This is a genomic window from Devosia sp. GW821-FHT12F11 (genome assembly GCF_058806655.1).
In genome coordinates, this window is sequence record NZ_JBXAPX010000012.1 from 1 (window position 1) to 47319 (window position 47319).

The 47319-nt window shown below is 65.7% G+C and carries 60 protein-coding genes; 43 read left to right on the forward strand and 17 right to left on the reverse strand.

Annotation, left to right across the window (positions count from 1 at the left end; genetic code table 11):
• The first annotated feature begins 290 nt into the window (after positions 1 to 290).
• The 11 genes from AC1ROK_RS26665 to AC1ROK_RS26715 all read left to right on the forward strand — a co-directional run bounded on the left by AC1ROK_RS26665 (position 291) and on the right by AC1ROK_RS26715 (position 6234).
• Positions 291 to 623, forward strand: a complete 333-nt coding sequence (locus AC1ROK_RS26665) for a cupredoxin domain-containing protein (protein ID WP_492852636.1) — start codon at positions 291 to 293, stop codon at positions 621 to 623.
• Positions 624 to 702: 79 nt separating this feature from the next.
• On the forward strand, positions 703 to 1146 hold the full coding sequence (locus AC1ROK_RS26670) for a Crp/Fnr family transcriptional regulator (protein ID WP_492852638.1): 444 nt from the start codon (positions 703 to 705) through the stop codon (positions 1144 to 1146).
• 75 nt (positions 1147 to 1221) lie between these two features.
• Positions 1222 to 1566: a hypothetical protein gene (locus AC1ROK_RS26675; RefSeq protein WP_492852640.1), complete on the forward strand. Its 345-nt coding sequence runs from the start codon at positions 1222 to 1224 to the stop codon at positions 1564 to 1566.
• Between the two features lie 71 nt (positions 1567 to 1637).
• Positions 1638 to 2177, forward strand: coding sequence for a pyridoxamine 5'-phosphate oxidase family protein (locus AC1ROK_RS26680; protein WP_492852642.1), 540 nt, complete (start codon positions 1638 to 1640; stop codon positions 2175 to 2177).
• A gap of 143 nt (positions 2178 to 2320) precedes the next feature.
• On the forward strand, positions 2321 to 2860 hold the full coding sequence (locus tag AC1ROK_RS26685) for a pyridoxamine 5'-phosphate oxidase family protein (protein ID WP_492852644.1): 540 nt from the start codon (positions 2321 to 2323) through the stop codon (positions 2858 to 2860).
• A 337-nt stretch (positions 2861 to 3197) separates the two neighbouring features.
• On the forward strand, positions 3198 to 3569 hold the full coding sequence (locus AC1ROK_RS26690; RefSeq protein WP_492852646.1) for an SH3 domain-containing protein: 372 nt from the start codon (positions 3198 to 3200) through the stop codon (positions 3567 to 3569).
• Between the two features lie 176 nt (positions 3570 to 3745).
• Complete coding sequence (locus AC1ROK_RS26695; RefSeq protein ID WP_492852648.1) at positions 3746 to 4105, forward strand: SH3 domain-containing protein; 360 nt, start codon at positions 3746 to 3748, stop codon at positions 4103 to 4105.
• Between the two features lie 218 nt (positions 4106 to 4323).
• Complete coding sequence (locus AC1ROK_RS26700) at positions 4324 to 4701, forward strand: SH3 domain-containing protein (protein WP_492852650.1); 378 nt, start codon at positions 4324 to 4326, stop codon at positions 4699 to 4701.
• A gap of 204 nt (positions 4702 to 4905) precedes the next feature.
• Positions 4906 to 5364, forward strand: a complete 459-nt coding sequence (locus AC1ROK_RS26705) for an SH3 domain-containing protein (protein WP_492852652.1) — start codon at positions 4906 to 4908, stop codon at positions 5362 to 5364.
• Positions 5365 to 5470: 106 nt separating this feature from the next.
• A complete protein-coding gene (locus tag AC1ROK_RS26710) occupies positions 5471 to 5890 on the forward strand; it encodes an SH3 domain-containing protein (RefSeq protein WP_492852654.1) in 420 nt (139 codons plus the stop codon).
• Between the two features lie 122 nt (positions 5891 to 6012).
• Entirely contained in the window at positions 6013 to 6234 is a 222-nt protein-coding gene (locus tag AC1ROK_RS26715) for a hypothetical protein (RefSeq protein WP_492852656.1), read from the forward strand.
• A 187-nt stretch (positions 6235 to 6421) separates the two neighbouring features.
• On the opposite strand, the gene AC1ROK_RS26720 is transcribed toward AC1ROK_RS26715, so the two are convergent.
• The 3 genes from AC1ROK_RS26720 to AC1ROK_RS26730 form a co-directional block, all read right to left on the reverse strand.
• The gene (locus AC1ROK_RS26720; protein WP_492852658.1) at positions 6422 to 6862 is read right to left on the reverse strand and encodes a hypothetical protein; all 441 of its coding nucleotides are present in this window, start codon (positions 6860 to 6862) and stop codon (positions 6422 to 6424) included.
• Between the two features lie 280 nt (positions 6863 to 7142).
• On the reverse strand, positions 7143 to 8090 hold the full coding sequence (locus AC1ROK_RS26725; protein WP_492852660.1) for a DMT family transporter: 948 nt from the start codon (positions 8088 to 8090) through the stop codon (positions 7143 to 7145).
• 70 nt (positions 8091 to 8160) lie between these two features.
• Positions 8161 to 8481, reverse strand: a complete 321-nt coding sequence (locus tag AC1ROK_RS26730; RefSeq protein WP_492852662.1) for a hypothetical protein — start codon at positions 8479 to 8481, stop codon at positions 8161 to 8163.
• A 271-nt stretch (positions 8482 to 8752) separates the two neighbouring features.
• On the opposite strand from AC1ROK_RS26730, the gene AC1ROK_RS26735 reads away from it, so the two are divergent.
• The 3 genes from AC1ROK_RS26735 (at position 8753) to AC1ROK_RS26745 (ending at position 12083) form a co-directional block, all read left to right on the forward strand.
• Complete coding sequence (locus tag AC1ROK_RS26735; protein WP_492852664.1) at positions 8753 to 9544, forward strand: SDR family oxidoreductase; 792 nt, start codon at positions 8753 to 8755, stop codon at positions 9542 to 9544.
• On the forward strand, positions 9505 to 11418 hold the full coding sequence (gene uvrC / locus AC1ROK_RS26740) for an excinuclease ABC subunit UvrC (RefSeq protein WP_492852666.1): 1914 nt from the start codon (positions 9505 to 9507) through the stop codon (positions 11416 to 11418). The genes AC1ROK_RS26735 and uvrC overlap by 40 nt, the downstream gene beginning before the upstream one ends.
• Before the next feature lie 62 nt (positions 11419 to 11480).
• Positions 11481 to 12083, forward strand: coding sequence for a short chain dehydrogenase (locus tag AC1ROK_RS26745; protein WP_492852668.1), 603 nt, complete (start codon positions 11481 to 11483; stop codon positions 12081 to 12083).
• A 282-nt stretch (positions 12084 to 12365) separates the two neighbouring features.
• Here the strand turns inward: AC1ROK_RS26745 and AC1ROK_RS26750 are convergent, their stop codons facing one another.
• From AC1ROK_RS26750 to AC1ROK_RS26765, 4 genes are all read right to left on the reverse strand, one after another.
• Positions 12366 to 12509, reverse strand: coding sequence for a DUF1127 domain-containing protein (locus AC1ROK_RS26750; protein WP_082434123.1), 144 nt, complete (start codon positions 12507 to 12509; stop codon positions 12366 to 12368).
• 232 nt (positions 12510 to 12741) lie between these two features.
• Positions 12742 to 13536 (reverse strand): carbohydrate ABC transporter permease, encoded by a 795-nt coding sequence (locus tag AC1ROK_RS26755; protein ID WP_492852748.1) that lies wholly within the window; start codon positions 13534 to 13536, stop codon positions 12742 to 12744.
• Complete coding sequence (locus AC1ROK_RS26760; protein WP_492852670.1) at positions 13536 to 14387, reverse strand: carbohydrate ABC transporter permease; 852 nt, start codon at positions 14385 to 14387, stop codon at positions 13536 to 13538. Before AC1ROK_RS26760 ends, AC1ROK_RS26755 begins: the two co-directional genes overlap by 1 nt.
• 269 nt (positions 14388 to 14656) lie before the next feature.
• On the reverse strand, positions 14657 to 16351 hold the full coding sequence (locus AC1ROK_RS26765) for an MFS transporter (protein ID WP_492852672.1): 1695 nt from the start codon (positions 16349 to 16351) through the stop codon (positions 14657 to 14659).
• An 87-nt stretch (positions 16352 to 16438) separates the two neighbouring features.
• Here AC1ROK_RS26765 and AC1ROK_RS26770 point away from each other — a divergent pair, with 87 nt between their 5' ends.
• The 8 genes from AC1ROK_RS26770 to AC1ROK_RS26805 all read left to right on the forward strand — a co-directional run bounded on the left by AC1ROK_RS26770 (position 16439) and on the right by AC1ROK_RS26805 (position 21669).
• Positions 16439 to 16894: a MarR family winged helix-turn-helix transcriptional regulator gene (locus AC1ROK_RS26770; protein WP_492852674.1), complete on the forward strand. Its 456-nt coding sequence runs from the start codon at positions 16439 to 16441 to the stop codon at positions 16892 to 16894.
• Positions 16895 to 17152: 258 nt separating this feature from the next.
• Positions 17153 to 18229 (forward strand): 3-deoxy-7-phosphoheptulonate synthase, encoded by a 1077-nt coding sequence (locus tag AC1ROK_RS26775; RefSeq protein WP_492852676.1) that lies wholly within the window; start codon positions 17153 to 17155, stop codon positions 18227 to 18229.
• Positions 18230 to 18548: 319 nt separating this feature from the next.
• A complete protein-coding gene (gene pgsA / locus AC1ROK_RS26780) occupies positions 18549 to 19097 on the forward strand; it encodes a CDP-diacylglycerol--glycerol-3-phosphate 3-phosphatidyltransferase (protein WP_492852678.1) in 549 nt (182 codons plus the stop codon).
• Positions 19094 to 19345: a MoaD/ThiS family protein gene (locus AC1ROK_RS26785; protein WP_492852680.1), complete on the forward strand. Its 252-nt coding sequence runs from the start codon at positions 19094 to 19096 to the stop codon at positions 19343 to 19345. Before pgsA ends, AC1ROK_RS26785 begins: the two co-directional genes overlap by 4 nt.
• 2 nt (positions 19346 to 19347) lie before the next feature.
• Positions 19348 to 19800, forward strand: coding sequence for a molybdenum cofactor biosynthesis protein MoaE (locus AC1ROK_RS26790; protein ID WP_492852682.1), 453 nt, complete (start codon positions 19348 to 19350; stop codon positions 19798 to 19800).
• A complete protein-coding gene (locus AC1ROK_RS26795; RefSeq protein ID WP_492852684.1) occupies positions 19797 to 20231 on the forward strand; it encodes a VOC family protein in 435 nt (144 codons plus the stop codon). The genes AC1ROK_RS26790 and AC1ROK_RS26795 overlap by 4 nt, the downstream gene beginning before the upstream one ends.
• Positions 20228 to 21178: an aminoglycoside phosphotransferase family protein gene (locus AC1ROK_RS26800; protein ID WP_492852686.1), complete on the forward strand. Its 951-nt coding sequence runs from the start codon at positions 20228 to 20230 to the stop codon at positions 21176 to 21178. The genes AC1ROK_RS26795 and AC1ROK_RS26800 overlap by 4 nt, the downstream gene beginning before the upstream one ends.
• 2 nt (positions 21179 to 21180) lie before the next feature.
• Positions 21181 to 21669 carry a nucleoside deaminase gene (locus AC1ROK_RS26805; protein WP_492852688.1) on the forward strand — a complete coding sequence of 163 codons (489 nt, stop codon included), beginning with the start codon at positions 21181 to 21183 and terminating at the stop codon, positions 21667 to 21669.
• A gap of 246 nt (positions 21670 to 21915) precedes the next feature.
• Here the strand turns inward: AC1ROK_RS26805 and AC1ROK_RS26810 are convergent, their stop codons facing one another.
• Entirely contained in the window at positions 21916 to 22821 is a 906-nt protein-coding gene (locus AC1ROK_RS26810; protein WP_492852690.1) for a LysR substrate-binding domain-containing protein, read from the reverse strand.
• A 97-nt stretch (positions 22822 to 22918) separates the two neighbouring features.
• Here AC1ROK_RS26810 and AC1ROK_RS26815 point away from each other — a divergent pair, with 97 nt between their 5' ends.
• Both AC1ROK_RS26815 and AC1ROK_RS26820 read left to right on the forward strand, forming a co-directional pair.
• Entirely contained in the window at positions 22919 to 24088 is a 1170-nt protein-coding gene (locus tag AC1ROK_RS26815; protein WP_492852692.1) for an MFS transporter, read from the forward strand.
• 11 nt (positions 24089 to 24099) lie between these two features.
• Positions 24100 to 25134 (forward strand): aldo/keto reductase, encoded by a 1035-nt coding sequence (locus AC1ROK_RS26820; RefSeq protein ID WP_492852694.1) that lies wholly within the window; start codon positions 24100 to 24102, stop codon positions 25132 to 25134.
• Between the two features lie 250 nt (positions 25135 to 25384).
• On the opposite strand, the gene AC1ROK_RS26825 is transcribed toward AC1ROK_RS26820, so the two are convergent.
• Positions 25385 to 26275 (reverse strand): branched-chain amino acid aminotransferase, encoded by an 891-nt coding sequence (locus AC1ROK_RS26825; RefSeq protein ID WP_492852696.1) that lies wholly within the window; start codon positions 26273 to 26275, stop codon positions 25385 to 25387.
• Between the two features lie 203 nt (positions 26276 to 26478).
• On the opposite strand from AC1ROK_RS26825, the gene AC1ROK_RS26830 reads away from it, so the two are divergent.
• On the forward strand, positions 26479 to 26931 hold the full coding sequence (locus tag AC1ROK_RS26830; protein WP_492852698.1) for a MarR family winged helix-turn-helix transcriptional regulator: 453 nt from the start codon (positions 26479 to 26481) through the stop codon (positions 26929 to 26931).
• A gap of 5 nt (positions 26932 to 26936) precedes the next feature.
• Here AC1ROK_RS26830 and AC1ROK_RS26835 read toward each other — a convergent pair whose 3' ends face one another.
• The 8 genes from AC1ROK_RS26835 to AC1ROK_RS26870 all read right to left on the reverse strand — a co-directional run bounded on the left by AC1ROK_RS26835 (position 26937) and on the right by AC1ROK_RS26870 (position 31709).
• Positions 26937 to 27263, reverse strand: a complete 327-nt coding sequence (locus AC1ROK_RS26835; protein ID WP_492852700.1) for a GYD domain-containing protein — start codon at positions 27261 to 27263, stop codon at positions 26937 to 26939.
• A 124-nt stretch (positions 27264 to 27387) separates the two neighbouring features.
• Positions 27388 to 27654 carry a YARHG domain-containing protein gene (locus tag AC1ROK_RS26840; RefSeq protein WP_492852702.1) on the reverse strand — a complete coding sequence of 89 codons (267 nt, stop codon included), beginning with the start codon at positions 27652 to 27654 and terminating at the stop codon, positions 27388 to 27390.
• A 12-nt stretch (positions 27655 to 27666) separates the two neighbouring features.
• A complete protein-coding gene (locus AC1ROK_RS26845; RefSeq protein WP_492852750.1) occupies positions 27667 to 28008 on the reverse strand; it encodes a tRNA-binding protein in 342 nt (113 codons plus the stop codon).
• A 13-nt stretch (positions 28009 to 28021) separates the two neighbouring features.
• A complete protein-coding gene (proC, locus tag AC1ROK_RS26850) occupies positions 28022 to 28837 on the reverse strand; it encodes a pyrroline-5-carboxylate reductase (RefSeq protein ID WP_492852704.1) in 816 nt (271 codons plus the stop codon).
• A complete protein-coding gene (locus tag AC1ROK_RS26855) occupies positions 28834 to 29337 on the reverse strand; it encodes a type III secretion system chaperone family protein (RefSeq protein WP_492852706.1) in 504 nt (167 codons plus the stop codon). Before AC1ROK_RS26855 ends, proC begins: the two co-directional genes overlap by 4 nt.
• A 547-nt stretch (positions 29338 to 29884) precedes the next feature.
• Entirely contained in the window at positions 29885 to 30607 is a 723-nt protein-coding gene (locus AC1ROK_RS26860) for a metallophosphoesterase family protein (protein ID WP_492852708.1), read from the reverse strand.
• Between the two features lie 152 nt (positions 30608 to 30759).
• Positions 30760 to 31473 (reverse strand): metallophosphoesterase family protein, encoded by a 714-nt coding sequence (locus AC1ROK_RS26865; protein ID WP_492852710.1) that lies wholly within the window; start codon positions 31471 to 31473, stop codon positions 30760 to 30762.
• A complete protein-coding gene (locus AC1ROK_RS26870) occupies positions 31470 to 31709 on the reverse strand; it encodes an accessory factor UbiK family protein (RefSeq protein WP_492852712.1) in 240 nt (79 codons plus the stop codon). Before AC1ROK_RS26870 ends, AC1ROK_RS26865 begins: the two co-directional genes overlap by 4 nt.
• Positions 31710 to 31874: 165 nt before the next feature.
• On the opposite strand from AC1ROK_RS26870, the gene lgt reads away from it, so the two are divergent.
• The 18 genes from lgt to AC1ROK_RS26960 all read left to right on the forward strand — a co-directional run bounded on the left by lgt (position 31875) and on the right by AC1ROK_RS26960 (position 47171).
• On the forward strand, positions 31875 to 32687 hold the full coding sequence (gene lgt / locus AC1ROK_RS26875; protein WP_492852714.1) for a prolipoprotein diacylglyceryl transferase: 813 nt from the start codon (positions 31875 to 31877) through the stop codon (positions 32685 to 32687).
• Complete coding sequence (locus AC1ROK_RS26880) at positions 32680 to 33759, forward strand: class I SAM-dependent methyltransferase (protein ID WP_492852716.1); 1080 nt, start codon at positions 32680 to 32682, stop codon at positions 33757 to 33759. The genes lgt and AC1ROK_RS26880 overlap by 8 nt, the downstream gene beginning before the upstream one ends.
• 2 nt (positions 33760 to 33761) lie before the next feature.
• The gene (pgeF, locus tag AC1ROK_RS26885) at positions 33762 to 34532 is read left to right on the forward strand and encodes a peptidoglycan editing factor PgeF (protein WP_492852718.1); all 771 of its coding nucleotides are present in this window, start codon (positions 33762 to 33764) and stop codon (positions 34530 to 34532) included.
• Positions 34533 to 34817: 285 nt separating this feature from the next.
• On the forward strand, positions 34818 to 35750 hold the full coding sequence (locus AC1ROK_RS26890) for a ribose-phosphate pyrophosphokinase (protein ID WP_492852720.1): 933 nt from the start codon (positions 34818 to 34820) through the stop codon (positions 35748 to 35750).
• Positions 35751 to 35961: 211 nt separating this feature from the next.
• The gene (locus AC1ROK_RS26895; protein ID WP_492852722.1) at positions 35962 to 36369 is read left to right on the forward strand and encodes a YciI family protein; all 408 of its coding nucleotides are present in this window, start codon (positions 35962 to 35964) and stop codon (positions 36367 to 36369) included.
• 137 nt (positions 36370 to 36506) lie between these two features.
• On the forward strand, positions 36507 to 36896 hold the full coding sequence (locus AC1ROK_RS26900; RefSeq protein WP_492852724.1) for a VOC family protein: 390 nt from the start codon (positions 36507 to 36509) through the stop codon (positions 36894 to 36896).
• A 23-nt stretch (positions 36897 to 36919) separates the two neighbouring features.
• On the forward strand, positions 36920 to 37357 hold the full coding sequence (locus AC1ROK_RS26905) for an iron chaperone (protein WP_492852726.1): 438 nt from the start codon (positions 36920 to 36922) through the stop codon (positions 37355 to 37357).
• A gap of 12 nt (positions 37358 to 37369) precedes the next feature.
• Positions 37370 to 37750 carry a YciI family protein gene (locus AC1ROK_RS26910; protein ID WP_492852728.1) on the forward strand — a complete coding sequence of 127 codons (381 nt, stop codon included), beginning with the start codon at positions 37370 to 37372 and terminating at the stop codon, positions 37748 to 37750.
• Between the two features lie 21 nt (positions 37751 to 37771).
• Positions 37772 to 39037, forward strand: coding sequence for an RNA polymerase sigma factor (locus AC1ROK_RS26915; RefSeq protein ID WP_492852730.1), 1266 nt, complete (start codon positions 37772 to 37774; stop codon positions 39035 to 39037).
• Between the two features lie 557 nt (positions 39038 to 39594).
• A complete protein-coding gene (locus AC1ROK_RS26920) occupies positions 39595 to 40233 on the forward strand; it encodes a 50S ribosomal protein L25/general stress protein Ctc (RefSeq protein ID WP_492852732.1) in 639 nt (212 codons plus the stop codon).
• Between the two features lie 112 nt (positions 40234 to 40345).
• Positions 40346 to 41080 carry an aminoacyl-tRNA hydrolase gene (gene pth / locus AC1ROK_RS26925; protein ID WP_492852734.1) on the forward strand — a complete coding sequence of 245 codons (735 nt, stop codon included), beginning with the start codon at positions 40346 to 40348 and terminating at the stop codon, positions 41078 to 41080.
• A 246-nt stretch (positions 41081 to 41326) separates the two neighbouring features.
• Positions 41327 to 42424: a redox-regulated ATPase YchF gene (ychF, locus tag AC1ROK_RS26930; protein ID WP_492852736.1), complete on the forward strand. Its 1098-nt coding sequence runs from the start codon at positions 41327 to 41329 to the stop codon at positions 42422 to 42424.
• 89 nt (positions 42425 to 42513) lie between these two features.
• Positions 42514 to 42936, forward strand: coding sequence for a hypothetical protein (locus AC1ROK_RS26935; RefSeq protein ID WP_492852738.1), 423 nt, complete (start codon positions 42514 to 42516; stop codon positions 42934 to 42936).
• Positions 42937 to 43007: 71 nt separating this feature from the next.
• Positions 43008 to 43532 carry a MaoC family dehydratase gene (locus AC1ROK_RS26940; RefSeq protein WP_492852740.1) on the forward strand — a complete coding sequence of 175 codons (525 nt, stop codon included), beginning with the start codon at positions 43008 to 43010 and terminating at the stop codon, positions 43530 to 43532.
• A complete protein-coding gene (locus tag AC1ROK_RS26945) occupies positions 43529 to 44086 on the forward strand; it encodes a MaoC family dehydratase (protein ID WP_492852741.1) in 558 nt (185 codons plus the stop codon). The genes AC1ROK_RS26940 and AC1ROK_RS26945 overlap by 4 nt, the downstream gene beginning before the upstream one ends.
• Positions 44087 to 44094: 8 nt before the next feature.
• Positions 44095 to 44457: a hypothetical protein gene (locus AC1ROK_RS26950; RefSeq protein WP_492852743.1), complete on the forward strand. Its 363-nt coding sequence runs from the start codon at positions 44095 to 44097 to the stop codon at positions 44455 to 44457.
• 460 nt (positions 44458 to 44917) lie between these two features.
• On the forward strand, positions 44918 to 45088 hold the full coding sequence (locus AC1ROK_RS26955) for a hypothetical protein (RefSeq protein WP_492852744.1): 171 nt from the start codon (positions 44918 to 44920) through the stop codon (positions 45086 to 45088).
• Positions 45089 to 45266: 178 nt separating this feature from the next.
• Positions 45267 to 47171 carry a diguanylate cyclase domain-containing protein gene (locus AC1ROK_RS26960; protein WP_492852746.1) on the forward strand — a complete coding sequence of 635 codons (1905 nt, stop codon included), beginning with the start codon at positions 45267 to 45269 and terminating at the stop codon, positions 47169 to 47171.
• Positions 47172 to 47319: the final 148 nt, after the last annotated feature.

Sequence of the window (47319 nt, forward strand, 5' to 3'; positions counted from 1 at the left end):
TCTCCCCCTTGGCGGGGGAGAAAGCGAAAACTTGGGCTTAGCGCAGCTAAGTCCTTAGTTTTCGCCAGAGAGGGGGTTTTGGGAGCCCCCTGGTTGCGGAGCAATCGTTCATCAGCGCTCCCCTCTCATTGCGTGCGATTGCCTTTCCCCGCAAGCGGGAGAGGGCGCCCGGCTGCGGGCCGCTGCGCCAAGCTCTACCCTGCCCTCACCCCTTCACCACTCCGTGACCCCGCATTGCGCCACCGCCTGCCGGCTCCTAGCCTTGCTGGGCCATCCCGGAGGAGGCTCGCATGCGCAATCCGTTCCTCGCCGTTGCCCTGGCGGCGCCGCTGGTCATCGGCGGCCTTGCCCTCGGCGTCCTGCCCGCCGAGGCGGCCGGGCACACCGTCACCATCCAGGGACACAAGTTCAAACCCGCCAAGCTCACCGTCGCGAAGGGCGACACCATCACCTTCATCAACAAGGACAGCGCCCCGCACACCGCCACCGCCAATGACGGCGCCTTCGACACCGGCCGGTTGTCGACCGGCGCGCGCGCCACCGTCACCGTCCGCGCCGCTGGTGCGCATGCCTATATCTGCAAGATCCACCCCTCGATGAAGGGGACCGTGACCGTGCATTAGCCGCCCAACGGCGCCGGGCTGCGCCGACTCGACGGCCACGCATTGTGCGGCTAGCCTGCCGCAAGACGGGGGATCGACCATGGCCAATCTGCTGGCGCTGACCAATGCCTATCCGACCTTGAGCCTCGCGCGCGGCGAGCGGCTGATCGAAACCGGCGAGTCGCGCGGCGAGCTGTTCGTGCTCGTCTCCGGCCGGCTGGTGGTCGAGCGCGACGGCGTCGAAGTGGCGCGCATTTCCGAACCGGGCACCTTGGTCGGCGAGATGAGCATCCTGCTCGGCGCCGATCACTCGGCCAATGTCACCGCCCTCACCCCGGTGGAAGTGCGCCACATCGAGGATGGGCTGCGCTGGTTCGAACAGAGCCCGATCGCCGCGCTGCACGTCGCCACCCTCGCCTGCCAGCGCCTCGACGCCACCAGCGCGCTGCTGGTGCAGCTGAAGAAAGAGAGCGAGGGCCACCGCGACCAGGGCTTGCTCGAGCGGCTGTTCGGCACCATCACCGGAGCCGAAACCCGCGCCTGAGCCATCGGCAGGATTGATGGCAGCCATAACGCCGACTGCATTGATCTTGCCGCCGCGCCGCTGGAACATGGCGTCATGTTGAAACGCCACACCCTCGACCAGCAGGACATCAACGATAGCAACGAGACGGTGGCACCTGTCGCCCCGCTCTCGAACGGCGGCCCGCCGCTGAACGATTCCCCGCGTCCCTGGGGCGATAACGGCATCGGCAACTATTTCGAGTGGAAGGCTGCCAGCGAAAAGGCCTTCAACGATGTGCCCTACGATATCGCCGTGATGCGCGCCCGCCGCGCCGAGGCGATGGGGCTCACCTACCGCGAATACACCCTCGAAATCCTCGAGCGCGGCCGCTACCTCAGCGCCGAGGCCGATGCCGAGCGCATCGCCGAGATCAAGCGCCGCCGCCCGATCCGCTACTGATCACTTCGCCGCCAGGCGGCAACCCCTGCCCCATTGGCTCGTTGCCTCATCACAAGCAACAGGAGCCGACCATGGCCAATGAAGAACACCGCCTCACTCCGGATGAGCTCACCGACAAGGCCTGGCACCTCGCCGAAAGGATCCGTATCGCCCTTCTGACCAGCTGGGATGGCGAGCAGCAGCGCATCCGCCCGCTTGCGGCGACGGTCGATCGCGACCGCGACGTGATCCAGTTCCTCATCGGTGCGAATGGCGGCACCACGCTGGCCGACGCCACTGGCGCCCCGGCCCTCACCTTGGTGCAGCAGGTGGAAAAGTTTCCGACCGTCACCCTCGCCTTCGCCGATCACGGCTCGCATGACTATGTCACCGTCACCGGCCAGGCCACGGTCAGCAACGATCGCGCGCGCATCAAGGAGCTTTGGACGCCCTTCGCCAAAGCCTGGTGGGACGGCGCCGACGACCCCGAAATCCGCCTGCTGACGGTGACGCCGGAGAATGCCGAGATCTGGGAAGGCCCCAACCAGTTGGTCGCCACCGCCCTCATGCTCACCGCAGCCGTCACCGGCGCCAAGCCGGCCGTCGGCGACCATGGCGCGGTGCAGATGTAGGGGCTCGACCAGGGCTCTGAGCACCACCGTCCCTTCTCCCCTGGGGGAGAGGGGTCCGCCATACCTCCAACGACGATCGGTCGCCAAGGCAACCGCCAAGCCTGCTCGTCCGTTGCTAGACGCAGCAACGACAGGAGCTGAGTATGGCCAACGAAGAACATCGCCTTTCCCCGACTGAGCTCACCGACAAGGCGTGGCAGCTCGCCGAGAATATCCGCATCGCCCTCGTCACCACCTGGGATGGGGCGCAGCAGCGCACCCGCCCGCTCGCGGCCCATGTCGATCGCGATGGCGACGTAATACAGTTCCTCATCGGCGTACATGGCGGCACCACCTTAGCCGAGGCCACCGGCGCCCCGGCCCTCACCCTGGTCGAGCAGCTCGAGAAGTTCCCGACTGTCACCCTCGCCTTCGCCGATCACGACGCGCAGGACTATGTCGCCATCACCGGACAGGCGGCAGTCAGTAACGATCGCGCCCAGATCAAGGAGCTGTGGACGCCCTTCGCGAGAGCCTGGTGGGACAGCGCCGACGATCCGGAGATCCGCCTGCTGACGGTCACCCCGGAGAATGCCGAGATCTGGGAAGGCCCCGACCAGCTCGTCGCCACCGCCCTGATGCTCACCGCCGCCATCACCGGAGCGAGGCCGCCGATCGGCGACCATGGCGCGGTGCGGATGTAGGCTGGCACTGGAAGCGGGTCAGGTGTCGGGCAAGAGTATGCCCCGGCTCTTGCCTCCCCACCGGCCGTCATCCCAGCGAAAGCTGGGACCCATCTCGAAGCCTGAGCCGGTGGATAGTTGGGTCCCAGCTTTCGCTGGGATGACATCGAATTTGTGGAAGCTTGGTGCCCTCCCTCCACACTCCTCAATGGAGCGGAGGATGTGCGACGCTGGTCTCACGTCCAAGGGGGTGCCACGACACGATCGGGGCCCGCCCCCCAACTCACCTGCCCCGATTTCGCCCGCTTTCCGGCGTTGCTGAGTCACAACAAGAGCAACAACACGACCGGAGCCCCCGATGCGCATCGCCCTTCTCGCCCTCAGCCTCGTGGCCGCCAGCCTGGCGGCGCTGCCTGCCGAGGCCGCGTCGCGCGGTACGGCGCGCGCCTCGGCCGATATTCCGGTGCGCAGCGGCCCGGGGGCCGGCTACCGCACCATCGGCACGCTTCCCAAGGGCAGCCAGGTGCACCTGCAGCGCTGCACCAGGGAGTCCAACTGGTGCCTGTTCCTCGGCAAGGATGGCGAGCCGGCCGGCTGGGTGCGCGGCTCCTACCTGGTGGGCTCCGGCGCCAAGCTCGAAGTCACTCCATACAAGTTCGAAGGCTTCGATCCGCTCGACCCGATCAAGACCTGCGACGACGATGACGACCCCAGCTTCTTCTGCTGGTAAGCGCCGCCACAATGATGAACAGATTTGGCGCGACGCGCTAAATCATTCTACCTAAACAAGGGTTTCAGCTTCGGTTCAGGCACATCCTTCTAACTTCACGGTCAAGGCAGCAACGCCAAGGGGACTTTGCCAACGGCAAATCCTCCTACCCAACCCTGAAACGAAGGAAACCGAAGATGTCTTTCCGCACTCTAAAAACCGCCGCTCTCGCCACCCTCGTCGTCATCGCCACTGCCGGCGTTTCCATGGCCTCCCAGTACGCCTGGGTTGAGAACAACACCAAGGTCAAGCAGTGGCACAAGCAGAACTCTGCCAATGTGAACTGGGTCCAGGCCGGCCAGAAGGTGAAGATCGTCGGCCAGTGGAACAACTGGTACAAGCTGCAGATCCCGGGCCAGGACGGCTGGGTGAAGGGCAACGTGCTCGATTTCGCCCCGCAGTTCCCGGGCCCGTTCCCCGGCTACGGCTATGGCTATGGCGGCTCGTTCTGCATCAACGGCCAGAGCGCCTCGTTCTGCCTGAGCGGCGGCTACTAACCGGTCGGCTTCGCCGAAGGCGAAACGATCCGATCTCGAAACGCCCAATCCGCTTCACCATCACGCCTCCGGGATCTGCCTCCCGGGGGCGCTTTCAATTTCTCGGTTTACCGCAGATTTACAGGGGTTTCAGGCTGCGTTCAGGTTGGCCCTGTTACACCTCATGACAAGGCAGAAATGCCGCTAACGACTTCAACGACTCCAAAAAGGATCCCGTCATGTTCATCACCAGCATCAAGACTGCGGCTCTGGCCACCGCTATCGTCCTCGCCACCGCCGGCGCCTCCATGGCCGCCACCTGGGCCTATGTCGATCAGGACGCCAACGTCCGCAAGAACCACCAGAACGGCTCGCAGCCGATCAACACCGTCTACGAAGGCGACAAGGTGAAGGTCATCGGCCAGTGGAAGAACTGGTACAAGGTGCAGATCCCCGGCCCGGATGGCTGGGTGAAGGCCAGCGTGCTCGATTTCGACTACTACGATGATGGCCCGGTCTACCCGGTCAAGCCCGGCTACGGCTACGGCTTCGGCAGCAGCTTCTGCGTCGATGGCAAGGGCGCCCAGTTCTGCATCGGCGGTGGCACTGGCTACTAACCGGTCGGCTTCGCCGGAACGGCGAAACGATCCGGTGTCAGAGGCGGCTTCGCCGTCCTCTCCAGCCGACCTTGAAGCGCTTCCGGGACCTCCCCCCGGGAGCGCTTTCGTTTACCGGCCGTTAACGTCCCGGCCCGCGGCAACGCAGCGTTCCAGCCCTGTCGTGCGTTACTTCCAGCGCTTCATGCAGCAAAGGAGCCCGGCATGTCCGCTGCCCGCGTCGTCCTCTCGGTCCTCATCACCCTCGCCGGCTTCGGCCTCGGCAGCGCGCCGGCCAGCGCAGGCGGCGCCGTGGCCTCCACGGTGGTCAATGTCCGCGCCGGCCCCGGCGGCAGCCATCCGATCGTCGCGGTGCTGGCGCCCGGCGAGCGGGTCCGCATCGATCACTGCCGCGGTCCCTGGTGCCTGATCCGCCAATCCGGCCCGGATGGCTGGGTCGACGCCAACTACCTGACCACACCGCGCCACTACAGCAAGCATGGCTTCGTCGCCGCGGTGGATCACGCCAGCGGCAGCTATGCCGGCGGCTTCTACGGCGGCGAGCGGCACTATGACGACTATCAGTTCCTCGAGCGGCCGCATCAGCGCTACCGCGAGTATGATTTCTACGGCGACATCATCTGCATTCGCGGCGACTACGCGCAGGTCTGCCCCCGCCGATGAGGCAGTAAACCGGGGCGCAACTGTTCATTTTCGGTTCAGGAAACGCGGAGCAGGTTGGCGCCGTTTGGGGATCTCGAGACTACGTTACCTCCCGAAAGGACCCGCCATGCCCCTCCGTCACATCGCCATCGGCCTCGCCAGCGCGCTGTTCGCGCTCGTCGCCGGCGCCACTGCGGCCAGCGCCGCCACCGCCTATGCCTCCTCGACCGTCAACGTCCGCTCCGGCCCCAGCACCGGCTATGCCGTCGTGGGCGTGCTGCGCCCCGGCCAGCGGGTCGAGATCGACTATTGCAAGGGCGCCTGGTGCCTCATCGAGCAGCGCGGGCCCGATGGCTGGGTGAACGCCAACTACCTCAATGCCGATCGCTACCGCGACCGCGACTATTACGACGACGACTATTACGACGACTACGATGACGGCTTCTACCTGGAGCGCCCGCGCTACCGCGCCCGCCCGATCTATCCGTTCTATCGTAGCCAGGCCTGCTTCGGCCGGCCCAACGTGTCGTTCTGCTTCAGCAACTGACCTGCTTGCCGGGCGCTGTGACGCGGCCTATCTAGGAAGCGTTTTCAGGAAAAGTTGCAGACTTTTCCGGTTCGAAAGCGCGACAATCTCGAGTCACGCAAAGACACAGCGCCCGGTGCCCCATGTCCACGCCGCAGATGAAGCCATATGTGAAGCTCGCCTCCACGCTCGCCAGCGTGGGGCTTGGCATTTTCTTCATCGAGCGCTTCGGACTGTCCGAGCTGCAGAAGAACGGCAGCATCCACATCGATGGGACAATTCTCTCGATCATGGTGCTGGCGCCGATCGTGCTGGTGATCGCCGGCGCCGTGGTCTTCATGGTCGGCAAGATGCGGCGGCTGTAGCGTAGCCGAATTGATCCGCCGGGCTCACCCCACCTGCGATGTCATCCCTGCGAAAGCAGGGACCCATTTCACCGCCGGCACGAACTGATAGTTGGGTCCCTGCTTTCGCAGGGATGACACTCGGCGGTTGGATTGGGCATTGCGCCCCCACCCCCCAACGGCGCAGTTCCCGAAGAACGCCGTCCCCTTACTCCACCCGCAGCCGCTCGACGTCGATGCCGCGCGCCACGAGCGGCTCGCGCATGCGCCGGCCCATGAATTCGTTGATGCCGTAGAGCGCCAGCGCCGCCACCAGCAGCACGATGCCGAAGCCGCGCGTCCCCTCTTCGGTGCCGATGGCGATCGCCGCCAGCACCGCGGCCGCGCCGCCGCCAAGCAGGATGTACCACTTGCGTTCAGCCTGCACCCGAAGGTTGCGGGCGCTCGACAGCAGCAGGTCCCTGAGCTCGAGATCGCCCATTGCCGCGAGCTCGGAATTGCCGCCTTCGCGTCGGATCGTCTGCATATAGGCCTCGACCCGCCGCTCGAGCACTTCCTGCCGCTCGGCATCGCGCTTGCCGCGGAAGAAATAGCTGCCGACGACGCCGATCAGCCCCAGCACCAGCACGACTTCCAACAGCACAACCATCGGCCAATCCCCTTCCCCGAGCACCAGTGCCCGTTGTCAGTCAGATGTCCCTGAGCGGGTGGGGATTCAAGGGCTCGTGCGTGTGGCCCCACCCCCTCCGAGCTGCGCTAGGTCGCTACGCTCCCAAGCTTCGCTTGCCTCCCCCATCAAGGGGGAGGTGGGTCTTGTGCTTTTGGCGCCCCCTTCCCCCAAGCACCGCAGACACCTCCCCCTTGATGGGGGAGGATGGGAGGGGGTGGGGCCACACGCTTAATTGCATCCGATGACCACCGGCGCCCCCTCAATGCGGCAGCGTCTCTTCCTCCGCCGCCGTCATCTCACCCCGCCGCCCGACCCGGCTCAGATACCGCTCGCGCGCCATCACCACCAACCCGGCGCCGACGATGATGCCGCCGCCGATCAGCGCCACCGGGTCGATCAGGTGCCCGAACACCTGGTAGCTGAGGAAAATGCCCCAGGGCAGCGCGAAATAGTTGAACGGCTGCAAGGTGCTGGCCGGGGCTCGCGACAGCGCCACCATCATCAGCCCATGCGCCGCCGTGGAGGTGATCATCACCAGCCCCATCTGCAACATGGCGGCAAGGTCCATCGGCTGCCAGAAGAACACCCCGACCGCCGTCGTCAGCAGCAGCCCGCCCACCCCGACATAGACCATGCTGGTCGCCGTGGTGTCGGCGCTCGACACTTTTCGGGTCAGCGCGATGTAGACGGCATAGCTCGCGGCCGAGAGGATGGCGAAAATCACCCCGCCATCGATCGGCAAGCCACCCGGCCTGACGATGACCAGCGCCCCGCAGAAGCCGATGAACACCGCGACCAGCCGGAACAGCCCGACCTTCTCGCCGAGGATCGGGATCGCCACCAGCGTCGCCATCAGCGGATAGACCAGCACCACCGCCTGCAGCTCCGCCAGCGGTACGGTCTTCAGCGCCATGGCGAAGAACCAGACATCGACCACCAGGAGGATGGCCCGGAGCCATTGCAGCCAGGGATATTTCGAGCGGAACGCCTCTCTCAGCGGTCCCTGCCGGCTCACCAGCACCAGCGAAAACGCCGCGAACGCCCAGAACCGCAGCATGGCGAGTTGGTACGGCGAGTGCGTCTGCACCAGCGATTTGGTGAGGGCGTCCTGGATGCCGAAGATGACGATGGCCAGGAGGGTCAGGCCAATGCCGAGCGCGACATTGTCGGCCCGGCGGCGGGGTTGCCCGGCGGGGGGCTCAGCCATGGATACTACTCTATGCAGTCGAAAGCCCCGGGCCTGGCGCCCGGGGCAAATAGCGGAAACTAGATCAGTATCAGCTGCTCTTCATCGTGGCGTTCTTGATCAGCCCGGCAATGGTGGTCAGGATGCCGCCGCCGACGAGGCCGGTCAGCCCCTGCCCGGCTAGCGCGCCGATATCCATGCCGCCGGTGCCGGCTGCTGTCGCCGCGGTACCGACCAGTCCGGAAAGTCCCGGGATCATGCCCGCCAGCCAGGTGCCGAGCCAGCCGCCGATCGCGCCGGCGATGGTGTTGCCGACCGGTCCGAGATTGACCTGCTTGAGCACGGCCGCAATGCCGTTACCCCCGACGCCGCCGCCAATCAGTTGAACGAGAATCGGAATAATTGCTTCCATTGGACGCTCCTCAGATCCAGCTTTGTGGAAGCCGAGTGGCCCCCAACTCGCAAGTGCGACGTTACGCCCGATTGCGGAGAGTCGGTAGTCACAAGCTTGCACGTACTTGAAGCAGCGGGGGAAATCCGGGTGGACCGGCAATTGTTGCCTGTCGCCCTCCCCCAGTCTGCTTGCCGATCGGCGTATCCGGCATCGCATGACTTGCGGTTCGCGGCGCTCACAGCCGTCAATTGAACCCCCGCGCGCGAAGCCCTATCTTCCGGCTCGACTCATGACATCCGCACCCGAACATATCCCGGCCGATTCCAGCCGTGTCGCCCTTGTCACCGGCGCCGCCGACCGTGTCGGCGCCGCCATTGCGCGCCGGCTGGCGGACGATGGCTGGGCAGTCGTCGTCCATTACCGCGCCTCAGCCGGGAAGGCCGAGGCGGTGGCGGCCGAAATCCGTGGCTCCGGCGGCAATGCCGCCACTATCGGCGCCGACCTCGCCGACCGCACGCAGCGCGCCCGGCTGGTGGCCGATGCGGCGAGCCGGTTCGGCCCTCTGACCCTGCTCGTCAACAACGCCTCGCTGTTCGAGCGCGACGCCGTCGCCGATCTCGACGAAGCGCTGTGGGACGCGCATTTCGCCGTGCACGCCGAAGCGCCGGCTTTCCTGTCGCGCGATTTCGCCGCCCAGCTGCCGGCCGATGCCAGGGGCAATATCATCAACATTATCGATGAGCGGGTGCTCGACCTGTCGCCGGCCTATTTCAGCTACACCCTGTCCAAGGCCGTGCTCTGGACCATGACGCGCACCCTGGCGCAGTCGCTGGCGCCGCGCATCCGGGTCAACGCCGTCGGCCCCGGCCCCACCGTGCCGCCGCCGCATGTCTCGCCCGAAGCGCATGCCCGCCGCCTGACCGAGCTGCCGCTCGGCCGCAGCGCCGATGCCGAGGGCATCGCCGATGGCGTCGTCGCCATCCTCGGCCTCGATGCGATGACCGGGCAGATGATCGTCCTCGATGGCGGCGAGCATATCGAATGGCCGGCCCGCCGCGGCCCGACCCCGAGGCGCAAATGACCGAGACGCCTCCTATTCACGGCGCCGAGGTCATCAAGGCGTTCGTCAAGACCCTGCCCCCCTCGCCCGGCGTCTACCGGATGTTCGACGAGGCCGGCGAGGTCGTCTATGTCGGCAAGGCGCGCAACCTCAAGGCGCGCGTCACCAACTACACGCGCCCCGAAGGCCTCGATATCCGCATCCGTCGGATGATCGAAGCAACGCGCAACATGGAGTTCGTGCGCACCGAGACGGAAGCCGAAGCGCTGCTGCTCGAAGCCAACCTGATCAAGCGCCTGAAGCCGCGCTTCAACGTGCTGCTGCGCGACGACAAGAGCTTCCCCTACATCCTCATCGCCACCGAGCACGAAGCCGCCGAGCTGAAGAAGCACCGCGGCTCGCGCCGCATCAAGGGCCACTATTTCGGTCCCTTCGCCTCGGCCCTGGCGGTCAAGCGCACCATCACCGCGCTGCAGCGCGCCTTCCTGCTCCGCACCTGTTCGGACAGCTTTTACAAGGCCCGCACCCGGCCCTGCATGCTGCACCAGATCAAGCGCTGCTCGGCCCCCTGCACCGGCGAAATCTCGATGGCCGACTATAACGAGCTGGTCGAGGAAGCCCGCCAGTTCCTCTCCGGCAAGTCCAAGTCGGTGCAGGATCACCTCGCCGCCGACATGAATGTCGCGGCGGAAAACCTCGATTTCGAACGCGCCGCGCTGCTGCGCGATCGCCTCTCGGCGCTTGCCCTGGTGCAGTCGCAGGGCGATGTCGCCTCGAAATCGGTCGAGGAAGCCGACGTCTTCGCCATCGGCCACGAGGCCGGGCAGTTCTGCGTCCAGGTGTTCTTCTTCCGCGCCTACCAGAACTGGGGCAACCACGCCTTCCGGCCGCGCGCCGACGCCTCGCTCTCCGATGCCGAAGTGCTCGAGGCCTTCATCAGCCAGTTCTACGAGGATCGCACGCCGCCCAAGCAGATCCTGCTGTCGCATGAGCTGAGCGAGAAGGAGCTGATGGAGGAGGCTCTGTCGGCCCGCGCCGGCTCGAAGGTCTCGATCCAGACGCCGCAGCGCGGCGAAAAGAAGGACCTGGTCCAGCACGCCCTCAACAATGCCCGCGAAGCGCTCGGCCGCCAGCTGGCCGAAGGCGCGACGCAGAAGACCTTGCTCGAAGGCGTCGCCACGCTGTTCGGCCTCGACGAGCCGCCGCGCCGTATCGAGGTCTACGACAACTCGCACATCTCCGGCACCAATGCCGTCGGCGCCATGATCGTCGCCGGCGAAGAGGGGCTGAACAAGAAGTACTATCGCACCTTCAACATCCGCTCGACCGATATCACCCCGGGTGACGATTTCGGCATGATGCGCGAAGTGCTGACCCGCCGCTTCACCCGCCTAGCCAACGAGAGCGAGCCGGAAGCCGAAGACGAGAATACCGGCATGCCGGATTGGCCCGACGTCGTCTTCATCGACGGCGGCGCCGGCCAGCTCAATGCGGTGCGCCAGGTCATCGCCGAACTGAACCTCCAGAAGGAAGTGACCTTCATCGGCATCGCCAAGGGCGAGGAGCGCGACGCCGGCCGCGAGAAGTTCTTCATGGAAGGCCGCGAGGCCTTCATGCTGCCGCACCGCGATCCCGTGCTCTACTACGTCCAGCGGCTGCGCGACGAAGCCCACCGCTTCGCCATCGGCACCCACCGCGCCAAGCGCAAGAAGGACGTGATCAAGAACCCGCTCGACGAGATCGAGGGCATCGGGCCAACACGAAAACGTGCGTTGCTGCAACGCTTTGGCTCAGCCAAAGCGGTTGGCCGAGCGGCGCTCGCGGACCTGGCCTCAGTGCCGGGTGTGTCGACCCAGCTCGCACAACAGATCTACGACCACTTCAACGGCAGCTAGACAGCGCAACACCCGCCGGATCCCAGCCCCGGACGCGCAGATACTCTCTCAAGGACATTGCTATGAAGATCATCGTCATTGGTGCCACCGGCACCATCGGCAAGGCCGTCGTCGCCGCCCTGTCGCCCCGCCACGAGGTGATTTCCGCCTCGCGCAACGGCCCACACAAGGCCGATATCCAGGATAGCGCCAGCCTCGAAGCGCTGCTCAAATCCGTCGGCCCGGTCGATGCCATCATCAGCGCCGCCGGCGGCGCCGCCTATAAGCCGCTCGCCGACCTGACGCCCGCCGATTTCCAGATGAGCTTCGATTACAAGCTGATGGGCCAGATCAACCTCGCCCGCATCGCCCCGGCCTATCTGCGCGACAACGGCTCGATCACCCTCACCGCCGGCTGGTGGGCCCGCGAGCCCATCCCCAATGTCGCCGCCATCGCCACCGTCAATGCCGGGCTCGAGGGCTTTACCCGCGCCGCCGCGCTCGAACTGCCGCGCGGCATCCGCATCAACCTGGTCAGCCCGCCGCTGGTCGGCGCGCCCGAGTGGAACGCCGGCAAGGTCGCCCGCATGACTCCCGAGGACACCGCGAAGGGCTACCTCGAAGCCGTCGAAGGCACCGCCACCGGCCAGATCATAGACACCCGCCCTTATGCCAAGGCGGCGTAAGCTATAGCGCACAGAGTGTACCCCCCACCCTGTCCCTCCCCCGCAAAGGCCCGCAAGGGGGAGGAGACGCTGACACTGACGCCGGTGTTTTGGTCTCCCTCCCCCCTGCGGGGAGGGGACAGGGGTGGGGGTACCCTTCCCGCACTGGCCCGGCCACTCCTAGCGCGCCGGAGGCAGAGGCCGCATGAAGATCATCTGGGCACGCGCCAGTAAAACGCACACCCCCAAAAACAAAAGGCGCCCGATGGGCGCCTTCGTTCATCTCATCGCTGAGAAAGCTGCTTAGTTGACCGCAGTACGGGCGACCGACTTGATGTCGTCGCGGGTGATGCCGAGGTCGCGAAGCTGGGTGTTGCTCAGCTGCGAGAGCTCACGGACGGTGCGGTTGTAGGCGGCGAACTGCGAGAGCTTCTGACGAATGTTCATTTGGTTTCCCCTTCTGTTTGGTGACGCTGATATAAGGCCGCCAACCCGACCCAACCAGTAGGGCATTACGCACCCGAGCTATGCGCTCTGCGCATGTCGCGTGAACTCAAGTTAAGTTTGCGTTCAGGATTGTGGGGGCTGGAGCCCAGCCCGCCGTCCGAGCCATGCGTTTTCGTTCATAACACATTCATCTGCGCGGCCAGTTCGGGGCAAACCCGCGACGGATGTATGGCTAGCCCTTGATACCGCTCGACAGCATGATCGCCTCGGTCACCTTCTTCTGGAACACCAGATAAACCAGCGCCACCGGCAACCCGGCAAGCAGCGCAGCCGCCAGCCCGCCGACGCCGAGATATTGCTCCACCTGGCCGATCGCCACCGTGACATTCATCAGCGGCTCTTTCGTCACCACGAGGAACGGCCACAGGAAGGCGTTCCAAGCGCCGATGAACACGATGATCGCCAGCGCCGCCGTCACCCCCCAGTTGACCGGCAGGTAGATGCTCCACAGCAGCCGCGCGTGGCTGGCCCCATCAACCTTGGCGGCTTCGCTCAGTTCCCTGGGAACGCTGTCGAAGAACTGCTTGTAGACGATCACCGCAATGGGCGCGATCAGCTGCGGCAGGATCACCCCGGCCCAGCTGTTGATCAGCTTCCAGCCGTTCATCAGCAGGAAGTGGTTCACGATCAGCGCCTGCACCGGGATCATGAAGCTCGCAAGGATCAGGTACCAGAGCGCCTTCCGCCCCCAGAATTCGAGCTGCGAAATGGCGTAGCCAGCCGCGGAGCTAATCGCGATCACCACCAGTGTCACAGTGCCCGAAGTCACCAGCGAGTTGAGATACCACAGCCCGATTGGCGTACCGAACAGCGCCTTGGCATAGACCGCCAGCCCGTCGAGCGGCGTTCCATCCGCCTGCGGCGCCACCGTCGTGAGGATCGCCCATACCAATGGAAACGCCCAGGCGACCGCCGCAACCACCGTCACCAGCGCCAGCACCAGCCCGGCGAAGTTCAACCTGCGGATCATTTACGCGCCCGCAGCAGTTGGAACTGCAGCACGGACACGGCGGCAACGATGACGAACAGCGCCACCGCCACGGTCGCGGCATAGCCGCCCTGGTTGCGCTGGAAGGCCAGCGTGTAGATGTACTGCACCAGCACCATCGAGGCATCGACCCGTCCGCCCTGCACCAGGAGGTACACCTGGTCGAACACCTTGATCTGCATGATCAACTGGATGGTCAGCACCAAAACCGTCACCGGCCAGATCAGCGGCCAGGTGATGGCGCGAAACTGCGTCCATCGCCCTGCCCCGTCGAGCTTCGCCGCCTCATAGAGTTCGGCCGGAATGTTCTTCAGCCCGGCCATGAACAGCAGCACGTTGAAGCCGACCGTCCACCACACGGTGATAACAGCCGCGATCGGCAACACGAAAGGCGGCCGCCCCAGCACCCGGTCGGGCAGCACAACCTGCCCTGGTCCAAAGACGAACCAGGTCCATATCGAGGTCACCGTGGTGACCGGCAGGATGTAGGGCAGGAAGAACACCGCCAGCACCACTGCCTGCCAGAACCCCTTGAGCCGCACCACCAGCATGGCGAAGCCCAGCCCCAGCAGCGTTCCCGGCACCACCGTCAGCGCGACGAAATACGCGGTATTGGCCACCGAGTTGCCGAAGCGCCAGTCGCGGAACAGTTTCAGGTAGTTGTTCAGCCCCACCCATTCGCCCGGCAGGATCAACTGCCCGTCGGTCAGGCTCATCGCCAGCATCTGCAGCGTCGGATAGAGGAACAAGGCCGCGTAGACGATTACGAACGGCGCCACCAAAGGCAGCGCCGCACGGTTGTCGCGTTTTCTCTTCAGCGCCTTGGCCATCGCCCGCGGCTTATGCGGCTTCAGTTGCGGGAGATCAACGGGGCGGTGCGCCGGCAGGGCACTCCAGCGTGGTCGAGCCGACCCACTGCAATCCCCCCGCCCCCGATGTCATCCCAGCGAAAGCTGGGACCCAGCCATCAGCCGGCGCGGGGGCACGTTGGGTCCCTGCTTTCGCAGGGATGACACCCGGTGGGTGTGGAAAATGCCGTGCAAGATGACGAGTGAGTAAGCTCTCCTCTCTTCCTCAGCGAGGGACAGCGGAAATCCCCTCAAGCCGCCTGCTCAACCCCATCCGGCATCCGCTCCGGAGCCTTGCCGCCGGCCGAGCCGCCCAGCCACGAGGTCAGCGCCGCCAGCAGATACAGCAGCAGCGAGATGGAGAAGGCGATCTTGATCCCCACCATGAACGGCGCCGCCAAGAGGTGCGGGAAGAACTCCTTGCCGGTGATCACCGCCTGCTGCGCCGCGCTCAGCGCTTGCAGCGCGCCCGCAGGGATCAGTTCGCCCATCGGGTTGTAGCCGAGGAAGGCCGCGAACAGGCTCGCCACCGGCGGCGCCGCGGCAACCTGCGCTGCCACATGCGCGCTCAGGCCTTCGGCGACGAGGTTGCTCTCCATGCTCTGCGGCAGGCTGATGGCGAGGCCGACGATCATCAGCGTGAAGAAGATGCCGATCGACAGCACCTGCCCGGCATTCATCGCCGTGGCGCGGATGCCCGCTGCCTGCCCGCGCTCGGAAGCCGGCACGGCGTTCATGGTCTGCGTCGCATTGGGCGCCGAGAACAGCCCCGAGGCCACCCCGTTCAGGAACAGCAGCGTCGCAAAGACCGGGTAGTCGAAATCGGCATTGAGCAGCATCAGCCCGAGGAAGGTCGAAGCGCCCAGCAGCATGCCAAGGCTGGCGAAGGCCCGCTGCCCGAAGCGGTCGGCGAGCATGCCGGCGACCGGCCCTGCTATCAGCACGCCCAGGGTCAGCGGGATCATGAAGATGCCGGCCCAGAGCGGCGTCGATTCGAAGCTGTAGCCATGCAGCGGCAGCCAGATCCCCTGCAACCAGATGATCAGCATGAACTGCAGCCCGCCACGCGCTACCGAGGTCATCAGGTTGGCCGAGATGCCGGCGAAGAACGGCCTGATGCGGAACAGCTTCAGGTCGATCATCGGCGGCTTTGCCTTGGTCTCGATGAAGAAGAAGAAGGCGAGGAACACCAGCCCGAGCCCGAGTTCGGCCAGCACCTGCGGGCTGCCCCAGGCCATCAGGTCGTTATGGTAGGGCTGGATGCCGTCATTGACCCCGATCAGCAGCAGCACCAGGCCAACCGCGAAGGTGATGTTGCCCCACCAGTCGATCTTGCTATGCCGCGTCGGCACATAGTCCTTCATGCTCACATAGGCCCAGATGGTCCCAACGAGGCCGATCGGCACGTTGATCCAGAAGATCCAGCGCCAGTCGATATCGGCCAGCAATCCCCCCAGGATCAGCCCGATGAACTGCCCCGCGATCGCCGCCATGGTGTTGATCCCCAGCGCCAGCCCGCGTTGCTGGGTCGGGAACACGTCGATCAGGATGGCCGTGGCGGTCGAGGTCAGCATCGCCCCGCCGATCCCCTGCACGATCCTGAGCCCGACCAGGTAATACGCCGCGCCGTCGCCGGTCGGCATGAAGCTCAGCGCAATCGAGGCCAGCGTGAAGATCAGGAAGCCGAGATTGTAGACCTTGGCGCGCCCGAACATGTCGCCGAGCTTGCCGAAGGTCACCACCAGCACCGAGGTGACGACCATATAGCCCATGATGGTCCAGAGCAGGACGTTGGTGTTGCCGGGGTCGAGCGGTTTCAATCCGATGCCGCGGAAGATCGCTGGCAGGCTGATCAACACGATCGACGCGTTGATCGTTGCCGCCAGCATCCCCAGCGTGGTGTTGCTCAGCACCATCCATTTGTGGTTGTTCGGTTGCGAACTCATTCGTTGCGTCCTCGGGGCCCTGCCCCGGTGGCGTATTCCGACATCGGAGCTATACAATTTGGCTTCGTATAATTAGGATACTAATTAATGGCAACAAGCGATCCTGCACACCTGATGCGCGATCTCACCCGGGACCTGCTGCTCACCGGGCGGCTGTGGCGCAAGATGGCGCGGGCCGTCGCCGCCAAGCACGGCGTGTCGGAAGCCGCCTCGGCGCCGCTGATCTGGATCGACCGGTTGGGCGAGAATGTGCGCCAGAACGCCCTCGCCGACGCCATCGGCATCGAAGGCGCCTCGCTGGTCCGGCTGATCGATGAGCTGCAGGCCTCCGGCCTCGTTACCCGCGAGCCCGACCCCACCGACCGCCGCGCCAACGCCGTCTCCCTCACCGAGCGTGGCCGCGAGGTCGTCGCCGAGGTGAACGAGGACGTCATGGCGCTCCGCCGCCAAGTGCTCGGAGCGCTCGACCCCGCCGATTTCGAAGCGGCGCTCCGCGTCTTCGCCGCCATCAAGACGGCGGCCGCCAAGGATAGTGGCGATTAGGAGAGTGCTTCATTATTCGACGAACGGATGAATTGAGCCCCGTGACAAGTCGATCCGCCTCGGCTACAAACCCGGCCATGAACCTTCGCGCCGCCTATTCGTATTGGTATTTTACCACCGGAAGCCGCTGGCAGCCGAAGGGGCGCGTTTGACGTAAAACACCAAACCGAAAATACCCAAAAAGCCGCCAGACCACCTGGCGGCTTTTTTGTCGCCGGTGCCCAAATCCCCCAAAAGGACGCCCCAGGAACCGACGAAATGCTGAAATCCACCGACGACCTGCGCATCAAACAGATCCGCGAACTCCGAACCCCCGAAGAGGTGATCCGCGAGTTCCCGCGCACCGACGCGGCAACCCGCACCGTGATCAGCTCACGCCATGCGCTGCACAACATCCTGCACGGCGTCGACGACCGCCTCGCCGTCGTTGTCGGCCCCTGCTCCATCCACGATCCCAAGGCGGCGCTCGACTATGCCCGTCGCCTCGCCTCGGTCCGTGAGCGCCTTGCCGGCAGCCTCGAGATCGTCATGCGGGTCTATTTCGAGAAACCCCGCACCACCGTCGGCTGGAAGGGCCTGATCAACGACCCCAATCTCGATGGCAGCTTCGATATCGATAACGGGCTGCGGCTCGCCCGCTCGCTGCTGCTCGAGATCAACAATCTCGGCCTGCCCGCCGGCTCCGAGTTCCTCGACATGACCACCCCGCAGTATTTTGCAGATCTGGTGTCCTGGGGCGCTATCGGGGCGCGCACCACGGAAAGCCAGGTGCACCGCGAGCTCGCCTCGGGGCTGAGCTGCCCGGTCGGCTTCAAGAACGGCACCGACGGCAATGTCCGCATCGCGCTCGACGCGGTGAAATCCGCCAGCCAGCCGCACCATTTCCTGGCAGTGACCAAGTCCGGCCACTCCGCCATCGCGGCAACCACCGGCAATGACGACTGCCACATTATCCTCCGCGGCGGCAGCAAGGCGACCAACTACGATGCGCTCAGCGTCGATGCCGCCTGCAAGGAAGCCGAAAAGTCCGGCATCCGCCCGGCAGTGATGATCGACGCCAGCCACGCCAACTCGTCGAAAAAGCCCGAGAACCAGCCGATGGTGCTGGCCGACGTCGGCGCCCAGATCGCCGCCGGCGACAAGCGCATCATCGGCATCATGGCCGAATCCAACCTCGTCGCCGGCCGCCAGGATCTGGTGCCCGGCAAGGAGCTGGTCTACGGCCAGTCGATCACCGACGGCTGCATCGACTGGGAGTCGACCGTCGAAGTGCTGGAAAAGCTGGCCGAAGCCGTGGAAGAGCGGCGCCGGGTGACGGGGCAGTTGGTGGCCTGACGCGATCCTCTCGGGGATCCGACGCCCGAACCACGCAGCGATCGCCTTCTCCCCTTGTGGGAGAAGGTGGCCGAAGGCCGGATGAGGGGTCCCGCAACCAAAGGTTGTGCGATCGGAGCGAAGCGACGAGCGACAGAGTGCGTGGAGAGATACCCCTCATCCGCCCTTCGGGCACCTTCTCCCACAAGGGGAGAAGGCCCACGCTGCTAGATTCTGCCAGCACCCCCTTCAACCTTCCCGCAACCCTGCCGCCCCACCCTGCCTTGACCGCGCCACGGCGATAGCGTCTTCTCCCGGCATGCAAATCCCTCCGCAATTGATGACGCTTCCCAACCAGCTGACCATCGGCCGCATCCTTGCGATTCCGGTGATCTGCCTGTTCCTCGTCAGCGGCTGGGAATGGCTGCGCTGGCTGGCGCTGCTGCTCTACATCGCCGCCGCCGTCACCGACTGGCTCGATGGCTTCCTCGCCCGGCAGATGAATCTCAACTCGGCGCTGGGCAAGATGCTCGATCCGATCGCCGACAAGCTGCTGGTCGGGGCGCTACTCATCACCTTCGCCTGGACGCGCGACCTCAACGGCTGGGACCTGATCCCGGCCATCGCGATCATGCTGCGCGAGATCTTCGTTTCCGGCCTCCGCGAATATCTCGGCAACCGCTCGATCAGCGTGCCGGTCACCTTCCTCGCCAAGTGGAAGACCACCGTACAGCTCGTGGCGCTCGGCCTGATCATCGCCGCGCCGATGCTGCTCGGGCTCGGCTTCATCAGCCATGTGTTCCTGTGGATCGCCGGCGGGCTCACCGTCTGGACCGGCTGGGAATACCTGCGCTCCACCTGGCCGCATCTGTCGGGACCTGAACTATGAAGATCCGCTATTTCGCCTGGCTGCGCGAGCGCCTCAACCGCGGTGAGGAAGACGTCTCACCTCCGCCTGACGTGGTCACCGTCGGCGACCTGATTCAGTGGCTGAGGGATCGCGACGAAGCCGCTGATCTGGCGATGCAAAAGCCCAGCCTGATCAAGGCAGCGCTCGATACTGAAATCGTCCCGCACTCGACCCCGATCGGCAACGCCAAGGTCGTCGCCCTGTTTCCGCCGATGACCGGCGGCTGACCGTGTCGGTCCGCCTGCAGCAGGCGCCCTTCGATCCCGGCGCCGAGACCAATGCCTTCCTTGCCGCATCGGCCGGCGCCGGCGCGGCGGTCACCTTTACCGGCCTCGTCCGCTCGCGCCCCGATGATCCGGTCAGCACGCTGACGCTCGAGAGTTACCCCGAACTGGCGGAAGCGCAGATCGGCAAGGCCATCGCCGAGGCGGTCGTGCGCTTCGGCCTCATCAAGGCATCGGTCATCCACCGCTATGGCCGCCTCGCCGTGGGCGAGCCGATCGTCCAGGTGATGACGCTGGCCCCGCACCGCCAGGCCGCCTTCGATGGCGCATCCTTCCTGATGGACTACTTGAAGACCGACGCCCCGTTCTGGAAGAAGGAAGCGACGCCCGAAGGCGAGCGCTGGGTCGAGGCCAAGCCCGAAGACGACGACGCCCGCGCCAAATGGAACAAGCGATGACCGACACCCGCCCACCCTTCTCGCTCGTGGGCATCGACCACGTCGTCTTCCTCGTCGACGATCTCTCCAAAGCCACCAGCTGGTATGCCGACGTGCTCGGCTGCCAGCCGGGCTATTCCTATCCGGCGCTCGGCATGGAGCAGGTCTGGTGCGGCGCAGCGCTGATCGTCCTCTGGGACATCACCCATCCGGGCGCCGCCTCTGCCGTCCCGCCCGTCAAGGGCGGCCGCAATGTCGACCATGTCTGCATCGCGCTGAGCCCCTTCGATGAAGGCGCGATGCGCGCCCATCTCGCGGCGCACGATGTCCGCATCGAGCGCGAAGCGCTGCACGGGGGTGCCCGCGGCATGGGCAACTCGTTCTATGTACTCGACCCCTGGGGCAACAAACTCGAACTCAAGGGGCCGGCGGTCTATCCGGACGGCCGATGAGCGACGAGCCGGATTTCGCCGTCCTCGCGGCCCGCGCCGTCGAGGAGCGACTCGGCTGGTCGCCTGAGCACATCGAGCGCTTCGCTACCGGCGCCGCGCATTACGTCTTCGATATCTCGTCCGTTGGGCGTGAACCGGTCGTGGCGCGCCTCGGCCACCCCTACCGCGCCGCGGGTCTCGCCGAGGGCACTCGCCTGATGGCAGAGCTCCACGAACTCGGCGTGCCGCTGCCCCGGGTTTTCGCGCATGGCAGCATCGATGGCTTTCCCTACATGCTGATCGAGCGGCTGCCGGGCACCGATCTCGGCAATGTCGTGACCGAGCTCACCGACCCGCAACTGCGCGCCATTGCCGAACGCGTCGCGGCAGCGCAGACCGCCGCGGCCAGATCCCCTGGCGGCAACCGCTATGGCTATGCCGCCACCCCCGAAGCCGCGCCGCACGACCGCTGGTCGAACGAGCTCGACTCGAACTTCGCCCGCTCGGTGCAGCGCCTCACCGCCGCGGCCTTGTTCGACCCGGCAGTGCTCGCGCCGGTTGGCGCGGCGATCGACCGCCATCGGGCCGAACTCGACGCCATCACCGCAACGCCGTTCCTCCACGATACCACCACCCGCAACGTCATCGTCGGCCCCGAAGGCGGCTTCTCCGGCATCGTCGATGTCGACGATCTCTGCTTCGGCGACCCGCGCTACGCCCCGGCGCTCACCCTTGCCGCGCTCACCTCGATGCGCGGCCCCAAACACTATGTCGACTACTGGATGGACGCGGCAGGCCACCGCAACGACCACATCTTCAGCCTCTATGTCGCGCTCTTCCTGCTCGACCTGATGAGCGAGCATGGCCACGTCTTCAACGGCAACGAGCGGCCCTCGACGCCGGAAGCGCGGGCCGTCCTGCTCGACACACTGACCGCCGAAACCGCCCGCCTCGCCACCTGGAGCTGATGATGAACGAGACCGACCACAAGCACCTGCTGCGCTGTGCCGAACTGGCGGAAGCCGCGCTCGGCACCAACAACGACCCCTTCGGTTCGATCCTCGTTTCTGCCTCCGGCGAAGTGCTGTTCGAGGAGCACAACTGGGAATCGACCGGCGATGCGACGCGGCATCCCGAGATCGATATCGCCAAATGGGCGGCAGCCAACATGAGCTCCGCCGAGCGCGCCGTCGCCACCGTCTATACCTCGGGTGAGCACTGCCCGATGTGCGCCGCAGCCCATGCCTGGGTCGGGTTGGGCCGCATCGTCTACGCCGTCTCATCGGCGCAGCTGACCGAGTGGCGCACCGCCATGGGCGATGGCCAGTCCCCGGTCAACGGACTACCGATCACCGCCATCGCGCCGGGGTTGCCGGTCGACGGCCCCGACCCGGCGTTGCAGGATCGGATGCATGACCTGCATCGGCGCCGGCATGAGATGCGGTCGCGGGGGTCTTGACGCCGGCCGGAACAGACTGCTCCCTGGCCCCTCGCACTCAGATCGAGGGCGTGGCACCACCCCCTCCGAGCTTCGCTAATTCGCTTGCGCTCACAAGCTGCGCTTGCCTCCCCCATCAAGGGGGAGGTGGGGTCAGTGGATGGACCAGATCGCGCCACACACACTGGACGGTACCTCCCCCTTGATGGGGGAGGCTGGGAGGGGGTGGGGCGGCAGGCGAGGCGACGCGCCTTACACCGCGCCCCCTCACCCCACCCGCCCCCGCTCCGCCAGGAAATCCAGCAGCACCCGCACGCGGGCCGGCAGATACCCGCCCTGCCCGCTGAACACGGCGTGGAAATCCTCGAGATCGCCAGGGTTCTGCGCCTCCAGCACCGGTACCAGCCGACCGGCGGCGAGGTCGTCGCGCACCGTGAAGGCGGCGAGCCGGGTGATGCCGACGCCGGCCACCGCCATCTGCCGCAGCGCCTCGCCATCGCTGGCCTGCAGGTTCCCCGCCACCGGCACCGAGATCAACTTGTTACCCTCCAGCAGCGGCCAGCCCTCGACCGTCCGCCGGTAGCAGAAGTTCAGCCGGTTGTGCGCTTCCAGCTCGGCAGCGCTCGCCGGCGTACCGTGGCGCTCGAGATAGGCGGGCGACGCGACGATCACCATGCGCGTCGCACCGAGTTTTCGCACCATCAGGCTCGAGTTCTTCAGCGGGCCGGCCCGCACCGCCACATCGGTGCGCTCGGCATAGAGATCGACGATCGCGTCGGTCTGCACCACGTTGAGGCTGATGCCGGGGTAAAGTGCCAGGAACTCCGGCAACAACGGCGTCAGGATATGGGTGCCGTATGAAGCGCTGGTGTTGAGCCGGATCCGCCCTGCCGGTTGCTCGGCCGCCCCGGCGCCACGCTCCGCCTCCTCGAGATCGGCGAGGATCCTGAGGCTCGACTCGTAGAAGGCGGTGCCCTCCGGAGTCAGCTGCAGCGTGCGGGTCGAGCGGCTCAGCAGCCGCGTGCCGAGCCGGGTCTCGAGCCGCGCCATCAGCTTGCTCACCGCCGATGGCGTCATCCGCAGCGTCCGCGCCGCCGCCGAGAAGCCGCCCATGTCGACCACCCGCACGAACACGTCCATCTCGCCGAAGCGGTTCACCTCAGTGCGCGACATGTGAACTCAACTCACAAAAGCTGTTCCCTGAGGCAGTCTAGTTCATCGAGCGAGCGAGGTCCATTTCTGCGCCCTGACCAGTTTTTCAGGGTGTATCATGCCACTCGCTCTCTATGCGCTCACCGCCGGTGCCTTCGGCATCGGCGTCACCGAATTCGTCATCATGGGCCTCCTGCTCGAAGTCGGCGCCGATCTCGGCGTCAGCGTCGCCACGGCGGGCCTGCTGATCTCCGGCTATGCCCTCGGCGTCGTCGTCGGCGCCCCGCTCCTCACCTCGCTCACTGCCCGCTGGCCGCGAAAGACCACGCTGCTGGTGCTGATGGCGATCTTCACCCTCGGCAACATCGCCTGCGCCATCGCCCCGAGCTACGAGACGCTGATGGCGGCGCGTGTGCTGACTTCGCTCGCTCATGGCACCTTCTTCGGCGTCGGCTCGGTGGTCGCCACCAGCCTCGTCGCGCCGGATCGCCGGGCCTCCGCCATCGCGGTGATGTTCACCGGCCTGACCGTCGCCAATATCCTCGGCGTGCCGTTCGGCACCTGGCTGGGCCAGCTGACCTCGTGGCGCACCACCTTCTGGGCCGTCGCCGTCATCGGCATCGTCGCCATGCTGGTGATCACCGCCCTCGTCCCCAGGGACAAGGCCGCCCCGGAGGCTGCCGACTGGCGGGCCGACCTTCGCGCCATGCTGCGTGGGCCGGTGCTGTTCGGCCTCCTCCTCACCGTGCTTGGCTTCGGCGGCGTGTTCACCGTCTTCACCTACATCGCGCCCGCCCTCACCGAGGTCAGCGGCTTCCCCGAAGCCATGGTCTCGCCGATCCTCCTGGTGTTCGGCGGCGGCCTCGTCGTCGGCAATCTCTTGGGCGGCAAGCTCGCCGACCGGAATCTGGCCTGGAGCGTCCTCGGCACCCTCGCCGCCCTCGGCATCGTCATGCTGGCGATGAGCTTCGCCCTGCCCAACCCGATCGCTGCCGTTATCGCGGTTGGCCTGCTCGGTGCGGCCGGCTTCGCCACCGTCGCGCCGCTGCAGCTCTGGGTGCTGGAAAAGGCCGGCGGCGCGGGCACCAGCCTCGCCTCCTCGCTCAACATCGCCGCCTTCAACCTCGGCAACGCGCTCGGCGCCTGGCTCGGCGGCGTCGCCCTCGAACAGGGTTTTGGGCTCACCGCCCTGCCGCTGGTCGGCGCCGTGCTGCCGCTGCTCGCGCTGGCGCTGCTGTTGGTCAGCCTGCTGCTCCGCCGCCGCGCACCGCTCGCCACCTCCAACTGAAAGTCGACATCATGGATTACCGCACTCTCGGGGCCTCGGGCTTAACGGTCCCTGCCCTCAGCTTCGGCGCCGGCACGTTTGGCGGCTCCGGTCCGCTGTTCAGCCATTGGGGCACGTCCGACGAAGCAGAGGCCCGGCGCCTTGTCGATATCTGCCTCGAGGCCGGCGTCACGCTGTTCGACACCGCCGACGTCTATTCCGACGGCGCCTCCGAACGTGTCCTCGGCGCCGCCCTCAAGGGGCGCCGCCACGCCGCGCTGATCTCCACCAAGACGGGCCTGCCGATGGGCGATGGTCCGGCCGAAGCCGGCACGTCTCGTATCAGGTTGATCCAGAGCGTCGATGCCGCCCTCACCCGCCTCGGCACCGACTATATCGACCTGCTGCAACTGCACGCCTTCGACGCGGCGACACCGGTGGCGGAAACCCTCGGCACGCTCGATGACCTCGTGCGGGCCGGCAAGCTCCGCTATGTCGGCGTCTCCAACTTCGCCGGCTGGCAGCTGATGAAGTCGCTCGATCTCTCCGAGCGGTACGGCTGGTCGCGCTATGTCGCCCACCAGGTCTACTACTCGCTGCTCGGCCGCGATTACGAATGGGAGCTGATGCCGCTCGGGCTCGACCAGGGCGTCGGCGCGCTGGTCTGGAGCCCGCTCGGCTGGGGCCGCCTCACCGGCAAGCTGCGCCGCGGCCAGCCGCTGCCCGAAGGCAGCCGGCTGCACAACACCGCGGAGTTCGGCCCGCCCGTCGATGACGAAAGGCTCTATGCCATCGTCGACGTGCTCGACGAACTCGCCGCCGAGACCGGCAAGACCATCCCGCAGATCGCCCTCAACTGGCTGCTGCAGCGCCCCACCGTGTCTTCGGTGATCATCGGCGCCCGCAACGAACAGCAACTGCGCCAGAACCTCGGCGCCATCGGCTGGGCCCTCGATGCCGGCCAGATCGCCCGGCTCGACGCGGCCAGCGCCGTCACCCCGTCCTATCCGCGCTTCCCCTACTATCGGCAAGCCGGCTTCGCGCGGCTCGATCCGCCCGCGGTGTGATGGCCCCGAAGCACCAAGTGATCGCAGGTGGATGATCGCTGGAGTCGTCGAGTTGACCCACCACACTCACCCCAACCACGATGTCATCCCAGCGAAAGCTGGGACCCATCTATCCGCCGGCGCGGGCTGTGAGTTGGGCTTTCGCTGGGATGACCGCCGGTGAGTGGGTAAAGACCCGGGGCCACCCTGAGCAGGCAAAAACAAAAGGCCCGCTGAATCAGCGGGCCTTCGAACTTCAACGCGTCAACGCTTACTCGGCTGCGACCTTCTTCGGGGTCACGGCTTCGGTATAGGCGTTGATCAGCGTGGTGCAGGCCTTGGCCGGCTTGAATTTGTACTGGCCGATCTCGCTGACCGGCGTCACTTCCGCCGCGGTGCCGGTGAGGAAGCACTCCTCGAAATCCGCCAGTTCTTCCGGCTTGATGTGGCGCTCGACCACCTTGTAGCCGTTCTCGCGCGCCAGCTGGATCAGCGTCTGCCGGGTGATGCCGTTGAGGAAGCAGTCGGCAGTCGGGGTGTGGATCTCGTCGCCCTTGACGAAGAACACGTTGGCGCCGGTGGCTTCGGCAACCAGCCCGCGATAGTCGAGCATCAGCGCGTCGGCATAGCCATTGGCCATCGCCGCGTCCTTGCTGAGCGTGCAGATCATGTAGAGGCCGGCCGCCTTGGCCGAGGACGGGATGGTCTCCGGGCTCGGGCGCTTCCAGCGGCTCCACTCGAGGCGGATGCCTTTCAGCTTCTCCTCGACCGAGAAGTAGCTCGGCCAGACCCACGAGGCGATGGCGAGGTGCACCTTGTTGTTGCGACCGGGAACCGACAGTTCCTCCGAGCCGCGCCAGGCGATCGGCCGGACATAGGCGTCGACGAGGCCGTTCTTTTCGAGCACCAAGCGCTTGGCCGCTTCGATCTCATCGACCGAATAGGGAATGGTGAAATCCAGCGTCTTGCCGCTCTGGATCAGGCGCTCGGTGTGCTGGCGCGACTTGAAGATCTCGCCGCCATAGGCGCGCTCGCCCTCGAACACTGAGCTCGCGTAGTGCAGCCCGTGCGTCAGCACGTGGATCTTGGCGTCCTTCCAGGGAACCATCTGACCATCGAACCAGATCCAGCCTTCGCGCTGGTCCATCGGCAAGCCTGCCATCTCAATCTCCCATTCGTCTGGTGCGGCCCTTGGGGTCCGCCGTGTTGTTGCCTGTGATCCTGCCCCACCGGCTTGCTATTGGCAAACCGGAACGGCTTTGGGATAAGGCAAAGAGCTGTGTTTTCGATGGGGTGATGATGGCATCGGGCAAAATAAATGTCAACAAGGCTGACATAAATTTGGCGCAGGCCGGCGGGCCTGCCATGCCGCTCGACGTCATGGGCCTGTTCTTCTTCGCCTACCGGGACTTCGTCGGCGACGCTGATGCACTGCTTGAACGGCAGGGTTTCGGCCGCGCCCACCACCGCGTGCTGTATTTCGTCAATCTCCGGCCCGGCATGCCCGTCGCCGACCTGCTCGATATCCTCAAGATCACCAAGCAGAGCCTGGCTCGGGTGCTGCGCCAGCTGGTCGACAATGGCTATGTCGAACAAAAGACCGGCGAAACCGATCGTCGCCAGCGCCTGCTCTATGCCACCGAGAAAGGCCGCGGCCTGTTCGAGACCCTCTCCGCCACCCAGACCAGCCGCATCGAAGCCGCCATCGCCGCCCTGCCCCCTGAAGGCAAGCGCACCGTGCTCAAGTTCTTCGTCGGCATGGTCGAGCCGGAAGATCGCGGCCTGCTGGATCGGCTGAAGCTCACCGAAGAGCTGTAGCCCTACTAAGCTCCCGGCTGCCGGTAGCCGACCGTTTGAGCACGCCCGAGAGCGGCGAGGGCCTCTTCGACCGTCAGCAACGGCGTCGTCTCGAACTTGGAGCACGCGCCGCCGCTCCCGATCGCAATGGCTACCGCCGCCATGGCGACGTTGTCGGGCGCCTCCCACAGGTTGTAGCCGTCATGCTCCCCGAACGCGTACCAGAAGCCGTGCAGCTTACCGCCGACGGACTCGATATACTTGCGTGCGGCCTCGCGGCGATCTTCGGGATTTTTGCTTAGGCGCGCCCAGGTCTCGGGCGTGTAGCTGAAGCGTGTCAGATAGAGTGCCATGGCTGAGCTCCTCCGCTCTTCGCAGAACACCCAATCCTACACGGTTGGCGGGCCGAGGGTATTGGCGAACTCAGGGTGCCGCTTGTCGCTCGACACGTCGCGGTCCACCACTGGAGGGACGCCGTCAGTTGACCTTGCAACCGCGGTCGTCCTCTTCTTGCTTGATCGCCTCGATCTCGCGTTGCTCGGCCTTGGAGAACTTGGGCTTCCTGGTCCAGCAATCGTCGTTGTCGAAGTACTCCTGCGCGAGCTCGGTCGAAAAGCAGTAGCCATTGTCGTCGTAGATGGTGTTGCGCGCCATCCAGAGGTCGAAGCACGACTCGGCCAGGGCCTGGCTCGTCATCGCGCCGAGAAGGCAGAAGGCCAGCATTGCCGGGAGAACGCGCTTCATCTCAGTCCCTCCTCACATCAGCTTCTTGCCGTTGGGCACTCCGCGCTCAACGGCGGCAAGGACGATAGCACCATTCGCGTCCTCGTAGCCCAGCGTCAGCACCTCGCTGCGCACCGGGCCGATCTGGCGGGGCGGGAAGTTGACCACCGCCATCACCTGGCGCCCGAGCAGCGTTTCCGGCGTGTAGTGCACGGTGATCTGTGCCGAGCTCTTCTTGATCCCGAGCTCGGGCCCGAAATCGATCAGGAGGATGTAGGCGGGCTTCCGCGCCTCGGGAAACACCCGGGCCTCGACGACGGTGCCGACGCGGATATCGACCTGCTCGAACTCGGCATAGGTGATCTCAGCCATCAGCCCGCACCGACCTTCAGGCCCGCCCGAGCTCTTCCGAGCGCTGCCGCGCGGCGCGCACCGCCCGGTCGAGCAGCGGCTCGAGCCCATCCGGCGCCATCAGCACCTGCAGCGCCGCGTAGGTGGTGCCCTTGGGCGAGGTGACGTTCTCGCGCAGCGTGCCGGCCGGCGACGGATCGGCATCCATCAGCGCCGCGGCGCCGGTAACGGTCGCCCGCGCCAGCTGCATTGCCTGCTCGTCGTCGAAGCCCTGGCGACGCGCCGCGGCGGCGAGTGCCTCGACCATGTAGAACACATAGGCCGGGCCGGAGCCCGAAACCGCGGTGACGCCGTCGATCTTGCTCTCGTCGTCGAACCACATCACCTGGCCGGCGGCGCTGAGCAGCGCATTGGCGGTTTCGCGATCCTCTTCGGTGATCGAAAGTCCCACTGCCCCGGTAATGCCGCGGCCGACCTGCGCCGGCGTATTGGGCATGGTGCGGATGACGCGCTCGGTCTGCAGCCCCTCGGACAACCCGACCAGCGAGATGCCGGCGGCAATCGACAGCACCAGCGTGTAGCTGCCGACGATCGGCTGGATCTCGGCCATCACCTCGTAGATCACCTGCGGCTTCACCGCGAGCACCAGCACATGCGTCAAGACGCCGAGCGGGCTCGCCTGCAAGCGAATGCCGTGCTCGGTGGCGAACTGTATCGCGAACTCGGAGGGCTGCGGATCGCACAGCACCAGCCGATCGGCCGGCAGACCGCCGGCGATCCAGCCGCGGGCCAGCGCGAGGCCCATCTTGCCGGCCCCGACCAGAACGACGGGGCCGATATCTGATAAATTCAAGCTTCGCCTACCGTTTCGAACATCACCTGGCTGAGCGCGTCAGCCGCGCCCTTTCCAGCCCATATCACGAACTGGAACGCCTGGTAGTAGAGATCGCAGCTGTCGGTGGCCGAGCGCAGCAACGCCTCGCATTGCTGCGGGCTTACTTCGGCGCCGCCCGTGAGCAGGTGCGAGTTGCGGAACAGCACCACGCCTTCGTGGTTCCACATGTCGAAATGGCCGATCCACAACTGCTCGTTGATCAGCGAGATCAACTGCTTAACTTCGGTTCGGCGCGTGTCCGGCACCTTCAGGTCGAACGCCGCCGCGATGTGCAGCGACTCCAGGTCCTCCATCCAGTTGAAAGAAACGTGGTAGTCCGACCAGTTCCCGCGCACCGAAATGGAGATCTCGTCGGCGTCCTGGCGCTCGAAGTTCCAGTCGTTGATCGAAGCAATGTGCTCGATAATATCGACCGGATGCACCGTGCGGTCCGGTTCCAGTTCCAGAATATGTGCCATTGGCTGAGCGTCCCATTGGGCGAAACGTTTGAAGGCCGGCCGGTTGCCCGGTCCTACGCGTTACTTTCAAGAACTCGCACGCAGGAAGCCTACGAATCGTCCCTATGGAGGAACGCTACACTGACGGCCCGATTCCGGGGATTGTGCCGCCAGAGCCATCCAAGGCTTTCTTCTGTGGATGATCCGGCGCGAAGGGTTAACAGGGTCTTAACCGGCCGAGTCTGTCCCCACCCGATTTGCGCGATTTTGGCACATCGCCAAAGGCCCGACTCGGCATAGAATGCGCGGCGCTGTATGACGAAGCTGTCATCGATGACGACAGTGGGTGTGCGCGAAATCGTTCGCTCCATTCAGGCAGCAGTGCGCGGACCGCTCATCCGGCGCTACGCGCCACCTTCTCCCCGACGGGGATAAGAATACCGAGAGTGTAGCGGTCCCCTCTTGTTCCTCTCCCCGTCGGGGAGAGGGTGGATCGGCCAAAGGCCGAGACGGGTGAGGGGTGAGCCCGGATCATCCGCCGTAAGGCTCGCGAGAAGCGGTCGGCACCTCAGAACAGCCCAATCGCGCTGGCCCAGCCCGTGCGGATCGCTTCGGCCCAGTTCGGGAAGCCATTGGCGATCACCTGCTGTGCCGCGGCCTCGAAATCATAGGGCACGGCCCGGATGCTGGCCGACCATTGCCCGCCATGCCGCTCGAGCACTGCATAGCGCGCATCGGGCGCCCCATAGTTGAACTGCAGGCCCACCGAGCCCGGGTTGACCACCAGCCGCCCGTCCCTCAGCCGCACGATGCGCGACACATGGGTGTGGCCGCAGAGCAGTACCGGGAAATCCAGCCCATCGGCCTTCGCCGTCACGCTCGCTTCGCCCGGCATGGTCACTGTCCGGTCGGTCCACCAGGCGTCGAGCCAGGGCTCTTCATCGCTTGTCGGGGTGCCGTGGCAGAGGAACACCTCGCCCTCGATGTCGCGGGTGGCCGGCAGGCTCCTCAGATAATCGTAATGCACCGGTCGCAACCGCTCGCTGACGAACCGGTCGACCGGCTGTTTCGAGGGCGGCAAACCCTCGGCGATATAGCGGTCATGGTTGCCGATCACGGTGGGGTAGTTGCGCTCGATCAACAGTTCGGCCGTGCCCACCGGATCCAGCGGCCCGGCGAACAGGTCGCCCAGGTTGATCGTGGCATCGACCCCGACCATGGCGATACTGGCTTCGACCGCCTCCAGCGCCAGCCGGTTGCCGTGGACGTCGGAAATAACCGCGATTCTCATGGCTGCACCGTTCCCAGCAAATGCGGCGACCAAAAGTCCTTTGAACGTCCCTACAGTCCCCTGGGGCTGGCCCATCCTCAGGTCAGCGTTTCGGCCCAGCCTTACAGCCCCTTCGGGCTGGCCCATCCCCAGGTTAGAGTTTCGGCCCAGTCTTACAGCCCCTTAGGGCTGGCCCATCCCCAGGTTAGCGTTTCGGCCCAGTACGGATAGCCCCGGTCCAGCGCCTGCTTTGCCGCGGCCGCATGATCATAGGCAACCGCGCGCAACTCCGTATTCCACCCGGCGCGGCGCTTTTCGATGATGGCGTAACGCGCATCGGGCGAGCCGATCTCCATCGGCAGGCCGACGCTGCCCGGGTTCACCACCAGCCGCCCGTCGGCGAGCCTGAGGCTGCGCGGCACATGGGTATGGCCGCACAGCAGCACCTCGTGGTCGAAGCCAGCCGCCTCCGCCTCGATATAGTCGCGCGGATGCATGGTCGGGATCTTGCCGACCATGGTGTCCATGAACGAGGTGTTGTCGTCGCGCGGCGTGCCGTGGCAGAGGAACACGTCTTCGTCGAGCAGCAGTGTCGCCGGCACCGCAGCAAGCCACTGATGCTGGCGCGCGTCGAGCATGCCGCGCACCAGCGCGTCGATGTGCCAGTCCTTGTCGCGCCCGTCGGTGATGTAGCGGTCATGGTTGCCGCGCACCGAGGGCAGCCCGAGCTCGATGAAGCGATCGGCCACCCCCAGCGGATCGCTCGGCCCGCTCAGGAAATCGCCGAGCGCCACCGTCGCCTCGACATTCTCCCGGGCAATATCGTCCAGCACGGCATCCAGTGCTTCGAGGTTGCCGTGGACGTCGGAAAGAACCGCGATCCTCACTTGGACTTCAGGCTCTCGACCGCTGCTTTGAGTTCCTTGAGCTCGGCGCTCTGGGCCTGCACCAGTTCGCGCAGCGCGTCGTAGTCCTCGCGCTTGACCAGGTCCATGTCGGCGACCAGCCGCTCGAGCTGCGATTTCACCGCCGTCTCGATCTCGCGGCGCACACCGTCGGCGACGCCCGCGGCGTTGTTCATCAACTTGCCCAGCTCGTCGAATATCTTGCCACCCTGGGTCATCGTCCGTCCTCGCCTTCACAGTTTCTCGCTCGATATCTAGGCTGCCGCCCGTGCCTTGACCAGACCATAGCGGTGGCTAAAAGGTCTCAGCCTCCTCGTCGCAATCTGCCCGCACTCCCGGGCAATGCACATGGGAGTGGATTTCCTCGACCCGGAGCGCGTTTCGTGCCCTTCCCCAATATCGATCCCATCGCCTTTGCCGTCGGACCGCTCGTCGTCCGCTGGTATGCGCTGGCCTATCTTATCGGCGTGCTGGGCGGCGCGGCTTATGCCACGACGCTCTTGCGCCGGCATGGGCTGTGGAAGGACAACCGCCCACCCTTTGAGCCCTCTGCGATCTGGGACTTCGCCTTCTGGGCGGTGGTCGGCATCATCATCGGCGGCCGCATCGGCTATGTGCTGTTCTACAACCTGAGCTACTACGCATCGAACCCGGGCGAGATCATCGCGCTGTGGGATGGCGGCATGAGCTTCCATGGCGGCCTGGTCGGCATCATGCTGGCCATGGCGTTGTTCACCCGTTCGAAGGGTGGCAACATCCTTTCCGGCATGGACCTGCTCGGCGCCATCGGCACCATCGGGCTGTTCCTCGGCCGCGTCGCCAACTTCGTCAATGCCGAGCTCTACGGCGCGCCGACCACCCTGCCCTGGGCCGTGGTGTTCCCCACCGATCCCGACCAGCTGCCGCGCCATCCGAGCCAGCTCTACGAAGCGCTGCTTGAGGGCGTGCTGCTGTTCATCGTCATCCGCATCGCCACCAACCATCTCGGGGCACTGAGAAAGCCCGGCCTCGTCGCCGGCATTTTTGGCATCGGCTATGCGCTATCCCGCATCTTCGTCGAGTTCTTCCGCCTGCCCGACGCGCAGCTCGGCTATCTCTATGGAGGCTGGCTCACCATGGGCATGGTGCTGAGCCTCCCCATCCTCGTCGCCGGCATCGGCCTCATCGTCTACGCCATGAGGCCTGCCCGTGGCTGACACCCGTTCCCTCGGCGAAATCATCGACATGCAACTGAGCCAGACCGGCCCGATGTCGCTCGCCACCTACATGAGCCTGGCGCTGACCCACCCGCGTTCCGGCTATTACACCGGCACCGATCCGCTTGGGGCCAAGGGCGACTTCATCACCGCCCCCGAGATCAGCCAGATGTTCGGCGAACTGGTCGGCTTCTTCATCGTCAACCTTTGGCAACAACTGGATCAGCCCAAGAGCTTCACCCTGCTGGAGCTCGGCCCCGGCCGCGGCACGCTGATGCAGGATGCGCTGCGGGTCGCCGCCAAGGCCGAGGGTTTCCTCGATGCCTGCCACCTGCAGCTGTTCGAAACCAACCCGGCGCTGAAGGCGCAGCAGGCCGAACGGCTCGGCAAATACAACCCGTACTGGGCCAGCGAGGTCGACGCGGTCGCCGACGATCCGCTCTTCGTCGTCGCCAACGAGTTCTTCGACGCCCTGCCGATCCGCCAGTTCGTCAAGGCGGCCGACGGCTGGCACGAACGCCAGATCGGGCTGCGCGACGGCAAGCGCGCCTTCGGGCTCAACCCGACGCCGATCCCCTCTACCGCCATGCCGATCGAGGTGGCGAACGCCGAACCCGGCGAAATCTACGAGGTCAGCCTCGCTGCCGCCGACATCATGGAGAAGCTCGGCAGCCGCATCGCCGCAAACAAGGGGGCCATCCTCGCCATCGACTATGGCTACGCGACCACCCGCACCGGCGAGACGCTGCAGGCGGTGAGTAACCATGCCTTCGCCGATCCGCTCGATGCGCCAGGCGAGATCGACTTGAGCGCACATGTCGATTTCGGCGGCCTCGGCAAGGTCGCAACGGAACTCGGCCTCACCGTCGAAAAGCTCTCGACGCAGCGCGACTTCCTCGGCGGGCTCGGCATCGTCGAGCGCGCCACGCAACTGGCCAAGGCCAATCCGGGCCAGATCGACACCATTGCCGCAGCGCTGAAGCGCCTCGTCGACAGCACCGAAATGGGCACCCTGTTCAAGGTGTTCTGCGCCCATTCCGGCAACATCGAGCCAATCGGTTTCCCGAAATGAGCATGCCTTTCGAAGTAAGCCGCGCCCTCGAGCGCATCCCCGGCATCCGGCACGGCTTTTTCGGCCGGCGCGGCGGCGTCTCGACCGGCGAGTTCTCCTCGCTCAATGTCTCGCTGTCGGCGGGCGACAAGCTGAATCATGTCATCGAGAACCGCGCGCAGATCGCTGGTATCCTTGGCTTTTCATTGAACCAGCTGGTGACGCTGAAGCAGGTGCACTCAGTCACCGTGCTCGAGGTCACGCGCCAACCCGACCCCGACGATATCCCCGAGGCCGATGCTTTCGTCACCCGCGTCCACGGCCTGGCGCTCGGCATCCTCACCGCCGACTGCACCCCGATCCTGTTTGCCGATCCCGAGGCCCGGGTCATCGGCGCGGCGCATGCCGGCTGGAAGGGCGCCACCGGCGGCATTGCCGAGGCGACCGTGGCCGCCATGGTCGATCTCGGCGCCCGCCCCGACCGCATCGTCGCCGCCATCGGCCCGACCATTTCCGGCCCGAACTACGAAGTCGGCCCCGACTTCGCCGCCGACCTGATCCGCGACCACCGCGACGCCGAGAACCGCATCACCAGGCCGAATGGCGGGCGCGAGCATTTCGACCTCCCCGGCTTCGTCTTCGACCACCTGATCGCCGCCGGTGTCGGGCTGGTCGACGACCTCGGCATCTGCACCTATGCCGAGCCCAAGAAGTACTTTTCCCACCGCTATGCGACGCACAAGGCCATCACCACCGGCCGGCAGCTCAGCGTGATTGGGCTGGGTGGGTTGTAGAGAGGTCCCTCAATCTCGCCACTCCCCACCGGGTCATTCCCGCGAAAGCGGGAACCTCCGTTGCGGGGTTCGCGGTAAGCCTCAGAAAACAGAGGTTCCCGCTTTCGCGGGAATGACTCCGTGCCCGACATCAAGATCGCAGTCGGCGGGTGGCTCCGGTCACACCGCCCAGATTCCTTCATCACTCCGTCACAAGGCGCATTGCGCCTTGTCGCGCCCCAAGCTAAAGACCCGCCCATCAGGAGCCGGCAACTCCCCGGACCGGCCCGATACCGGAGCGCGCTCGTGAAACTTGTCACCGGCAATTCCAACCGCGCGCTCGCTGAAGCCGTCGCGAGCTACCTCGAAGTCCCGCTGACCGACTGCACGGTCAAGCGCTTCAACGACAAAGAGATCTTCGTCGAAATCCACGAGAACGTCCGCGGCGAGGATGTGTTCATCCTGCAGTCGACCTCGTATCCGGCCAACGACAACCTGATGGAGCTGCTGATCCTGTCGGATGCGCTGCGCCGCTCCTCGGCCCGTCGCATCACTGCGGTGATTCCCTATTTCGGCTATGCCCGGCAGGACCGTAAGTCCGCCTCGCGCACCCCGATCTCGGCCAAGCTGGTGGCCAACCTGATCACCGAGGCCGGCGTCAACCGCGTCATCACGCTCGATCTGCATGCCGCGCAGATCCAGGGCTTCTTCGATATCCCGACTGACAACCTCTATGGTGCGCCCGTCATGGTGCGCGACATCCAGGAGCGCTACACCAACGGTAACGTCATGATCGTTTCGCCCGATGTCGGCGGCGTGGCCCGGGCCCGCGCCACCGCGCAGCGCATCGGCGCCGACCTCGCCATTGTCGATAAGCGCCGCCCCAAGGCCGGCGTTTCTGAAGTGATGAACATCATCGGCGACGTGGCAGGCCATGCCTGCATCCTGATCGACGACATCGTCGATTCCGGCGGCACGCTGGTGAACGCCGCAGAGGCCCTGCTGAAGCACGGCGCCACCGAGGTCTCTGCCTATATCACCCACGGCGTGCTGTCCGACGGCGCCGCCGAGCGCATCGCCAAGTCCAAGCTCAAGGAGCTGGTGATCACCGACTCGATCATCGCCACCGACGCCGCCAAGGCCGCCAAGAACATCCGCATCATCTCGATCGCCCCGCTGATGGGCGAGGCCATCGCCCGCACCGCCAGCGAACAGAGCGTCTCGAGTTTGCTGGACTGAGGCACCGCTCTCTCCTCATCTCCGATGTCATCCCGGAACTCCGGGACTGCACCGTGTCGCCCCCACCACCGGGCGTCATCCCGACGAAGGTCGGGATGACGGCCGGTGCGTAGGTGAGCACGAGCCTCACAAAATCCCTTCCCCTGTCGAAATCGTCTCCCCTCGCCCGACATTGCCCTGAGGGGCTATGCTGCCGGACGAGGAGACACCGATGCGCTACATGCTGATGCTCTATGCCGACGAGAAGGCCGGGGCCCAGATCCCGCCCGACCAGATGCGGAAGGCGATGGAGACGCTCTACGCCTATCAGGAGGCGCTGACCAAGGCCGGCGCCTTCGTCATGACCGCCCCCCTCGCCCGCACCCACGACGCCAAGACCCTCGTCATGGAAGGCGGCGACGCCAGCTATCGCGAGGACGGCAAAGGCGGCGCCACCTTCGTCAACGATAGCGGCGAGCTCAAGGTGCATGACGGCCCCTACGCCGAGACGCGCGAGCAGTTCGGCGGCTTCTACATCATCGAGGCTGCCGACATGGAGGAAGCCCTCGCCTGGGCGAAGAAGTGCCCCGCGGCGCAGTGGGGACCGGTGGAAGTCCGCGCCCTGATCCCCGGATTCTGAGCGCCACCGATTTTTCCTGAAGTTTTTCTGCCCGGGAGTCGAAATGGTCTGAGCACCCCCGTCATTGTCGTATCAGGGCACGGTGTCCTGACGCTGACGCGGCCACTGCCGCAAGCCAAATGACAGGGGAACGACCCATGCAGATCAAGCTGACCAAGGTGTATGTCGATGAGCACGACAAGGCGCTGAAATTCTATACCGAGGTGCTGGGCCTCCAGAAGAAGGCCGACTTCGGCAACAGCGGCTACCGCTGGCTGACCGTCAACTCCCCCGACGATCCGGATGGCACCGAGCTGCAGCTCGAGCTGAACAGCAACCCGGCCGCCAAGGCCTACCAGGAGGCGATGTTTGCCGAGGGCCAGCCCGCGCTGCTGCTCCATACCAAGGACGTGAAGGCCGATTACGAACGCGTCAAAGCCAATGGCGGCGACTTCATCATGCCGCCGACCGACGTCACCGCCTCGATCATCGCCCAGGTGAAGGATACCTGCGGCAACATCATTCAGTTCGTGCAGTTGAACTGGTAAGCGGACACCAAGGAGAACCGAAAATGGCCACCGCGAAAAAGACTGTGAAGGGTACCGACAGCTTCACCGCCGAGGAAAAGGCGGCGATGAAGGAGCGCGCCAAGGAGCTGAAGCGCAACGCCAGCGCCGCCGAGGACGAGCAGGCCGTGCTCGACAAGATCGCCTCGATGCCGGAGGCCGACCGCCACCTCGCCGAGCGCATCCACGCCCTCGTCAAGGCTGCGGCGCCCGATCTGACCAGCAAGCTCTGGTACGGCATGCCCGCCTACTACAAGGACGGCAAGAGCATCTGTTTTTTCCAGGATGCGGCCAAGTTCAAGGCGCGCTACGCCACCTTCGGCTTCAACGAGGCGGCAAAGCTCGACGACGGCAACATGTGGCCGTCCAGCTTCGCCCTGCTCAAGCTCACCCCTGCCGACGAGCGGCGCATCACCGACCTCGTCAAACAAGCCACCCGCTGAGGACTGTCCACGATGCGTTACATGATGCTGATCCATCACGACGAAGTCGCCCTCGCCAATGCTCCGCAAAGGGAGCTCTGGGCCGATTACGCCGCCTTCAACGAGGCGCTGGCCAAGGCGGGGGGCGGCATGGCGGCGGGCGAACGCCTGCAGCCGGCCTCGGCGGCGACCACGGTGCGGGCCGGTGATGGCCGGACCGACGTGCTCGACGGCCCCTATGCCGATACGAGGGAGCAACTGGCCGGCTACTTCATGATCGAGGTCGATAACCTCGATGAGGCCATTGCCTGGGCCAAGCGCTGCCCCAGTTCGCGTTACGGCTCGATCGAGATCCGGCCCCTGGCCGAGAGCTACCCGCGGCCCGACCTGAGCCTCCGACGCAAAGATGACTGACATGCGGAGCTACGGCTGACCATGCGGATCGAGGACAACGAGGCCGCCCGCGCCGCCCAGCGCGCCTCTGGCGTCGCCGAACGGGTGGCGCGTGAAAGCTATGGTCGCCTCGTTGCCTTCCTCGCCGCCCGCACCCGCGATGTCGCCGGCGCCGAGGACGCGCTGGCAGAGGCCTTTGCGGCGGCACTCCACAGCTGGCCGGCGGAGGGTGTGCCGCACAATCCCGATGCCTGGCTGCTGACGGTCGCCCGCCGGCGGCAGACCGACGCGCTGCGCCGCCGCACCACCCGGCAGGCGGGCGAGGAGCATCTGAAGATGATCGCCGACGAGATCGAGGCTGCGGCCGTTGCCGCCGATGAAATTCCCGACCGGCGCCTGGCGCTGATGTTCGCCTGCGCCCACCCGGCGATCGAGCGCGGCATGCGCGCGCCGCTGATCCTGCAGACCATTCTCGGGCTCACCGCCATCGATATCGCCGCCGCCTTCCTGATCCCGCCGGCAACCATGGGCCAGCGCCTGGTCCGCGCCAAGGCCCGTATCAAGGATGCCGGCATTCCCTTCGGCATCCCCGACAAGGAGTTGCTGCCCGAGCGGCTCGACGCGGTGCTCGAGGCCATCTACGCCGCCTACACCAAGGGCTGGGCCGAGATCGGCGATGCCGCCTCCATCGCACTGGCCGAGGAAGCCATCTGGCTCGGCCGTCTGGTCGTCGGCCTCCTGCCCGACGAGCCCGAGGCCAAGGGCATGCTGGCGCTGATGCTCTATACCGAAGCGCGCCGCGCTGCCCGCCGCTCGGCCGACGGGGCGTATGTGCCGCTCGAACAGCAGGATACAAGCCTCTGGGACGACTCGCAGATCGGCCTTGCCGAGGCGCTGCTGAAAGCCGCCAACGCCGCTGGCCCCTCCGGCCGCTACCAGATCGAGGCGGCGATCCAGTCGGCCCATGTCGCCCGCCGCACGCTGGGCGCCAATACCTGGCCCGCGATCCTCGCGCTCTACGATCACCTGTTGGCGCTCAGCGCCTCGCCGGTCGTGGCGCTCAACCGCGCCATGGCGCTCGCTGAACTCGAAGGTCCGGAAGCCGCGCTCGCCGCCATCGCACCGCTCGGCGACGACCGACGCATGGCCGACTACCAGCCCTATTGGGCGGCGCGCGGCCACCTGATGGCGCGGGCCGGGTTGAAGGGCGAGGCACACGAGGCCCTCACCCTCGCCAGCGGCCTCGCCACCGACGCCGCGGTGCGGCACTATCTGCGAGGGCAGATCGCGGCGCTGACGGACGGATGAGGAATCGAGTTGCTACGCTTTTGCTGCTTGCGCCCAAAACTGGGCCAGCCATCATGGCGATATGCACTCTTACCTGAACCGCTCTGCTGAGGACGCCAAACCGCTGCACTTGCGCAGGGTTCAACGGGCACAACTGATGCAGCTTGCGGGCGTCGCCTTGGTCGCGGCAGCGCTTAGTAGCTGCACGACATCAGGCTTTTGGCCTAAGAGATGGGTTTCAGATGATGGCGCCGCGCTTTGGCAGGCGGGGAGCGGCCGCTACCAGTACACCCGGGGGATCGGGGCCGCCCCCGTGAACTGCCATGCCGACGGCGAGGGCGTCTACACATGCGATGACGGAACCGTCTCGAGGCTCGAACCAATCGATAGTCCTTATCGGCGGATAGAGTTCGATGGTCGGACGTTTTCCTCGGACCTTTGTAGCGCCTCACTTCCCCTTGCCCGCCGGGGCGTCTTCCACTATAGCCACCGCCCATGAAGCGCCCGTCACCCCTGGAGGACGGGTGCGTGAGCTTTGATGTCTCAGAGTTCACACCAACCCATGAATGGATCATTCAATGGCTACTGCTGCTAAGGAGCTCAAGGCTCAGGCGCGGAGCGGGGTGGGCAAGGGGGCCGCTCGTGCACTGCGTCGTGAGGGGCTCATTCCCGCCGTCATCTATGGTGACAAGAAGGCTCCCCTGCCGATCTCGATCTCGTACAACGAGGCGATGAAGTCGATCTACGCCGGTGGTTTCCTCTCCCACATCATCACTGTCGATGTTGATGGCGAGAAGCACCGCGTCATTCCGCGCGACTACCAGCTCGATCCCGTCAAGGACAAGGCGCTGCACGTCGACTTCCTGCGCGTCGGCAAGGGCACCAAGCTCAATGTCCAGGTGCACGTGAAGTTCATCAACGACGACCAGTCCCCGGGCATCAAGCGCGGTGGTGTGCTCAACATCGTCCACCACACGCTCGACCTGACGGTCGATGCCGATCACATCCCTGAGGAGGTCGTCGTCGATCTCGCCGGTCTCGATGTGGGCGACAGCGTCCATATCTCGTCGATCAAGCTGCCGACCGGCGCGTCCGATCACAGCCACGAGACTGACCTCACCATCGCCACCATCGTCGCTCCGTCGGGCCTGCGCGCCGAAGAAGCCGAGGAAGGCGCTGCCGAGGCCGCTCCGGCTGCCGACGCCGCCAAGGAATAAGCTTCAGCGTCGGACCGAAAAGTTGCAGACTTTTCGGACAAATCCGACGCGCATAGACACCGGGAGCGGGCCGCTGGTCCGCCCCCGCCCTCCCCTGCCTGGAAGTTAGCCGATGCATCTCATCGTCGGCCTCGGCAATCCCGGGGACAAATACCGCAACAATCGCCACAATATCGGCTTCCTCGCGGTCGACGCCATCGCGCGCCGCCACAACTTCCCAGCGTTCCGCGAGAAGTTCCAGGGGCTGATCTCCGAAGGCGCGATCGACGGCGAAAAGGTGCTGCTGCTGAAGCCGCAGACCTACATGAATTCCTCGGGCGACAGCGTCCAGAAGGTCACCACGTTCTACAAGCTCGGCCCCGCCGACGTTTCCGTACTCTATGACGAGATCGACCTCGCCCCGGGCAAGACCCGCGTCAAGGTCGGCGGCGGCAATGGCGGGCACAATGGCCTGCGCTCCATCGATCCGCAGATCGGGCTCGGCTATCGCCGCGTCCGCCTCGGCGTCGGCCATCCCGGTCACAAGGACCTGGTGATGCCGCACGTGCTGGGCGATTTTTCGAAGGCCGAACAGCAGGCCTGGCTGATCCCCCTGCTCGACGCCATCGCCGAAAATGCCGCAATGATCGTCAAGGGCGACGATAACGGGCTGATGAACAAGCTCGCTATTGCTGTGCAGGGCGACGGCGCCGAGCGCGCCCAGCGCCCGGAAACCGCCGACCCGACTCGCAAGAAGGCCCCGGCCCAAAGCCACATCCGTGCGGCACGTCCGGCTGCGCCGCAGGCCAAGGTCCCTGAGACAGGTCCGATGGCGGATATGCTGAAGAAGCTGTTCAAGAAAGACTAGTGGGCGCCTCTCACCCCGGCCCCTCCCCCCCCCCGGGGGCGCTATCGCGCTCCCCCAGGAGGGGCGAGGGGGCGTTGTGGCACGTCCGTGCAGAGTGCGTCCCCCTCGCCCCACTGGGGAGAGGGCTAGGGTGAGGGGCGCCAAGCACACCAAACCAATTGACTTCCGCGCCCGATCACCCGATGTGAGGCGCAACGATTGGCGCGACTTTCTTCGCGCCGCCAACGACGATTTCCGGAGACTGTCATGGGTTTCAAGATGGGCATCGTCGGCCTGCCCAACGTGGGCAAGTCGACGCTTTTCAATGCGCTGACCCGCACTGCCAACGCGCAGGCCGCCAACTTCCCGTTCTGCACGATCGAGCCCAATACCGGTGAAGTCGCTGTTCCCGATGCGCGCCTCGATAAGCTCGCCGCGGTCGGCAAATCGGCACAGATCCTGCCGGCCAAGATGAGCTTCGTCGATATCGCGGGCCTGGTGAAGGGCGCATCGAAGGGCGAAGGCCTCGGCAACCAGTTCCTTGCCAATATCCGCGAATGCGATGCCATCGCCTATGTGCTGCGCTGCTTCGAAGACGGCAACATCATCCACGTCGCCAACAAGGTCGATCCACTCGCCGATGCCGAAGTGGTCGAGACCGAGCTGATGCTCGCCGACCTCGAGAGCCTCGAGAAGCGCCGTGCCGGCGTCGAGAAGAAGGCCAAGGGCGGCGACAAGGACGCCAAGGCGACGCTCGACCTGATCGATCGCTCGCTGGTGCTGCTGCGCGACGGCAAGTCGGCACGCCTGGTGCAGCGTTCGGCCGAGGAAGAAAAGGCCTTCACCGAGCTGCAGCTGCTGACCTCCAAGCCCGCGCTCTACGTCTGCAATGTCGACGAGGCCTCGGCCGCATCCGGCAACGCCATGACCAGGCAGGTCGAGGAATATGCCAAGCAGCACAACGCTGCCGTCATCGTCATCTCCGCCGAGATCGAGTCGCAGCTGGCGCAACTCCCCGACGCGGAGCAGGCCGAATATCTCGAAAGCCTCGGGCTGCACGAGCCGGGCCTCAACCGCCTGATCCGCGAGGCCTACCAGCTGCTCGGGCTGCAGACCTATTTCACCGTCGGCCCGAAAGAGACGCGCGCCTGGACCATCCACAAGGGCGACCGCGCCCCGCAGGCGGCCGGCGTGATCCATACCGATTTCGAGCGCGGCTTCATCCGCGCCCAGACCATCGGCTACGAGGACTTCGTCACGCTGGGCGGCGAAGTCGCCGCCAAGGAAGCCGGCAAGGCCCGCGACGAAGGCAAGGAATATGTCGTCAAGGACGGCGACGTGATGTTGTTCAAGTTCAATACCTGAGTGTTAGTCGGGAAGGCCGCGCGGCCTTCCCGATGCTTAGCAATTCATAGTTATTTCAGCGCCTTAACTCATAACCTCTGGGCCTAATCATGCTCGACCAGATCTTCGGCTCGTGGTGGCCGACGGTGTCGTCCTACCTCGCGGGGCCGCTGGCGCTCGCCGGCGGCACTGTCAGCCCCTTTACCGTCATCCCGACAGTCGGCTTCGCGCTGCTGCTGCTCGGCGTCATCGCTGCCCTCGCCTGGCGCGAGAAGCAGGCGCTCTGGGTTATCGGCCCGGTCGTCGCCGCCGCGCTGACCCCGGTGATCCTTGCCATCGGCAACATCCTCGGCGGCTGGTTCGTGGTGATGTTCGCGCTGGTCATCGGCGCGGTGGGTCTCCTGCTCTGGATCGGCATCATCTCCGGCGACGCCACCCGACGCCTGCCGGTCTGGCTGCTCGGCCTCTTCGCGGTGAACTTCGTGGTCTACTGCACCGCCGTCAGCGTCGCGATCATCTGGGGCTTGGCGTAAAGGCTCGCATCAGCCGCCCACACCCACCACCTTGCCTGCCGCCCACCGGTTGACGTATACGTCAACCTGCCATGAACGCCGTCACCGCCGACCGCCGTCATTTCGAGGATCTCGTCGTCGGCGAGACCATCAACCTTGGCTCGACTTTGGTGACCAGGGAGATGATCCTCTCCTTCGCGCGCGAGTTCGATCCCCTGCCCTTCCATCTCGATGAAGCCGCCGCCAAGCGCTCGCTGCTCGGTGGGCTCGCCTCCTCCGGCTGGCAGACCGCGGCGCTCACCTTGCGCCTGCTCGGCGACAGCTTCCTTTCGAAGATCGCCTCGGCTGGCGGGCTCGGCTTTTCCGACCTCAAATGGAAGAAGCCGGTGATGAAGGGCGATACCATCTGGGCCACCGCCACCATCGCCGAACTGCGCCGCTCCCGGCACCACCCCAACTGGGGCATCGTCAGCATCGATCTCGACGTGAAGAACCAGAAGGGCCAGCCGGTGATGAGCATGCGGCTCGCCAACCTGGTCGAGAGCCGCGAGCCCGAAGCCGGCATGCAGGCGCAGCCCGAGCAGCCCTATGATGTCGAACAGGGCGGTGCCGCATGACCCGCTGGTTCGAGGACATCACCATCGACGAGCCGTTCCCGCTCGGCAGCCACACCTTCAGCGAAGCCGAGATCCTCGCCTTCGGCCGCGAGTACGACCCGCAATATTTCCATCTCGATCCCGCGACCGCCGCGCACAGCCATTTCGGCGGCATCATCGCCTCGGGCTGGCACACCGTGCTGATGGGTCACCGCAAGATGGTCGACGCGCTCGATGCCGAAGAGGTGCGGCTGCGCGACCTCGGCCAGGAGCCAGGCGTTTCCGGCCCCTCCCCCGGCGTCAACAAGATGGAATTCAAGGCGCCGGTTCGGCCCGGCGACACCGTCACCTACACGCTGACAGTTACCAGCAAGCGCCCCTCCAACTCGATTCCCGGCTGGGGCTTGCTGTTCAACAGCCTCGATGCGGTGAACCAGCACGGCGAGAAGGTCTACCATGCCGAGCTGGTCGGATTCTCCAAGCTGCGCGACTATCGGATGCCGCTGCGCTTACGGGTTCTTGAGGCGTTGACCAAAATCCCCGGATTAGGGAAGTTGCTGGCCCAACGGAGTTGAGTCACGCCATGCGCCTTGCCCTTGCTATCGCTGCCCTGCTGCTGGTCGCCGTGCCCGCCACCGCGCAGTCGCTCACCGGCGTCGGCGTCGAGGGCAACTGGGGCTGCCGCGCCAATGTCGACGGCACCCGCGCCGGGCTCCTCACTATCTATGCCGGCTCCTACGGCTATGCCTCGGCCAATTTCGGCAGCACCGCTTCGGGCAGCGGCACCGTCGAGATGGCCTCGAACGGCGTCACCTTCCTCGATGGCAACCTCGTCGCCGGCGCCGGCATCACCAGCGCCATCCTGGGCTTCGACGATTCCGGCCGCGACGTACTGCAGCTCTACACCGCAGAAAAGAACGTCCTCACCTGCACCCCGCGGGGGTAGGCACAGACGGCCGCCACACCCTCGATGCCCACCTCCCCCTTGACGGGGGAGGCAAGCGAAGCTTGGGAGCGAGAGCGACCTGGCGCAACTCGGAGGGGGTGTGCGGAGGCACGGCGCGTGTCGCTCCCACCGAGGTCCCGCTCCACATCCATCTTGACCTCCCCATCCTCCGGCGCTAAACAACGCGCCTTCCAGAGGAGTATCGCCCGAAAATGATCTGAGCACTGTTGCGGACGCCCGAGCCATTGCTTCCCTCGCCCTGCGAGTGGCAGCTGATGCACGGATGCCGGCCACAGCAATGTTCCAGATGACGGGCTGACTCTGTCCGGCGCCTCGGGCGTCCAATCTCCACCTGCACTTCATCACCAACCGCGGCTCGGGCGCAGCACTGCTTCGCGCCGCGCCGCTACTTGAGCTCGTTCCTGGCGTTATTACGCCGCGACGGGCAAGGAGATTGCTTATGCCCAAGTTCATGACCTACCAGCGCCCTACCCCGATCAACAAGCAGAGCTGGGCCGGCCGCCCCGGCGCCAATCCCTATCAGCCGGTCCGCCGGTCACCCGGGCACCCGGTGCCCGAACTGCAGAAGCCCGCCCTGCCGCCATTGCTCGGTGGGCCTAAATCGCGATGAGCAAAGGGCGCCCCGGCAACTCCAGCCGGGGCGCCCCATCGCATGGGCCCCCAGCGGCAACAAACACGTACCGGCCCAGATGCTTTCTATTCAACGATTTAGGGCTTCGTTATGCGCACCGGAGCACAATCATGCGACGACAGCCTTTGCCTACCCCGCGCCACGAGGTCCGCCGGTTATGGAGTCGCCCTGGTACAGCCTGATGACCAACGTCTCGGTCGTCGCGTTCGTCGTCAGCGTCTGGACCCAGTTGCGCGACGTGTTCGAGCGCTTCGGGCCGCGGGCGGTCGAGGCCGCATTCGGCGTGGTGATGGGGCTCGGCGCCATCGCTACCATGCTGTTTCCCGTGCAGTTCGCGCCTGGCGTCTTCTTCGACCTGCGCATTTGCCTGCTGGCCCTCGCCGCCTTCTTCGGCGGCCCGCTTGCGGCGCTGGTGGCACTGATCCCGGCTATCGTCTATCGCCTCTGGATCGGTGGCGCCGGGGCGCCGGCGGGCATGGTGTCGATGACGCTGGTCACCCTCACCGCCTCTTTCGGTCACCTGCTGCTGCGCCGTCGCGGGCTCACGATCGCCCGCTGGCATTCGCCGGCGCTGGCGCTTGCCACCTGTGCCATCGGCCTCGCGGCCATCGCCTTCGTCCCGATCGACACCGGCACCGGCGACTGGGTGCCGGTGATGGCCGCACGGACGGTGCTGCTGTTCCTTGCGGTCATGCTCTCTGGCCTGGCGCTCACCCATGACGAGGAGTTGCGCGCCATCAGGCGTGAGAACCAGATCTATCGCCAAGTGATCGACGAGCTGCCCGACAGCATCAGCGTCCGCGATCCGGAGGGCCGCTTCGTCATCGCCAACCCGGCGACCGCGAAGCTGCTCGGCGTGAGCTCGCCGAAAGCGCTGATCGGCCGCCCCGGTGACGAGCTCGGCATCACGCGACCGGCCGCGCCGCCAGATGCCGACCGGAGGCCTACGACCTTCCAGCAGGCCGTCCAGCGTCCCGATGGCAGCACCAGTTGGCTGCAGACGCTCGAGGTGCAGCTCAACGACGAGGCGGGACGCCCGGTGGGCCTCATCACCCATAACCGTGACATCACTGACCAGAAGCACCTGGAACTCGAGCTCGACGAGCGGCAACGCGTCCTCGCCTTCGCCATGGCGCAGATGACCGATGGCGTCGCCATGTTCGATCCGGGTGGACGGCTGTTGTTCTGCAATGCCCGTTACCAGAAGCTCTTCCCGCTGACCTCCGACGTGCGCGTCCCCGGCGCCAGTATCCGCGATATTCTCGCCGCTGCGGCAGAGCGGCGCGAACAGCAGGTCGGCTCGTCGCCCGCCGATGTCGCCGAATGGATCGACGAGATCGCCGAGTCGCTGCACCACGATGCCGAGGAGGAGGTGCATCTGTTCGACGGCACCTGGCTCCGGGTCTCAACCCGCCCCTCGCCCGACGGCGTGTCGATGGTGGTGGTTTCCGACATCACCCGGCTGAAGCGCACCGAGCTCGAGCTGCTCAACGTCGCCGAGCGGCTGCGCGAAGAAGCCACCACCGACGCGCTGACGGGCCTCGTCAATCGCCGCGCGCTGGATCAGCGGCTCGAGATCGAGATCGCCCGGAGCCTGCGCTCCGACACGGCGCTGAGCGTCATCCTGCTCGATATCGATCACTTCAAGGCCTACAACGACACCTATGGCCACCTCGCCGGTGACGCCTGCCTGAAGGCGGTGAGCCAGTGCCTCGGCCAGGTGTTCCGCCGCCCCGCTGATCTCATCGCCCGCTATGGCGGCGAGGAGTTTCTCGTGGTGCTGCCCGAGGTAGATGCCGAGTCCGCCTACCGCCTGGCCAGCGACTATCGCGACATGCTCGCGGCGCTGGCGCTACCGCACCAGGCCAGCGAGTTCGGCCGCGTCACCGTCAGCCTCGGCATCGCCGCCTATGCGCCGGGCCAGACCGACCGCAACGCCGCCGACCTCGTCGGCCGCGCCGACGAGGCGCTCTACGCCGCCAAGAGCGGCGGCCGCGACCAGGTCAGCGGCTGGCGCCGCCGCTTCAACGTGCTGCCCCGCAGCTTGCGCGTGGTGCATTAAGTCGGCGCTAGGACAGGGCTGTCACAAGTAGGTAACCGCTGGACAAGGGATGGCCCCCGGTGGCTCCCCTGCCCCCTTGCATGTTGATTTTCGCCGACTCGTAGCAGGTTCGGCGGTCCCCGGCTGGCGGCCACCAGCCAGGGACCGG

What these genes read in the sequence shown, in the direction of transcription:
- AC1ROK_RS26665 (WP_492852636.1), top strand. Translation starts at nt 291, where the DNA reads ATGCGCAATCCGTTCCTCGCCGTTGCCCTGGCGGCGCCGCTGGTCATC.
- AC1ROK_RS26670 (WP_492852638.1), top strand. Translation starts at nt 703, where the DNA reads ATGGCCAATCTGCTGGCGCTGACCAATGCCTATCCGACCTTGAGCCTC.
- AC1ROK_RS26675 (WP_492852640.1), top strand. Translation starts at nt 1,222, where the DNA reads ATGTTGAAACGCCACACCCTCGACCAGCAGGACATCAACGATAGCAAC.
- AC1ROK_RS26680 (WP_492852642.1), top strand. Translation starts at nt 1,638, where the DNA reads ATGGCCAATGAAGAACACCGCCTCACTCCGGATGAGCTCACCGACAAG.
- AC1ROK_RS26685 (WP_492852644.1), top strand. Translation starts at nt 2,321, where the DNA reads ATGGCCAACGAAGAACATCGCCTTTCCCCGACTGAGCTCACCGACAAG.
- AC1ROK_RS26690 (WP_492852646.1), top strand. Translation starts at nt 3,198, where the DNA reads ATGCGCATCGCCCTTCTCGCCCTCAGCCTCGTGGCCGCCAGCCTGGCG.
- AC1ROK_RS26695 (WP_492852648.1), top strand. Translation starts at nt 3,746, where the DNA reads ATGTCTTTCCGCACTCTAAAAACCGCCGCTCTCGCCACCCTCGTCGTC.
- AC1ROK_RS26700 (WP_492852650.1), top strand. Translation starts at nt 4,324, where the DNA reads ATGTTCATCACCAGCATCAAGACTGCGGCTCTGGCCACCGCTATCGTC.
- AC1ROK_RS26705 (WP_492852652.1), top strand. Translation starts at nt 4,906, where the DNA reads ATGTCCGCTGCCCGCGTCGTCCTCTCGGTCCTCATCACCCTCGCCGGC.
- AC1ROK_RS26710 (WP_492852654.1), top strand. Translation starts at nt 5,471, where the DNA reads ATGCCCCTCCGTCACATCGCCATCGGCCTCGCCAGCGCGCTGTTCGCG.
- AC1ROK_RS26715 (WP_492852656.1), top strand. Translation starts at nt 6,013, where the DNA reads ATGTCCACGCCGCAGATGAAGCCATATGTGAAGCTCGCCTCCACGCTC.
- AC1ROK_RS26720 (WP_492852658.1), bottom strand. Translation starts at nt 6,862, where the DNA reads ATGGTTGTGCTGTTGGAAGTCGTGCTGGTGCTGGGGCTGATCGGCGTC.
- AC1ROK_RS26725 (WP_492852660.1), bottom strand. Translation starts at nt 8,090, where the DNA reads ATGGCTGAGCCCCCCGCCGGGCAACCCCGCCGCCGGGCCGACAATGTC.
- AC1ROK_RS26730 (WP_492852662.1), bottom strand. Translation starts at nt 8,481, where the DNA reads ATGGAAGCAATTATTCCGATTCTCGTTCAACTGATTGGCGGCGGCGTC.
- AC1ROK_RS26735 (WP_492852664.1), top strand. Translation starts at nt 8,753, where the DNA reads ATGACATCCGCACCCGAACATATCCCGGCCGATTCCAGCCGTGTCGCC.
- uvrC (WP_492852666.1), top strand. Translation starts at nt 9,505, where the DNA reads ATGGCCGGCCCGCCGCGGCCCGACCCCGAGGCGCAAATGACCGAGACG.
- AC1ROK_RS26745 (WP_492852668.1), top strand. Translation starts at nt 11,481, where the DNA reads ATGAAGATCATCGTCATTGGTGCCACCGGCACCATCGGCAAGGCCGTC.
- AC1ROK_RS26750 (WP_082434123.1), bottom strand. Translation starts at nt 12,509, where the DNA reads ATGAACATTCGTCAGAAGCTCTCGCAGTTCGCCGCCTACAACCGCACC.
- AC1ROK_RS26760 (WP_492852670.1), bottom strand. Translation starts at nt 14,387, where the DNA reads ATGGCCAAGGCGCTGAAGAGAAAACGCGACAACCGTGCGGCGCTGCCT.
- AC1ROK_RS26765 (WP_492852672.1), bottom strand. Translation starts at nt 16,351, where the DNA reads ATGAGTTCGCAACCGAACAACCACAAATGGATGGTGCTGAGCAACACC.
- AC1ROK_RS26770 (WP_492852674.1), top strand. Translation starts at nt 16,439, where the DNA reads ATGGCAACAAGCGATCCTGCACACCTGATGCGCGATCTCACCCGGGAC.
- AC1ROK_RS26775 (WP_492852676.1), top strand. Translation starts at nt 17,153, where the DNA reads ATGCTGAAATCCACCGACGACCTGCGCATCAAACAGATCCGCGAACTC.
- pgsA (WP_492852678.1), top strand. Translation starts at nt 18,549, where the DNA reads ATGACGCTTCCCAACCAGCTGACCATCGGCCGCATCCTTGCGATTCCG.
- AC1ROK_RS26785 (WP_492852680.1), top strand. Translation starts at nt 19,094, where the DNA reads ATGAAGATCCGCTATTTCGCCTGGCTGCGCGAGCGCCTCAACCGCGGT.
- AC1ROK_RS26795 (WP_492852684.1), top strand. Translation starts at nt 19,797, where the DNA reads ATGACCGACACCCGCCCACCCTTCTCGCTCGTGGGCATCGACCACGTC.
- AC1ROK_RS26800 (WP_492852686.1), top strand. Translation starts at nt 20,228, where the DNA reads ATGAGCGACGAGCCGGATTTCGCCGTCCTCGCGGCCCGCGCCGTCGAG.
- AC1ROK_RS26805 (WP_492852688.1), top strand. Translation starts at nt 21,181, where the DNA reads ATGAACGAGACCGACCACAAGCACCTGCTGCGCTGTGCCGAACTGGCG.
- AC1ROK_RS26810 (WP_492852690.1), bottom strand. Translation starts at nt 22,821, where the DNA reads ATGTCGCGCACTGAGGTGAACCGCTTCGGCGAGATGGACGTGTTCGTG.
- AC1ROK_RS26815 (WP_492852692.1), top strand. Translation starts at nt 22,919, where the DNA reads ATGCCACTCGCTCTCTATGCGCTCACCGCCGGTGCCTTCGGCATCGGC.
- AC1ROK_RS26820 (WP_492852694.1), top strand. Translation starts at nt 24,100, where the DNA reads ATGGATTACCGCACTCTCGGGGCCTCGGGCTTAACGGTCCCTGCCCTC.
- AC1ROK_RS26825 (WP_492852696.1), bottom strand. Translation starts at nt 26,275, where the DNA reads ATGGCAGGCTTGCCGATGGACCAGCGCGAAGGCTGGATCTGGTTCGAT.
- AC1ROK_RS26830 (WP_492852698.1), top strand. Translation starts at nt 26,479, where the DNA reads ATGCCGCTCGACGTCATGGGCCTGTTCTTCTTCGCCTACCGGGACTTC.
- AC1ROK_RS26835 (WP_492852700.1), bottom strand. Translation starts at nt 27,263, where the DNA reads ATGGCACTCTATCTGACACGCTTCAGCTACACGCCCGAGACCTGGGCG.
- AC1ROK_RS26840 (WP_492852702.1), bottom strand. Translation starts at nt 27,654, where the DNA reads ATGAAGCGCGTTCTCCCGGCAATGCTGGCCTTCTGCCTTCTCGGCGCG.
- AC1ROK_RS26855 (WP_492852706.1), bottom strand. Translation starts at nt 29,337, where the DNA reads ATGGCACATATTCTGGAACTGGAACCGGACCGCACGGTGCATCCGGTC.
- AC1ROK_RS26860 (WP_492852708.1), bottom strand. Translation starts at nt 30,607, where the DNA reads ATGAGAATCGCGGTTATTTCCGACGTCCACGGCAACCGGCTGGCGCTG.
- AC1ROK_RS26870 (WP_492852712.1), bottom strand. Translation starts at nt 31,709, where the DNA reads ATGACCCAGGGTGGCAAGATATTCGACGAGCTGGGCAAGTTGATGAAC.
- pgeF (WP_492852718.1), top strand. Translation starts at nt 33,762, where the DNA reads ATGCCTTTCGAAGTAAGCCGCGCCCTCGAGCGCATCCCCGGCATCCGG.
- AC1ROK_RS26895 (WP_492852722.1), top strand. Translation starts at nt 35,962, where the DNA reads ATGCGCTACATGCTGATGCTCTATGCCGACGAGAAGGCCGGGGCCCAG.
- AC1ROK_RS26900 (WP_492852724.1), top strand. Translation starts at nt 36,507, where the DNA reads ATGCAGATCAAGCTGACCAAGGTGTATGTCGATGAGCACGACAAGGCG.
- AC1ROK_RS26905 (WP_492852726.1), top strand. Translation starts at nt 36,920, where the DNA reads ATGGCCACCGCGAAAAAGACTGTGAAGGGTACCGACAGCTTCACCGCC.
- AC1ROK_RS26910 (WP_492852728.1), top strand. Translation starts at nt 37,370, where the DNA reads ATGCGTTACATGATGCTGATCCATCACGACGAAGTCGCCCTCGCCAAT.
- AC1ROK_RS26915 (WP_492852730.1), top strand. Translation starts at nt 37,772, where the DNA reads ATGCGGATCGAGGACAACGAGGCCGCCCGCGCCGCCCAGCGCGCCTCT.
- AC1ROK_RS26920 (WP_492852732.1), top strand. Translation starts at nt 39,595, where the DNA reads ATGGCTACTGCTGCTAAGGAGCTCAAGGCTCAGGCGCGGAGCGGGGTG.
- pth (WP_492852734.1), top strand. Translation starts at nt 40,346, where the DNA reads ATGCATCTCATCGTCGGCCTCGGCAATCCCGGGGACAAATACCGCAAC.
- ychF (WP_492852736.1), top strand. Translation starts at nt 41,327, where the DNA reads ATGGGTTTCAAGATGGGCATCGTCGGCCTGCCCAACGTGGGCAAGTCG.
- AC1ROK_RS26935 (WP_492852738.1), top strand. Translation starts at nt 42,514, where the DNA reads ATGCTCGACCAGATCTTCGGCTCGTGGTGGCCGACGGTGTCGTCCTAC.
- AC1ROK_RS26940 (WP_492852740.1), top strand. Translation starts at nt 43,008, where the DNA reads ATGAACGCCGTCACCGCCGACCGCCGTCATTTCGAGGATCTCGTCGTC.
- AC1ROK_RS26945 (WP_492852741.1), top strand. Translation starts at nt 43,529, where the DNA reads ATGACCCGCTGGTTCGAGGACATCACCATCGACGAGCCGTTCCCGCTC.
- AC1ROK_RS26950 (WP_492852743.1), top strand. Translation starts at nt 44,095, where the DNA reads ATGCGCCTTGCCCTTGCTATCGCTGCCCTGCTGCTGGTCGCCGTGCCC.
- AC1ROK_RS26955 (WP_492852744.1), top strand. Translation starts at nt 44,918, where the DNA reads ATGCCCAAGTTCATGACCTACCAGCGCCCTACCCCGATCAACAAGCAG.
- AC1ROK_RS26960 (WP_492852746.1), top strand. Translation starts at nt 45,267, where the DNA reads ATGGAGTCGCCCTGGTACAGCCTGATGACCAACGTCTCGGTCGTCGCG.